This window comes from Candidatus Pantoea deserta (assembly GCF_003813865.1).
Classification (GTDB): Bacteria; Pseudomonadota; Gammaproteobacteria; order Enterobacterales; family Enterobacteriaceae; genus Pantoea; species Pantoea deserta.
In genome coordinates this window covers 55181-111534 of sequence record NZ_RMVG01000016.1, presented here as the reverse complement: position 1 = coordinate 111534, position 56354 = coordinate 55181, and the positions used below count along the sequence as shown (strand labels likewise).

53 protein-coding genes (1 of these 53 cut by a window edge) are annotated in these 56354 nt (G+C 56.0%); 28 read left to right on the top strand and 25 right to left on the bottom strand.

Annotated features, from left to right (window positions below; genetic code table 11):
- The 3 genes in view from BBB56_RS18125 to BBB56_RS18115 are tightly spaced (at most 54 nt apart) and all read right to left on the bottom strand, a layout consistent with a single transcriptional unit that may run on beyond the window.
- Window positions 1–589 carry the 5' portion of a manganese catalase family protein gene (locus BBB56_RS18125; RefSeq protein ID WP_123802331.1) on the bottom strand. 317 nt of this gene lie to the left of the window's left edge, so the window shows 589 of its 906 coding nt (coding positions 1–589); the start codon lies at window positions 587–589; its stop codon lies beyond the left edge, outside the window.
- 53 nt (window positions 590–642) lie between these two features.
- A complete protein-coding gene (locus BBB56_RS18120; protein ID WP_199756258.1) occupies window positions 643–1149 on the bottom strand; it encodes a ferritin-like domain-containing protein in 507 nt (168 codons plus the stop codon).
- 54 nt (window positions 1150–1203) lie between these two features.
- A complete protein-coding gene (locus BBB56_RS18115) occupies window positions 1204–1680 on the bottom strand; it encodes a YciE/YciF ferroxidase family protein (protein ID WP_123802329.1) in 477 nt (158 codons plus the stop codon).
- Between the two features lie 463 nt (window positions 1681–2143).
- Here BBB56_RS18115 and BBB56_RS18110 point away from each other — a divergent pair, with 463 nt between their 5' ends.
- Entirely contained in the window at window positions 2144–3352 is a 1209-nt protein-coding gene (locus BBB56_RS18110) for a CynX/NimT family MFS transporter (RefSeq protein WP_123802328.1), read from the top strand.
- Window positions 3353–3355: 3 nt separating this feature from the next.
- On the opposite strand, the gene BBB56_RS18105 is transcribed toward BBB56_RS18110, so the two are convergent.
- Window positions 3356–3706: a cupin domain-containing protein gene (locus BBB56_RS18105; RefSeq protein ID WP_123802327.1), complete on the bottom strand. Its 351-nt coding sequence runs from the start codon at window positions 3704–3706 to the stop codon at window positions 3356–3358.
- Between the two features lie 148 nt (window positions 3707–3854).
- Here BBB56_RS18105 and glsB point away from each other — a divergent pair, with 148 nt between their 5' ends.
- The 4 genes from glsB (at window position 3855) to BBB56_RS18085 (ending at window position 7942) form a co-directional block, all read left to right on the top strand.
- Entirely contained in the window at window positions 3855–4775 is a 921-nt protein-coding gene (glsB, locus tag BBB56_RS18100) for a glutaminase B (RefSeq protein ID WP_123802326.1), read from the top strand.
- Between the two features lie 112 nt (window positions 4776–4887).
- Entirely contained in the window at window positions 4888–5301 is a 414-nt protein-coding gene (locus tag BBB56_RS18095; protein ID WP_123802325.1) for a DUF2946 domain-containing protein, read from the top strand.
- 75 nt (window positions 5302–5376) lie between these two features.
- Window positions 5377–7104, top strand: a complete 1728-nt coding sequence (locus tag BBB56_RS18090; protein WP_123802324.1) for a DUF2534 family protein — start codon at window positions 5377–5379, stop codon at window positions 7102–7104.
- Between the two features lie 130 nt (window positions 7105–7234).
- Window positions 7235–7942 carry a pirin family protein gene (locus tag BBB56_RS18085; RefSeq protein WP_369409917.1) on the top strand — a complete coding sequence of 236 codons (708 nt, stop codon included), beginning with the start codon at window positions 7235–7237 and terminating at the stop codon, window positions 7940–7942.
- A gap of 130 nt (window positions 7943–8072) precedes the next feature.
- On the opposite strand, the gene BBB56_RS18080 is transcribed toward BBB56_RS18085, so the two are convergent.
- Complete coding sequence (locus tag BBB56_RS18080) at window positions 8073–8291, bottom strand: helix-turn-helix domain-containing protein (RefSeq protein ID WP_369409916.1); 219 nt, start codon at window positions 8289–8291, stop codon at window positions 8073–8075.
- 178 nt (window positions 8292–8469) lie between these two features.
- Between BBB56_RS18080 and BBB56_RS18075 the strand changes: the two genes are divergently transcribed.
- The 8 genes from BBB56_RS18075 to crtB are packed head-to-tail and all read left to right on the top strand — an operon-like array spanning window position 8470 to window position 16090.
- Window positions 8470–9051 carry a YtfJ family protein gene (locus tag BBB56_RS18075; protein ID WP_233593064.1) on the top strand — a complete coding sequence of 194 codons (582 nt, stop codon included), beginning with the start codon at window positions 8470–8472 and terminating at the stop codon, window positions 9049–9051.
- Window positions 9048–9257, top strand: a complete 210-nt coding sequence (locus tag BBB56_RS18070; protein ID WP_123802322.1) for a hypothetical protein — start codon at window positions 9048–9050, stop codon at window positions 9255–9257. Before BBB56_RS18075 ends, BBB56_RS18070 begins: the two co-directional genes overlap by 4 nt.
- 11 nt (window positions 9258–9268) lie before the next feature.
- The gene (locus tag BBB56_RS18065; RefSeq protein WP_123802321.1) at window positions 9269–10177 is read left to right on the top strand and encodes a polyprenyl synthetase family protein; all 909 of its coding nucleotides are present in this window, start codon (window positions 9269–9271) and stop codon (window positions 10175–10177) included.
- A gap of 45 nt (window positions 10178–10222) precedes the next feature.
- Complete coding sequence (gene fni, locus BBB56_RS18060) at window positions 10223–11257, top strand: type 2 isopentenyl-diphosphate Delta-isomerase (RefSeq protein WP_123802320.1); 1035 nt, start codon at window positions 10223–10225, stop codon at window positions 11255–11257.
- Window positions 11254–12543, top strand: coding sequence for a glycosyltransferase (locus tag BBB56_RS18055; RefSeq protein WP_123802319.1), 1290 nt, complete (start codon window positions 11254–11256; stop codon window positions 12541–12543). The genes fni and BBB56_RS18055 overlap by 4 nt, the downstream gene beginning before the upstream one ends.
- The gene (gene crtY, locus BBB56_RS18050; RefSeq protein WP_123802318.1) at window positions 12527–13690 is read left to right on the top strand and encodes a lycopene beta-cyclase CrtY; all 1164 of its coding nucleotides are present in this window, start codon (window positions 12527–12529) and stop codon (window positions 13688–13690) included. The genes BBB56_RS18055 and crtY overlap by 17 nt, the downstream gene beginning before the upstream one ends.
- Window positions 13687–15168: a phytoene desaturase gene (locus BBB56_RS18045; protein ID WP_123802317.1), complete on the top strand. Its 1482-nt coding sequence runs from the start codon at window positions 13687–13689 to the stop codon at window positions 15166–15168. The genes crtY and BBB56_RS18045 overlap by 4 nt, the downstream gene beginning before the upstream one ends.
- Window positions 15161–16090, top strand: a complete 930-nt coding sequence (gene crtB / locus BBB56_RS18040; protein ID WP_123802316.1) for a 15-cis-phytoene synthase CrtB — start codon at window positions 15161–15163, stop codon at window positions 16088–16090. Before BBB56_RS18045 ends, crtB begins: the two co-directional genes overlap by 8 nt.
- Here the strand turns inward: crtB and BBB56_RS18035 are convergent.
- From BBB56_RS18035 to BBB56_RS18010, 6 genes are all read right to left on the bottom strand, one after another.
- Window positions 16029–16562: a sterol desaturase family protein gene (locus BBB56_RS18035; RefSeq protein ID WP_123802315.1), complete on the bottom strand. Its 534-nt coding sequence runs from the start codon at window positions 16560–16562 to the stop codon at window positions 16029–16031. The genes crtB and BBB56_RS18035 overlap by 62 nt on opposite strands.
- Before the next feature lie 531 nt (window positions 16563–17093).
- The gene (gene ahr, locus BBB56_RS18030; RefSeq protein ID WP_123802314.1) at window positions 17094–18110 is read right to left on the bottom strand and encodes an NADPH-dependent aldehyde reductase Ahr; all 1017 of its coding nucleotides are present in this window, start codon (window positions 18108–18110) and stop codon (window positions 17094–17096) included.
- Between the two features lie 20 nt (window positions 18111–18130).
- Window positions 18131–18721, bottom strand: a complete 591-nt coding sequence (locus BBB56_RS18025) for a flavin reductase family protein (RefSeq protein ID WP_123802313.1) — start codon at window positions 18719–18721, stop codon at window positions 18131–18133.
- Between the two features lie 112 nt (window positions 18722–18833).
- Window positions 18834–19103 carry a hypothetical protein gene (locus tag BBB56_RS18020; protein WP_123802312.1) on the bottom strand — a complete coding sequence of 90 codons (270 nt, stop codon included), beginning with the start codon at window positions 19101–19103 and terminating at the stop codon, window positions 18834–18836.
- 820 nt (window positions 19104–19923) lie between these two features.
- Window positions 19924–20958, bottom strand: a complete 1035-nt coding sequence (locus tag BBB56_RS18015) for a YsnF/AvaK domain-containing protein (protein WP_123802311.1) — start codon at window positions 20956–20958, stop codon at window positions 19924–19926.
- A gap of 27 nt (window positions 20959–20985) precedes the next feature.
- On the bottom strand, window positions 20986–21393 hold the full coding sequence (locus tag BBB56_RS18010) for a DUF2382 domain-containing protein (RefSeq protein ID WP_233593063.1): 408 nt from the start codon (window positions 21391–21393) through the stop codon (window positions 20986–20988).
- Window positions 21394–22037: 644 nt separating this feature from the next.
- Here BBB56_RS18010 and BBB56_RS18005 point away from each other — a divergent pair.
- Window positions 22038–23801, top strand: coding sequence for an EAL domain-containing protein (locus BBB56_RS18005; RefSeq protein WP_123802310.1), 1764 nt, complete (start codon window positions 22038–22040; stop codon window positions 23799–23801).
- A gap of 63 nt (window positions 23802–23864) precedes the next feature.
- On the opposite strand, the gene BBB56_RS18000 is transcribed toward BBB56_RS18005, so the two are convergent.
- Window positions 23865–24389: a phenolic acid decarboxylase gene (locus tag BBB56_RS18000; RefSeq protein WP_123802309.1), complete on the bottom strand. Its 525-nt coding sequence runs from the start codon at window positions 24387–24389 to the stop codon at window positions 23865–23867.
- A gap of 199 nt (window positions 24390–24588) precedes the next feature.
- On the opposite strand from BBB56_RS18000, the gene BBB56_RS17995 reads away from it, so the two are divergent.
- The 3 genes from BBB56_RS17995 to BBB56_RS17985 are packed head-to-tail and all read left to right on the top strand — an operon-like array spanning window position 24589 to window position 26716.
- Window positions 24589–25509, top strand: coding sequence for an extracellular solute-binding protein (locus tag BBB56_RS17995; RefSeq protein WP_123802308.1), 921 nt, complete (start codon window positions 24589–24591; stop codon window positions 25507–25509).
- Window positions 25510–25556: 47 nt separating this feature from the next.
- On the top strand, window positions 25557–26303 hold the full coding sequence (locus tag BBB56_RS17990; RefSeq protein WP_370661867.1) for a molybdate ABC transporter permease subunit: 747 nt from the start codon (window positions 25557–25559) through the stop codon (window positions 26301–26303).
- Window positions 26303–26716, top strand: a complete 414-nt coding sequence (locus BBB56_RS17985) for an ASCH domain-containing protein (protein ID WP_123802306.1) — start codon at window positions 26303–26305, stop codon at window positions 26714–26716. Before BBB56_RS17990 ends, BBB56_RS17985 begins: the two co-directional genes overlap by 1 nt.
- A gap of 315 nt (window positions 26717–27031) precedes the next feature.
- Here the strand turns inward: BBB56_RS17985 and BBB56_RS17980 are convergent, their stop codons facing one another.
- The 8 genes from BBB56_RS17980 to BBB56_RS17945 form a co-directional block, all read right to left on the bottom strand.
- Entirely contained in the window at window positions 27032–27811 is a 780-nt protein-coding gene (locus BBB56_RS17980; protein WP_123802305.1) for an ABC transporter ATP-binding protein, read from the bottom strand.
- Complete coding sequence (locus tag BBB56_RS17975) at window positions 27808–28494, bottom strand: ABC transporter permease (RefSeq protein WP_123802304.1); 687 nt, start codon at window positions 28492–28494, stop codon at window positions 27808–27810. Before BBB56_RS17975 ends, BBB56_RS17980 begins: the two co-directional genes overlap by 4 nt.
- A 9-nt stretch (window positions 28495–28503) precedes the next feature.
- Window positions 28504–29229, bottom strand: a complete 726-nt coding sequence (locus BBB56_RS17970; protein ID WP_123802303.1) for an ABC transporter permease — start codon at window positions 29227–29229, stop codon at window positions 28504–28506.
- A gap of 6 nt (window positions 29230–29235) precedes the next feature.
- Window positions 29236–30084, bottom strand: a complete 849-nt coding sequence (locus tag BBB56_RS17965; RefSeq protein WP_199756257.1) for a transporter substrate-binding domain-containing protein — start codon at window positions 30082–30084, stop codon at window positions 29236–29238.
- Between the two features lie 10 nt (window positions 30085–30094).
- A complete protein-coding gene (locus BBB56_RS17960) occupies window positions 30095–31294 on the bottom strand; it encodes a M20 metallopeptidase family protein (RefSeq protein ID WP_123802302.1) in 1200 nt (399 codons plus the stop codon).
- Window positions 31295–31594: 300 nt separating this feature from the next.
- Window positions 31595–32449 (bottom strand): alpha/beta fold hydrolase, encoded by an 855-nt coding sequence (locus BBB56_RS17955; protein WP_123802301.1) that lies wholly within the window; start codon window positions 32447–32449, stop codon window positions 31595–31597.
- 324 nt (window positions 32450–32773) lie between these two features.
- On the bottom strand, window positions 32774–35485 hold the full coding sequence (locus BBB56_RS17950) for a cation-transporting P-type ATPase (protein ID WP_123802300.1): 2712 nt from the start codon (window positions 35483–35485) through the stop codon (window positions 32774–32776).
- Between the two features lie 517 nt (window positions 35486–36002).
- Complete coding sequence (locus BBB56_RS17945; protein WP_233593062.1) at window positions 36003–36905, bottom strand: alpha/beta hydrolase; 903 nt, start codon at window positions 36903–36905, stop codon at window positions 36003–36005.
- A gap of 349 nt (window positions 36906–37254) precedes the next feature.
- On the opposite strand from BBB56_RS17945, the gene BBB56_RS17940 reads away from it, so the two are divergent.
- Entirely contained in the window at window positions 37255–38148 is an 894-nt protein-coding gene (locus BBB56_RS17940) for a glycosyltransferase family 32 protein (protein ID WP_158673947.1), read from the top strand.
- 16 nt (window positions 38149–38164) lie between these two features.
- Window positions 38165–39109: a glycosyltransferase family 32 protein gene (locus tag BBB56_RS17935; RefSeq protein ID WP_123802298.1), complete on the top strand. Its 945-nt coding sequence runs from the start codon at window positions 38165–38167 to the stop codon at window positions 39107–39109.
- A 248-nt stretch (window positions 39110–39357) separates the two neighbouring features.
- Here the strand turns inward: BBB56_RS17935 and BBB56_RS23535 are convergent, their stop codons facing one another.
- Complete coding sequence (locus BBB56_RS23535; protein WP_158673946.1) at window positions 39358–39513, bottom strand: hypothetical protein; 156 nt, start codon at window positions 39511–39513, stop codon at window positions 39358–39360.
- A 462-nt stretch (window positions 39514–39975) separates the two neighbouring features.
- Here BBB56_RS23535 and bglB point away from each other — a divergent pair, with 462 nt between their 5' ends.
- Genes bglB through BBB56_RS17920 form a run of 3 tightly spaced genes read left to right on the top strand, consistent with a single transcriptional unit; the run spans window position 39976 to window position 44955 of the window.
- A complete protein-coding gene (gene bglB, locus BBB56_RS17930; RefSeq protein WP_123802297.1) occupies window positions 39976–41058 on the top strand; it encodes a beta-galactosidase BglB in 1083 nt (360 codons plus the stop codon).
- A 31-nt stretch (window positions 41059–41089) separates the two neighbouring features.
- Complete coding sequence (locus BBB56_RS17925) at window positions 41090–43573, top strand: hypothetical protein (protein ID WP_123802296.1); 2484 nt, start codon at window positions 41090–41092, stop codon at window positions 43571–43573.
- 35 nt (window positions 43574–43608) lie between these two features.
- A complete protein-coding gene (locus BBB56_RS17920) occupies window positions 43609–44955 on the top strand; it encodes an MFS transporter (protein ID WP_123802295.1) in 1347 nt (448 codons plus the stop codon).
- 26 nt (window positions 44956–44981) lie between these two features.
- Here BBB56_RS17920 and BBB56_RS17915 read toward each other — a convergent pair whose 3' ends face one another.
- From BBB56_RS17915 to BBB56_RS17905, 3 genes are all read right to left on the bottom strand, one after another.
- A complete protein-coding gene (locus BBB56_RS17915; protein ID WP_123802294.1) occupies window positions 44982–46022 on the bottom strand; it encodes a LacI family DNA-binding transcriptional regulator in 1041 nt (346 codons plus the stop codon).
- A gap of 217 nt (window positions 46023–46239) precedes the next feature.
- The gene (locus tag BBB56_RS17910; RefSeq protein ID WP_123802293.1) at window positions 46240–46563 is read right to left on the bottom strand and encodes an AzlD domain-containing protein; all 324 of its coding nucleotides are present in this window, start codon (window positions 46561–46563) and stop codon (window positions 46240–46242) included.
- A complete protein-coding gene (locus BBB56_RS17905; protein ID WP_123802292.1) occupies window positions 46560–47225 on the bottom strand; it encodes an AzlC family ABC transporter permease in 666 nt (221 codons plus the stop codon). The genes BBB56_RS17910 and BBB56_RS17905 overlap by 4 nt, the downstream gene beginning before the upstream one ends.
- Window positions 47226–47327: 102 nt before the next feature.
- Between BBB56_RS17905 and BBB56_RS17900 the strand changes: the two genes are divergently transcribed.
- The 3 genes from BBB56_RS17900 (at window position 47328) to BBB56_RS17890 (ending at window position 49720) form a co-directional block, all read left to right on the top strand.
- The gene (locus BBB56_RS17900; protein ID WP_123802291.1) at window positions 47328–47873 is read left to right on the top strand and encodes a helix-turn-helix domain-containing protein; all 546 of its coding nucleotides are present in this window, start codon (window positions 47328–47330) and stop codon (window positions 47871–47873) included.
- A gap of 88 nt (window positions 47874–47961) precedes the next feature.
- On the top strand, window positions 47962–48489 hold the full coding sequence (locus BBB56_RS17895; protein WP_123802290.1) for a GNAT family N-acetyltransferase: 528 nt from the start codon (window positions 47962–47964) through the stop codon (window positions 48487–48489).
- A gap of 49 nt (window positions 48490–48538) precedes the next feature.
- Window positions 48539–49720, top strand: a complete 1182-nt coding sequence (locus BBB56_RS17890) for an NAD(P)/FAD-dependent oxidoreductase (protein WP_123802289.1) — start codon at window positions 48539–48541, stop codon at window positions 49718–49720.
- Between the two features lie 4 nt (window positions 49721–49724).
- Here BBB56_RS17890 and BBB56_RS17885 read toward each other — a convergent pair whose 3' ends face one another.
- Window positions 49725–51095, bottom strand: coding sequence for an aldehyde dehydrogenase family protein (locus tag BBB56_RS17885; RefSeq protein WP_123802288.1), 1371 nt, complete (start codon window positions 51093–51095; stop codon window positions 49725–49727).
- Between the two features lie 404 nt (window positions 51096–51499).
- On the opposite strand from BBB56_RS17885, the gene BBB56_RS17880 reads away from it, so the two are divergent.
- From BBB56_RS17880 to BBB56_RS17870, 3 genes are all read left to right on the top strand, one after another.
- A complete protein-coding gene (locus BBB56_RS17880; RefSeq protein WP_123802287.1) occupies window positions 51500–52429 on the top strand; it encodes a RepB family plasmid replication initiator protein in 930 nt (309 codons plus the stop codon).
- Between the two features lie 1390 nt (window positions 52430–53819).
- Complete coding sequence (locus tag BBB56_RS17875) at window positions 53820–55019, top strand: AAA family ATPase (protein ID WP_123802286.1); 1200 nt, start codon at window positions 53820–53822, stop codon at window positions 55017–55019.
- Between the two features lie 7 nt (window positions 55020–55026).
- Window positions 55027–56001, top strand: a complete 975-nt coding sequence (locus tag BBB56_RS17870; RefSeq protein ID WP_123802285.1) for a ParB family protein — start codon at window positions 55027–55029, stop codon at window positions 55999–56001.
- Window positions 56002–56354: the final 353 nt, after the last annotated feature.

The window sequence follows — 56354 nt, the reverse complement described above, 5'->3', positions numbered from 1 at the left end:
TGCGAATTGAGTAGAGCGCCTTTTCAAAAGAGATCTGGTGCGCCACTTCACGCGTCATCAAAAAGCCCAGCGCGTCTTTGACGCCAACATCGTCTGTCATATTAATGAGGCGCTCATAAAGAATTTTCGCGCGCGCCTCAGCAGCAATGTTCGAACGTAAATCTGCCGTGACTTCTCCGATGGTATCGATATAGGCCGCCGTCCAGGGTACGCCGCCAGAGTTGGTTAACGGCGGCCCACCGCCATACAGCAGTGAGGTTAAGTGGCTGTCATTACCGGCGCCCGTAATGGTGCGGTAGAGTTCGCCCTCTTCTTCGGTGCCCTCGGCAAGTTTCCCTTTTGCGCCTTTATTCAGCATCCCCACCAGGGAGCCGATAATCTCAAGGTGACTCAATTCTTCCGTGGCGATATCCATCAGCATATCTTTACGGCCTGGATCATCGTCGCCCAGACCCTGGGTGAAGTAGCGACACGCTGCCGCAAGCTCACCCTGTGGCCCGCCAAACTGCTCAAGCAGCAGGTTAGCCAGGCCGGGGTTAGGCTTCTCAACCCGGACCGTATACTGCAATTTCTTCACATGTCTGAACATTGCTCTTTCCTTTCCAGTTAGATGTCGCCCTTGTTATGGGGCTGGCTCAGGCGTTATTTTTTCGCTTCTACGCCTTCAGCCGCGTCGCGCGTCATAAATTGCTGAGTGACGTCCGGCAGATGGGTCAGGCACCATTCGGCCATAGCAATTTCCTGCTCGCGGATCTGCTCAAAAATCCGTACGCCTTCTTCATCGCCCACCAGCTGCGCGGCGGCAATCAGCGAGGTGTAGTTAGCAATTTCGAACTGCTCAAAGACATAGCCGCTGATCGCGCCTTTTACGACTTCGTCATCGGCGAACATTCCGCCCATTGCCTGACCTAGCGCAGAGAGCTTGCCTATTGCATCTTTAAAGGCGGAGCGAGAGGTGTCATTACGGTCGATAACGGTCTGTAACAGGCTCTGCTGCTGACGCGTTTCTTCGATATGCTGCTGAATGCGCGCTTTTAAATCCGGATAGTGCTCAAGACGGGCAGCCATTTTTTCCAGCATGCTTTCTGCCTGTTTTTCCATTGCGTGAGCATCTTTCAACCAGGCAAGATAATTTTCTTCGTGTGTCATGATTCACCTCTTGGAAAATAGTGTGCAGCAAAATCATTACATCAAAACGGTGTGTTAGCTGGTTTTCTCAGCAATAACATTCAGCTTTTCATCCGTGGCTTTTTCTTCCTTCAGCGTTTCAGCCAGTAATTTCGCCGCTTCGTCAAAGCCCAGTCTTTTCGCCATCGCCGTCAGCGTGCCGTAGGTCGCAATTTCATAGTGTTCAACTTTTTGCGCCGCGCCAATTAATCCCGCGTCACGCACCGGACCCGCTTCAACAGATTCAATAATCTCCTGCGCTTCTTCCACCAGGCCTTCAAGGGCATGACATTTCATACGACGAATACGCAGTTCTTCAGTTTTTTCAACAATTTGGTCAAGACGTTCGATCTGGCCACGCGTCTCTTCCAGGTGCGTTTCAAAGGCGGCTTTTAACGATTCGTCTGTGGCAGCCCGCGCCATTTTAGGCAGCGCACGAGTAATCTGTTTTTCCGCACTATAAACATCAGAAAGATCGTGAATAAAAAGATCGACCAGTGTTTTAATCGCCATTACAGGTTCCTCTTAACAGATTATGTGAGTGCTTTCCTGGCCAGGACGCTACAGAAATTAATAATAGATGCTAAGTACAATTGCGCAAATTTAATAAAAGCGGAGCGCGTAGAAAAAGCGAATTGATTATTAAGGAATATTCTTATTTATCCCTGTATTGCCGCCTCACTTAAATAACCGCTTTGCCCTGTGGAGAACACACTAACGGCGACTTTCTTTGCGGCTCGCTTATTTGGCGCGGCGGTTTCCCTTAAACAGAAATAATTTCTGCTCATTTATTAACGTTCAGTTATTTAGCGCACCTATAAATAGTCGCGTCGCGAAACTTTTGCCTGACTTTACAGAGACCGCCTGAGTGATTAGAGTAGCGCGCAGACATCAGCGGCTTACCCGCCTGATGCGTAAGCGTTAACGTTATCCAACGCACCACAGCGGCATTGCCGCACTTTGTGATGCGGATCTTATGAGCCTTCAACAGATTTCTGCTACCCGCGCTTCGCGCTTTACACAGTCTGGTTTTTTTCTGCTGGTTTTACTGCTGACCGCCGCGAATCTGCGCGCGCCGATCACCGCGGTCGGGCCGGTGCTGGAAAACATCCGTCACGCCTTTGGTTTAAGCGCTGCGGCGGCTGGTTTTTTTAACTTTATCCCGTTAATCCTGTTCGCCCTGCTGGCGCCCGTTGCCTCGCTGGCAGGCAATCGCTTTGGGCTGGAGCGCAGCCTGTGGAGCGCTCTGCTGCTTATTACGTCTGGCTCCGTCGCGCGCTGGTTCCCCAGTGAAATCATGCTGTGGGCAGGCACGTTGATGCTCAGCGCCGGTATTGCCGCTGCCAATGTGCTGTTGCCCCCGCTGATTAAGCGTGACTTTACGCAGCACACCGCAAAATATATCGGACTCTATGCCGCAACCATGTCGCTTACCGCCAGCTTTGCCTCCGGCATCGCCGTGCCGCTGGCGGCGGTTTCATCCGCAGACTGGCGGCTTTCTCTGGGGGTCTGGGCCATACCGGGCATGATAGCGCTGCTGGCCTGGCTGCCGCTGCTGTCATCGCGCGCGGCCAGCCCGACGCACAGCGTTCAGCCAGCCTCGGCTGTCACCGTCAGCTCTCCCTGGCGTTCGGCAATCGGCTGGCAGGTTTCGCTGTTTATGGGGCTACAGTCGCTGGCTTTTTATACGCTTATCGACTGGTTTACGCCCTATGCCCAGGCGACGGGCTTTAGCCAGGCAGAGGCTGGCTGGCTTCTGTTTCTCTATCAGGCGATCGCGATTGTGGCCAATCTCGGTTGCATGGTGGCGTTGAAGCGACTGCGCGATGCGCGCGTGACGGCCTTTATCGCCTCCGCGGCGATTTTTTGCGGCGTCACGGGACTGTTGCTGTTGCCAGTGCTGGCGGCGCTGTGGCTGACGATTGCCGGATTAGGCGCAGGCGCGTCGCTGGTGCTTTGTCTGTCGCTGTTTAACCTGCGCGCGCGCGATCATCGCCAGGCGTCGCAGCTCTCCGGTATGGCGCAGTGCATAGGCTATGCGCTGGCGGCGACCGGTCCGCTCTGCTTCGGCATGTTGCATGAGCTGAGCGCCAGCTGGACCCTGCCGCTGGCTCTGCTGGCGGTGACCAGCCTGCTGCAAATGGTGCTGGCGCCGCTGGCAAGCAGTGCCCGACAAATGTCCTGACGCTTAGTCGTCGCACGCCTGGGGCAAATCATAGTGAACGGCCAGCCAGATGGTTGGCTCTTTGTCGCTGGTCCAGTTAACGCGGTGGCGCAGCTGCGCGGGGAGATGCACGAAGTCACCGGCGCGCAGCACGCGCTCCTGCTCCTCGTGCTCGATTTGCAGGCCCGCCGCACCCTGCATCACCAGGACCCATTCGCCCTGCGGCTGGCTGTACCAGAAGTCAGGCGGACTCGCCTGTCCGGTAGAGATAATACGCTCAATGCGGACATCGGGTCGGGATAGCAGCTCCTCAAATGTCTCTTGTGTGCCGCGCTCAGCGGCTTCAGGAAAATGGCTAAACAGGTTAGTTAACATAGCGACCTCTCTGTGGCGATAAAGAGTATTGCCTGAACGGTAGAAGTAAACGCGCCCGATTTCACACATTTTGTACAGGTCGCATTGATTCAGCGCCTGAGGACGTTCATTATCCGCCGCCAGTGGCTTAAGAAATGGAGATTCACCTGTGACCGAACTCGACAACGCTCTGCTGGAAACCCTGCTGGATCAGGTTCGTCCGCTCACCGCGCAAGGCAAGGTCGCCGACTATATTCCCGCGCTGGCCGAGGTGCCTGCCCATGCGCTGGGTATCGCTATCGCGACGCCGGATGGACAAATCTGGCAGGCCGGCGATGCACAGACTCGCTTTTCGATTCAGTCGATTTCCAAGGTCCTGTCGCTGAGCGTCGCGCTGACGCGCTACAGCGACGACGAACTCTGGCAGCGCGTCGGCAAAGAGCCTTCCGGTCAGCCGTTTAATTCCCTGGTGCAGCTGGAACTCGAGCACGGCAAACCGCGCAACCCCTTTATCAACGCCGGCGCGCTGGTGGTATGCGATATGCTGGAAACGCGTCTGACCGCGCCGCGCCAGCGCATGCTGGAGATTGTGCGCCAGCTGAGCGGGCAGAGTGACATCCAGTATGATCGCCACGTCGCCCGCTCAGAGTACGAATATTCCGCTCGTAATGCCGCCATCGCCTGGCTAATGAAATCTTTCGGCAATTTCCATAACGATGTCAGTGAAGTGTTACAAACCTATTTTCACTACTGCGCGCTGTCGATGAACTGCATTGAGCTGGCGCGCAGCTTTGTTTACCTGGCGAATCAGGGTAAGACAGCAGATGGCGTGCCGATCATTTCGCCGCGCCAGGCGAGGCAAATTAATGCGCTGATGATCACCAGCGGCATGTACGATGGCGCAGGCGAATTTGCCTGGCGCGTCGGTATGCCAGCGAAATCCGGCGTCGGCGGCGGCATTATCGCCATCATTCCCAATAAAATGAGCATCGCCGTCTGGTCGCCCGGTCTCGATCGCATCGGCAATTCGCTGGCCGGAACCGCCGTGCTGGAGCTGCTCAGCGAACGTCTCGGTAGCTCGGTTTTCTGAGTCCGTTATTGACCTGTAAGCGCAAAGGCTAAGAATTTTTCCAGATTTAGCCCCGTTCTGGACCGCAACGCGGTAAAATGCCGCCTGACGTTTACCGGCCAGTGATGTTTTCATGACCTTTTTTACCCCATTGCAACAACGATTAAGCGCCTGCCTGGCTATCCTGGCGGTGCTGCTGCTGTTTGTCGCGCCCGTGGTATCAAAGGATCTAATGGCCAGCCAGCACGATGCAATGTCAGATCGGATGATGATGTCGCATAGCGCTGAGGCGATGCCGATGATGCACCACAGCGCAGAGGGCATGATGTCCCCGGATCACAGCATGTCGGGCGAAGAGAGTTTCGCCTGCGGCTACTGTGAACTGCTGGTGCATGTGCCGCTGATGCTCTGGACCGCCGTTCCCCTGATCTGGCTAATGCTGCTGATTTCACGCTCGCCGCCGCCGTTGCGAACGCTTCCGCCGCTGCGGCAGCGTGAAATCCGCGTCTATCGGCCTCGCGCCCCGCCTTCCCGCCGCGCTTTTTAATCAGCATGCCTGCATGTCTGCCGCATAACGCGGCGGAGACAGGCTCGTTTTTAACTGAATAAAACTGGATGCGCTATGTCATCAATTCGGGAAACGGCACGGCCGCGCGGTTCGCTATTTAACTTGCTGCGCCGCCTGCACTTCTACATCGGGCTGTTTATCGCGCCCTTTATCTTTATCGCTGCGCTGACGGGCACGCTGTATGTGCTCACGCCGCAGATGGAGCATGCGCTTTACGCTTCCGCGCTGACCACTCAGCCCCAGGGCGAGGCCCGCTCTCTCTCTGCGCAAATCACTGCGGCGCGTCAACATATCGGCGAGTCGGCGCGCATCTATGCGGTGCGTCCCGCTCCAGGCCCAGAGGATACGACGCGCGTACAGTTCAGCCAGCGCGATCTCGGCGCGTCAGAATCGCGCTCGGTGTTTATCGATCCCTATACCTTACAGGTGAAGGGCGATATGACCGTTTACGGCACCAGCGGCGTGCTGCCGCTGCGGATGTGGCTCGATCAGCTGCATCGCGGCCTGCTGCTGGGCGATGTCGGACGTATCTACAGCGAGCTGGCCGCCTCCTGGCTGTGGGTGGCCGCGCTGGGCGGTATCCTGCTGTGGCTCGGCACGCGGCCGCGTCGACAGCGAAAGACGCCGCGCGCCGGCTTCGCGCTTACCCGGCACTGGCACATTACGCTGGGTCTGGTTCTGGCGCTGGGTCTGGTGTTTTTCTCCGTGACGGGTCTCACCTGGTCGCAGTGGGCAGGCGGCAACATTGATAAAATGCGCAGCGATTTAGGCTGGCTGACGCCGCAGGTGCGCACCGCCCTGAATGCGAACGCGCCCGCCGCCAGCGCCGATCCTCATGCTGAGCACCAGACGATGCCGCACATGGACGGCATGGATATGAGCGGCATGACGATGCCCGCCGTGGCGGCAAAAGCGGTCAATGCTGCCGATGCGGACTGGGACAGCGTGCTGAGCGCGGCGCGCCGCAACGGCATTCAGGCCGCTAAGGTCGAACTGCGTCAGCCAGCGGGTGAAGGCCAGGCCTGGACGGTGAGCGAAATAGATCGCAGCTGGCCAAGCCAGGTGGACGCCGTCTCGGTCGATCCCGTGAATTTTGCCATTGTCGATCGCGTTGAGTTCGCCCATTTCCCGCTGGTGGCGAAGCTGACGCGCTGGGGCGTGGATGCCCATATGGGCGTGCTGTTTGGCTTACCTAATCAGCTGCTGCTCGCCCTTTTCGGCTTTGGCCTGTGCGCCATGATTGTGCTGGGCTACCGCATGTGGTGGATGCGTCGTCCGGCGCTGCCTGCGCAAAATCCGGCGCAAACGCTCCTGAGCGCCTGGCTGGCGCTGCCGCGCTATGCGCAGGGAGCCTCACTGATTGTCGCGCTGGCGCTGGGCACGGCGCTGCCGGTTATGGGCATCAGTTTGCTGCTGTTTATCGCGATCGATGTCGTGCGCTGGCGTGATGCGCAGCGTGATGCGCGGCCGCAGCCGGTAACGCCGCTGGAGCAACAGTCGCCGCTGGGCATCGTGCGCGGCCGCTTTGCTGCAAAACAGAAAGAGATGCGCTACTTTCTGCGCAGCGTGGGCATTCTGTGGCTGATTGTGGGCACGGTGATGGGCAAAGCCATTATCAGCGGCGTTATTGAACAGTATCAGATCCCCTTCAGCGACTGGTCGCTGATGATGTATGTCACCCAGGCGCTAATGGTTATTCTCTATACCTCTGTCTTTACCGGCCTGATGTCGATACCGCTGTGGTATTTCTTCCTCGGCGAGAGCGACGAACAGGGTAAATAAAGCCTGGCGGCTGCCCGTCCTTACAGGCGGGCAGCTTGTTCAAAAAAGTTGAACACTCCCAACAACCAGCCCACCTTATCATCTTATTTAATCGGTTTATCATCTCTTTAAACGCCTTTAACAGGAGAAGATGATGAACGTTGTTCGCGCCCATCGTGGCCAGCTTTTCGAGTACGGTCCTTTTACCATTCGCCGCCTGCGGCCCGGTGAGCAATTCGGACCGCTGGCGATTGTCGATATGACGACGCTGAAGCTCGGCGCGCGTATTCCGATGCACGAGCACGTCAACGACGATATTCTCAGCTATGTGTGGCGCGGGTCCGTACAGCACACCGACGCCGACGGCGCACGCACGCCTCTGTCAGCCAAACGCGTCATGGTGGTGAATGCAGGGGAAGGACTTCGGCATGAAGAAGCTGCGCCGCTGATCGAAGCCGAAGTATTACAGGCGTTTATTCGCCCGGCGCAGGCAGGCGGCGAAGCGAAAACCCAGCTGCTGGAGCGCGCTGACGGCATTACGCATAATGCCTGGTCGTGGCTGGCAGGGCCTGAAGGCAGCGCCGCGCCGTTAACGCTGCGCCAGGCGGTGCATATCTATGATGTGCGTCTGGAACGCGGCAAATCCATCGAGGTTCCTGCGGTCCCAGGCTTTGCGCCCTGGCTGGCGGTGCTGGATGGCGTTGTGACGCTGGACGGTCAGCGCCTGCATAAAGGCGACGTTGCCGGAGATAGCGCCGCCTTGCCTTTTATCACCGCCGAACGGGATGCCACGCTCATCTGTTTTCTGGTCGATGCCGAGGCATCAGGCGTGATGAGCGGAACCGTTAGCGGCAGCTAAAGTAAAAGGGGTTAAGCGCGGAGGACAAGGGCCAGGGCGGGAAAGAAAGCGCGATCGCAACGCGTCAGATATTAAACCTGACGCGAGCGACGGTATTCCCGCCTCTGACCTGTCAACTACCGTTGGGGCCTCAGACCGGATGATGAAGAAGCGCCAGCCTGTGTTTAAACTGACGCACCTCTTCACGCGACCAGTAACGCTGTCTGAAAGGCCGGTTTTCCAGCGGCTCCGGCAGCGGCACCCCTTCCAGCGTGCCCTGGTTACAGTAGGCTCGCACCAGTCGTGGCGGCGACACGTTGAGATAGCGTGCGACTTCCGGAAGTGTCATTAACTCACTTTTCACGTTCATCTCCTTTTGCGAATGGATTTATCCATATTTAGACCCTTTTGAGATGAGATTTTTGATCTGACTCAGTGAGCAAGTGATTATTTTATGAGCCAGGCGTAAAAATTACGCTTTCATAAACTGGCGAAGCGGCACCTTGTCGCCCAGGCTTGTTATTCTCTCTTTTGGTGCGCGAGGATGCGTGAAACGACTTCAGCTACTACTGTGCAGCGCGCTGCTTTCCCCTTTTGCCAGCGCGCATACGGTTGAAACAGGCAAACCCCTGCCGCTGGTATTTATCGCTAATCAAGGCGAGCTGGTTATGCAGCAGCAGGCGCTGGTTTATCAGCGCTGGAGCAGTCAGTCACTGACCGGCAAGGTCAGAATGGTGATTCACGTTGCCGGTCGTCTGTCGGCCAAAGAGCAAAATGCGCCGCTTATCGCCGCGATTCAGCAGGCGGACTTTCCCCGCGCCCGCTTTCAAACCACCACCATTGTGAATACGGACGACGCCATTCCCGGCAGCGCCATCTTTGTCAGGCGCAGTATTGAATCCAGCAAGCGTGATGCGCCCTGGCAGCACTTTATTATTGACAGCAGCGGGGTGGCGCAGTCCAGCTGGCAGCTCGCGCCGCATGGCTCTGCCGTGGTGATCCTGGACAGGCAGGGCGTGGTGCGCTTCGCTAAAGAAGGGGCGCTGACGCCGCAGGAGATTAAACAGACCCTGACGCTGGTGAATCAGTTAATCGCGGATACGCCGACAGCGGCCGCACTTAGTTCGTGAATAAAATTATTGTTTTATTGTCACTTATTTCTCTTTTAGCCTTTATTTCGACTACGCTTTATCTCACCGCAGCGTCAAAACAAAACGATAAAGCTAAGCTCATTGCGGCCATTAATAAAACAGGCTCTCTTTTTAAAATGATGGCTCTCTTTGCGCCACTTTGTTCATTGCAATTACGACAGGCCGACGCGCTCAACTGCATGTAAGGACTGCCATCATGACTATTTTTGCTGAAAGAGATCCAACCCTTATTCCCAGCGATCCCCTGATGCTACTGAACGACATCGAACAGCGCCTCGATCGGCTGCTGCCGGTTGAGAGCGAACGCGACTGTGTGGGGCTTGCCATGCGCGAAGGCGCGCTGGCGCCGGGGAAACGCATTCGACCGGTCTTGCTGATGCTTGCCGCGCAGGATCTGGGCTACCGCGATGACCAAAACGGCCTGCTGGATATAGCCTGCGCTATCGAGATGGTTCATGCCGCCTCGCTGATCCTTGACGATATTCCCTGCATGGATGACGCCGAGCTGCGGCGCGGCCGCCCGACAATACATCGTCAGTTCGGCGAACCCGTCGCCATTCTGGCCGCGGTGGCGCTGCTGAGCCGCGCCTTTGGTGTCATTGCCCTGGCCGAGGGCATAAACAGTCAGGCGAAGACGCAGGCCGTCGCGGAGCTCTCCCATGCGGTGGGTATTCAGGGACTGGTGCAGGGGCAATTTCGTGACCTGACCGAGGGCAACCAGCCGCGCAGCGCCGACGCGATTCAACTCACCAATCACTTCAAAACCAGCGCCCTGTTTAGCGCGGCGATGCAGATGGCCTCGATTGCCGCAGGCGCGCCGCTGGACGCGCGAGAAAAGCTGCACCGCTTCGCGCTGGATCTCGGCCAGGCCTTTCAGCTGCTGGACGATTTAACCGACGGTCAGAGCGATACCGGCAAAGACCCCTGTCAGGATGCGGGTAAATCAACGCTGGTTAATATGCTGGGCTGCCAGGTAGTAGAAAAGCGCCTGCGCGATCATCTGAATCGCGCTGACCGTCACCTTGCTTCCGCCTGTACCAGCGGTTATTCCACCCGGCATTTTGTTCAGGCCTGGTTCGACAAAAAACTCGCTTCGGTCCGCTGACCGCGCGTTTGCCGTCTGCATTCCGTTTGAATACAGGGAACAGCTATGAAGGACACGGACCTGACGAAACGCAAAAACGACCACCTGGACATCGTGCTGCGCAATACCGCGCCCGCGCCAGGCGGGTTTGCTCGCTGGCAATTTACCCACTGCGCGCTGCCTGAACTGCATCTCGATGATATCGATCTGCGTACCCGGCTCTTTAACCGCACCATGCAGGCGCCCTTTCTTATCAGCTCCATGACCGGCGGCGCGGCGCGCGCGTTAACCATTAACCACCATCTCGCCGAAGCCGCGCAAACGCTGGGCCTGGCGCTGGGCGTCGGCTCGCAGCGCGTGGCGCTGGAAAGCGACAACAATTTTGGTCTGACGCGCGAGCTGCGTCGTATTGCCCCTGACATTCCGCTGCTGGCGAATCTCGGCGCCGCGCAAATTCTGGGCGAATCAGGCCGTAAGCTGGCGCTCAGTGCCGTTAATATGATCGAAGCCGATGCGCTGATCGTGCATCTCAACCCCCTTCAGGAAGCGCTTCAGCACGGCGGCGATCGCGACTGGCGCGGCGTGCTACAGGCAATTGCGCAGCTGGTGGAACAGCTGGACGTGCCGGTGGTGATTAAAGAGGTCGGGGCTGGTATCTCTGCGCCAGTCGCGCAGCGGCTGGCCGAGGTCGGCGTCAGCATGATTGATGTCGCGGGCGCAGGCGGCACCAGCTGGGCAGCCGTTGAAGGCGAACGCGCCAGCACGGTGCAGCAGCGCGCGGTGGCGATGGCCTTCGCCAGCTGGGGGATCCCTACCGATGAGGCGCTGCGCGCAGTACGCGCCGCGCTTCCCGGTATGCCGCTAATCGCCTCAGGCGGTATCCGCGACGGTATCGATGCGGCAAAAGCGCTACGCCTCGGCGCGGATATTGTTGGTCAGGCGGCGGCGGTGCTCAGCAGCGCGCTGCACTCTGCGGAGGCGGTAACGATCCATTTTCAGACGCTGATCGAGCAGCTGCGCGTCGCCTGCTTCTGTACGGGCAGCGCCAATTTGCGACAGCTACGCCTTGCGCCGCTACAGCGCGCGGGAGAAGCAGCATGAGCCACTTCGCCATTATCGCGCCGCCCTTTTACAGCCATATGCGCGCGCTTCAGACGCTGGCGCAGGCGCTGATAGCGCGGGGCCATCGCATTACCTTTATTCAGCAGGCGGATGCCGCCGCGCTGCTCAGCGACAGCAATATCGGGTTTCACGCTATTGGGCAGGCGACGCACCCGGCAGGCAGCCTTAGTCATACCTTGCAGCTGGCCGCCCACCCTACCGGATTAGGCATCCTGCGGCTCATCCGCGATATGGCCAGCAGCAGCGATATGCTGTGCCGCGAGCTGCCCGCTGCGTTGCGCTCGCTGGGGATAGAGGGGCTGATTGTCGATCAGATGGCCCCGGCCGGCGGCCTGGTGGCTGACGCGTTGCGGCTACCCTTTGTCTCCGTGGCCTGCGCGCTACCGGTTAACCGCGAAGCGCATTTTCCGCTGCCCGTTATGCCTTTTTTGTGGGGCACTAACAGCGCCGCGCATGAACGTTTCGCCTCCAGCGAAAAAATTTACGACTGGATGATGCGCAGCCACGATCGGGTACTGGCGCGCCATGCTCGCGCGTTCGGCCTGTCCGGCCATCATCAGCCGCATCAGTGCCTGTCGCCGCTGGCGCAGATTAGCCAGCTGCCGCACGCGCTCGATTTTCCGCGCCGCGCGCTGCCTGAACACTTTCACGCCACCGGCCCGCTACGCGAAGCCCCTGGTCAGCCGGCCGCGCCGCTGTTCAGCAACGGCCCGCGACCACGCATTTTTGCCTCGCTCGGCACGCTGCAAGGCAGCCGCTACGGCCTGTTTAAAACCCTGGCGAAAGCCTGTCGCGAGCTGGATGCCGAACTGCTGATCGCCCACTGCGGCGGCCTCAGCGATTTTCAGGCCAGGAAACTGCTGCGCGCCGGCGCCGCGCGGGTCACCGACTTTGTCGATCAGCGCGCCGCGTTGGCGCAGGCGGATGTGGCCGTCACCCACGGCGGGCTGAACACGGTGCTTGACGCCGTCACGCACGCCACGCCGCTGCTGGCGATTCCGATCGCTTTCGATCAGCCGGGCATTGCCGCGCGGCTGGTGCATCATGGTCTGGGCATTCGCGCCTCGCGTTTCGCCACCAGCCATCAGCTTGCGCGCCATCTGCGTCATCTGCTGGAGGATGACGCCACCAGACAGCGTATGGCGTCGCTGAAGCCACAGCTAACCCACTGCGGCGGCGTTGAGCGCGCCGCCGAAATTACCGCGCGCGCGCTGCTGACGCGCCAGCCGGTTCGCGCGGAGAAACATTATGACATCGCAGTATGATCTGCTGCTTTTAGGGGCTGGTTTGGCAAACGGCCTGCTGGCGCTGCGGCTGAAACAGCGCCAGCCTCATTTGCGCGTGCTGGTGCTGGAAGCTGGCGCAAGGGCAGGCGGCAATCATACCTGGTGTTTCCATGCGGGCGATCTCAGCGAAGAGCAGCATCGCTGGATCGCGCCGCTGGTTGCGCACCACTGGCCGCACTACGAGGTCCGCTTTCCCCAACTGACCCGCCAGCTTAACAGCGGCTACTTTTGCATCAGTTCCGCGCGCTTCGATGAGGTGCTGCGCGCAGAGCTTGGCGATGCGCTGCGGCTTAATCAGACCGTAGCCTGTTACGGCGCCGATCATGTTCAACTTGCCAGCGGCGAGGTGCTGCGCGCGCGCGCCGTGATTGACGGCCGCGGCTACCAGCCTGACGCGGCGCTGCATATCGGCTTTCAGACCTTTGTCGGCCAGGAGTGGACGCTGAGCCGCCCCCACCGGCTGACAGGACCCGTTCTGATGGACGCAACCGTTGATCAGCAGGGCGGTTATCGTTTCGTTTATACGCTGCCGCTCTCTCCGACCCGCCTGCTGATTGAGGATACGCACTATATCGACAACGCCTCGCTGGCGGCGGCGCAGGCGCGTCAGAACATTTGCGATTACGCGGCGCGTCAGGGCTGGCAGCTGGAAACGCTGACGCGCGAAGAGCGCGGCGCGTTACCTATTACCCTGGCGGGCGATTTTAGCCGCTTCTGGCAGCATCGTCCGCCTGCCGTCGGGCTGCGGGCCGGACTGTTTCACCCCACCACCGGCTACTCTCTGCCGCTGGCGGTGTCGCTGGCAGACAGGCTGGCTGCGGAACAGCAGTTTTCCCCCGAAACGCTCGCGCCGCGTATTCAGCAATTCGCGCAGGCCGCCTGGCAGCGCCAGGGCTTTTTCCGCATGCTTAACCGCATGCTGTTTCTGGCAGGCGACGCGGATCAACGCTGGCGCGTTATGCAGCGCTTTTATGGCCTGCCGCAAGGACTGATTGCGCGCTTTTATGCCGGTCAGCTTACGCTGGCCGACCGCGCGCGCATTCTCAGCGGCAAACCACCCGTACCCGTACTGGCGGCGCTCCAGGCTATTCTCACTCACCCTTCCGGACGAAGAGCATCACGATGAAGCACACCACGGTAATTGGCGCAGGATTTGGCGGACTGGCGCTGGCGATTCGCTTACAGGCGGCGGGGATCCCGACGCGACTGCTGGAGCAGCGCGACAAACCAGGCGGCCGCGCCTATGTTTATCAGGATCAGGGCTTTACCTTTGATGCCGGTCCCACGGTGATCACCGATCCCACGGCGATCGAGGAGTTATTTACGCTGGCGGGCAAATCGATGCGCGACTATGTCGAACTGCTGCCGGTCACGCCTTTTTACCGGCTCTGCTGGGAGTCCGGCGAGGTCTTCGATTACGATAACGATCAGACAAGGCTGGAGGCGGAGATCCGCAAATTCAACCCGCGCGACGTGGCGGGCTATCAGCGCTTTCTCGACTATTCACGCGCCGTTTTCGCCGAGGGCTACCTGAAACTCGGCACCGTTCCCTTTCTGTCGTTTCGCGATATGCTGCGCGCCGCGCCGCAGCTGGCGCGCTTGCAGGCGTGGCGCAGCGTCTACAGCAAAGTGGCAGGCTTTATCGAAGATGACAAGCTGCGGCAGGCCTTCTCTTTCCACTCTCTGCTGGTCGGCGGCAACCCTTTCGCCACCTCGTCAATCTATACGCTGATCCATGCGCTGGAGCGCGAATGGGGCGTCTGGTTTCCGCGCGGCGGCACCGGCGCGCTGGTGCAGGGAATGATCAAACTGTTTCAGGACCTGGGCGGCACGCTGGAGCTTAACGCGCGCGTCAGCCGGATCGAGGCAAAAGGCGACAGCATATCGGCGGTTCATCTGGAGGATGGCCGGGTATTTGAGACGCGCGCCGTCGCCTCTAATGCCGATGTCGTGCATACCTATGGCGATCTGCTCCGCCAGCATCCTGCGGCAGCGGCCCAGGCCAGTAAGCTAAAAACCAGGCGCATGAGCAATTCGCTGTTTGTGCTCTACTTCGGCCTTAACCATCATCACGACCAGCTGGCGCATCATACCGTCTGCTTTGGTCCGCGCTACCGCGAGCTGATTGACGAGATCTTTAACCGCGACGGGCTGGCGGAAGATTTTTCCCTCTACCTGCACGCCCCCTGCGTGACCGATCCGTCGCTGGCCCCGCCGGGCTGCGGCAGCTACTACGTGCTGGCCCCGGTTCCTCATCTGGGTACCGCCGATATTGACTGGCATGTCGAGGGGCCACGGCTGCGCGATCGCATTTTCGCTTATCTGGAACAGCACTATATGCCCGGTTTGCGCAGCCAGCTGGTGACGCACCGCATGTTTACGCCGTTTGATTTTCGCGATGAGCTGAATGCCTGGCACGGATCTGCCTTCTCGGTCGAGCCGATTTTAAGGCAGAGCGCCTGGTTTCGCCCCCATAACCGCGACAGCCATATCCGCAACCTCTATCTGGTCGGCGCAGGCACCCATCCGGGCGCGGGCATTCCCGGCGTGATCGGCTCTGCCAAAGCCACCGCCAGTCTGATGCTGGAGGATCTGCATGAATAATCCCACCCTGCTGCATCACGCGGTCGAAACCATGGAGGTGGGTTCAAAGAGCTTTGCCACCGCCTCGAAGCTGTTTGACGCCAAAACCCGACGCAGCGTGCTGATGCTCTATGCCTGGTGCCGCCATTGCGATGACGTTATCGACGAGCAGGAACTGGGCTTCGCCAGCAATATCCCCTCGGCGCAATCGCCCCAGCAGCGTCTTGAAGATCTGGAGGCTAAAACCCGTCAGGCGTACGCAGGCGCGCAGATGCCTGAACCAGCGTTTGCCGCCTTCCAGGAGGTGGCGATCGCTCACGATATTTCACCCGCTTACGCCTTTGGTCATCTGGAAGGCTTTGCGATGGACGTGCGCGGCGCGCGTTACGAGACCCTTCAGGATACGTTACGCTACTGCTATCACGTTGCCGGCGTGGTCGGGCTAATGATGGCGCAGATTATGGGCGTGCGCGACGAGGCGACACTAGATCGCGCCTGCGATCTGGGCATCGCCTTTCAGTTGACCAATATCGCGCGCGACATTGTGGAGGATGCGCGGGCGGGTCGCTGTTATCTGCCGGAGAGCTGGCTGGAAGAAGCCGGACTGGATCGGCTTCATTTTGCCGACCGCGCGCACCGTACGGCGCTGGCGGGGCTGGCGCGACGGCTGGTCAGCGAGGCCGAACCCTACTATGCTTCGGCCACGGCGGGTCTTGCCGGTCTGCCGCTACGCTCAGCCTGGGCGATTGCCACCGCGAAAGAGGTGTATCGTCGCATCGGCGTGAAAGTTTATCAGGCGGGTGAGACCGCCTGGGATAACCGCCAGTCAACCAGCAAGCAGGAAAAGCTCCTGCTGCTGGCGGCGGGTTCGGTGCAGGCCGTCAGATCTCGGGCGGCCGCTTCGCCGCCGCGTCCTGCCGAGCTGTGGCAGCGTCCGCGTTAGCCTTGCGGCCATGATGCTGACGCAGCGTCGCCTGCAGTTTTGACAGCGGCGGCGCATAGAGAAAGCCAAAAGAGACGCAGTGTTCTTTTCCACGCACCGCATGATGCAGACGATGCGCCATATAGAGTCGTTTAAAGTAGCCGCGTCGCGGGATGTATTTAAAGGGCCAGCGCTGGTGCACCAGACCATCATGGACAATAAAATAGAGCACGCCATAAAGGGTCATACCCGCCCCTATCCACTGGAGCGGCCAGACGCCGCGACTGCCGAGGTAGATTAATATAATCGCCACGATAGCAAACACTACCGCGTAAAGATCGTTAACTTCAAACCAGCCGGAATGCGGTTCGTGGTGGGAGCGGTGCCAGCCCCATCCCCAGCCGTGCATAATATATTTGTGCGACAGCGCAGCGGCGATCTCCATCGCAGCCACGGTGAGTAACACGATTAAAGCATTCCAGAACCACAGCATAAATTCTCCTGTAAGTGCATCCTGCAAATCAGCCCGGTTCAGGCTGGCTATCATCTTCTGCGGCGCGCCGCAGGTGAACCTTAATTCTAGGCGATGAGCGGCAATTCGCCGTGGGGTTTACGCCGCTCAGCCGTCTGGATCGTTAAAATCTTTGTGTCAGCCGTTGCGCTGGTGAGCAGCTCAGGCTGCGCCAGCCATAAAATGATTCATGCACAAATTTTCTACCAGGCGGGCGGTAATCACGCCTGTCGAACTACGCGAAACAGGCCTGCCGTCCTCCTCCGTCGCGATCGCTCGTCAAAACAGGCAGCCGCTGAGAGCGAAGACTTGCAGGCCATTAGCCGTAGTTGCTGGAAACGGTCATGAGCGGCCTGAGGAGGGGGAAGCGCCGGATCTGAAACCGGAAAGCCCGCTGCTGGACGCCAGCGGCGAAGCCTGCCATGCGATACTGGAGAGGAGGGATATGATTTTGACCGAACGGCCAAAAGTCTGTTCTGACGCAAAAGCGCGCCTGACAGGCGCGCTTTGTTATCAAAAATCGGCTTTCAGAACGATACGATAGTGCGCCTTACCGGCACGCAGGTGATCGAGCGCATCGTTGATTTTCGACATAGGGAAATATTCTACCGTCGGAGCGATGTCCGTGCGGGACGCCAGTTTGAGCAGGGAGCGCAGCTGTCCTGGCGATCCGGTTGACGAACCTGTTACTGCCCGATCGCCGACGATCAAATTAAACGCCTGTACTTCAAACGGCTTCATAACGGCGCCGACCGTATGGAATTTCCCTTTCGCCGCCAGCGCCTGGAAATAGGGCTGCCAGTCAAGGTCGACCGCCACGGTGCTGATAATCAGATCAAACTGGCCCGCCAGCTTTTTCAAGGCTTCCGGATCGCGGCTGTTGACGACGTAATCCGCCCCCATCTGCTTGATGGTGTCAGTTTTTGACGGCGACGAGCTAAACGCCGTCACCTCTGCGCCCAACGCACGCAGCAGCTTAATCGCCATATGGCCGAGACCGCCGATACCGATAACGCCCACCCGGCTGGTTGCGGTGATATTATGCATCAGCAGTGGCTTGAATACGGTGATGCCGCCGCACAGCAGCGGGCCTGCCGTCGCCGCGTCCAGATTTTCCGGCAGCGGGATCGCCCATTGCCAGTTAGCGCGCAGACGGCTGGCGAAACCACCGTGGTTATTGATGGTCGATACTTTGTTATTTTCACAGTTGACCTGCTCGCCGTTGATGCAGGCGTCGCAGTGCTGACAGCTTTTCGCCGTCCAGCCAATGCCCACGCGCTGACCGAGGCTAAGCCCCTTATTCTGCGCGCTGTCGCCTAGCGCTACAATGCGGCCAATGACTTCATGGCCCGCGATCAGCGGATAGGTAGAGCCGCCCCACTCATTGTCGATCATCGACAGGTCTGAGTGGCAGACGCCGCAGTAGTCCACTTCAACTTCTACGTCTTCCGCGTCCAGCGGACCTGGATCGTACTCATAAGGTTGCAGTGCCTCTCCAGCCTGCATTGCTGCATAACTCTTAATTTTCATGCTCTTCCTCGCTGAATTGTTCAATGCGCTTCAGGCAGCGTAGCGCTGAAGCCGTTTGCCACCGTAACGAACTCGCCGCCGCCAAGATGATGCAGCGTATGCAGCGCGCGGTTTTCGGCGCTGAAATGCCATCTTCCGTCATAAAAAACCCGACTGTCGGCCGCTGCCGCCACCACTTCGCCAAACAGCGTGTCGTAGTTTTGCTGGGCTTCGGTTGCGGGTAACAGGCGACACTCCAGCCAGGCGACGCAGCTCTCTTCCAGCAGCGGTACGCCAAGCTCAGGGCCGTTAATGGCCTGAATGCGGTACTCGCTAAATTTATCCCGCTCACGTCCGGTGGTATTGCCCACCGCATAGGTCAGATCGGCATAAGCGGCGGCCGGCACGCAGATGCCAAAGGCGCCGCTCGTTTCGATAAGCTCGCGCGACCAGGCGGATTTATCGACCACAATAGCCACGCGGGGCGGCGTGAACTCAACCGGCGTTGACCAGGCGGCAGCCATGACGTTTCGACGTTGGGTTTGCGGATGCTGGCTGGTAATCAAAATGGTAGGACCATGATTGAGCAGACGGCTGGCGTGCTGAAGCGCCACCGGACGAAAATGCGACATGTCGGTTCCTTTCTAAAGTGGACGCACAGATTTGCACATCATAAATCGCTGTAAACGTTTTACTTTACAGCTTTTCAGCCGTTGCGGTTTGCCGCTGCGTGCCGGACCGTTTTTACAGGGGATCGTGATTCAGCGGCGTACGAAAAGCGTGACGCGCCGCGGTCATGAGTTGAGAAGCGGTAACAGTCGGCGGCAGCCGCGTAAGCACTTTGCTGGCCTGCCAGTAACATAACACCATTACCTCATCGGTTTCGTTCTCGGCCAGCTCTCGTAGCCGGGCGCGCAGTGATAACACGTTCAGCGTTTGCTGCTCGTCCAGCATCTCTTCAATGGTTTTATTGATCACGTCGTGGATAATTTTCCAGGAAATATTCGTAAGCAAAATCAACCTCTTTCAGCGCTTTCAGTTTTCGGAGCAGTCAGAACCTGTCATCACACAGAAGGGGGATCTGCGGATAAGAAAATGTGAATACGGCATTAACTATAGCCGTTTCCGGTAGCCTCAGGCGACTTTTACATAACGGGATTATCACAGTGGAAGCGTTTTCAAAATTTGCGTTATCGCATAGCTATAAGCGCGTGAACAAGCTTGCTTTTACAATGAAACTGTTAAAAGAGGGAAAAGTGAATGCGGCGGTTGTCTGAGGCGACAGAGAGGTTACGCTGTATCAAGGCGTAAATAAAAATGATGCGACCGGCCGCCGCAACGGCCAGTTCTGATTTAGCGGTACAATAAAAAGAGGACCTACAAAGACTGTTTCGTGTCGTCATCTTCGTAAGCAGGTATTTCTGCATCATCTGGCAGAGGTTGGGTATCAGGCCGTTCTGACATAAGCATTACCTCATTATTTGCACGATGTAACCGAGGATAAAGCCATATTTATCCAGTTTACCGACGCCTTTTGACTTGAACGCGCAGTCTGAATAATCACGCTTTTTTTCCCGATGTGCCGACAGATTGCCCTGATCAGGCATGAACCCATGAGATCACAGCAATTTCAGACGCGAACGCGCCGACTTTTCAGGTAACATCTGGCAATAGAATAAACTATTCCATGCAGGGCTAATCCCGATAGATTGATGCGTGCAGGCGGGGAGGTTGACGAAAAAGCCAACACCAGGGCGAAAAGTCCGCTTTCCCGCTGCAATATTCACTGGCGTCGATCATGGCAGCCTGACCCCTTGTCAGGCTGCCTGCCGCCTTACGGACGTTTCAGCAGAGGATCGGTTTTATCTTCATCCTGCACTGCGGCTGCGCCGCTTCTTTCAACCACTCGTCCTTCAGCGTCCGTTTCCGTGCCGACACGGGCAGTGGTGGCGTCGCCCGTTAAAGGTGTGCCTGCAACTGCGCCGACACGCGCAGTTGCGGCATCGTCCGTTAAGGACGCGTCTGTCGCGACGCCGGTGTTCGCATGCTCAATATCGACTTCCTGACGGCGCACGGTATCGGTAACGTTTTCAACGCGCTCGCTCTGATCGGTACGCACCACCACTTCTTCTGTGACATGCGCCGTTTTGTTGATTACCGGCTGCTCATGCGTTTCAGCGACTTCAATGGTTTTATCTTCCCAGTCCACGTTGTCTGTTGCGGCCAGGTCGCCCGTTGAGCGGCGGAAAATATCAGCGTGCTGCTCGTGAAGCGAAACGTTTTCAGAGACCTGATCGGTTACCGTATAACGGCGCACGCGTGTGGTGCCTTCGCTGACCAGACGTTTACCGACTTCCAGACGCTCTTCGGCCAGACGCAGCACCTCTTCTTCGCTTTCATCGCCTGTCAGAGAAGTACGCACCGGCTCCGTCAGGCCGCGATCGCCAACCGGATTGAGATCGGGATCGGCGCCGGCATAGGTGTCTGTGTCGGTGACGGTGCGCGCGCTGGATACGCTGTAGCCATCGTCCTGCGCCAGACCGCTACCGCCGGGAAGTTCGCCAGTATCATGCGCATCAAGAATGCTATAGGCGCGCGGCAGCTGTTCTTCATCTGCGCGCAGGGTCAGCACCACGCTACCTGACCTGATGGCATCTTCGTACACGCCGCTCTGCTCTTCGTCGAGCGTGCTGCCAAAAAGACGCTGCCAGAAGCCGGGATGGCGAGCCTCATGTCCTTCTGATTTCAGACGTTCGCCAGAAATCACATCGATGTCATGATCGGCAAAACCCGCTTTGATCAGGCTGCGCTTTGCCCCTTCTGCCTGAGCCAGGGTACTGAACATCGTTACGATCTTTTCGTGTGCCATGGTTTTTCTCCTGCGTGATGGGATGGCTTAGGTGTCCTCTTCTTTCCGGTCAATCTCGACATGCTGTTTACGCAGAGGAACACTCTCTTCCCAAAGAACCTGCTCTTTGGTTCGCCGGATATGAAGTTCCTCTTTTAGAACCAGCCTGCGAATGACTTCGACCTCTTCTTCCACTACCGGAACAATCAAAACGCCCTCTTCTTCTCTGATTTCAGGCATTGAGGCAACGCGCTCATTTTTCGGCACATGAGTTACCTCGACATTTTCCCGGCGTAACATCAGACTCACTGGCTCGTTGTGCGTCGTCGTCTGGCGTCTGATGGTGACAAGAGCGTCCAGAACGTTTTCCCGCGTTACGGTCAGCTTTTCTTCAGCGAGATGCATAACGTCTTCCTTTGCATCCGGATGTTCGTCATTGTGTGAAGAAGAAGCCATATTTCACCCTTTATGTAATGCCCGGTTGAAATAAACACCCTGATATAATCAAATCAAAAGCATTTACAACTAAAGAGATTTAAGTCTGGGCCAAAAACCAGACGATGCAAGCCAGACGGCAAAATAAATTAAATCCGCTGTTTTAATAAGTCTGAAGGGAAAAGTTCCCTTGAAACGCATTTTTATTTTTATTGTTTCTTAACAATGAGTTAATGAAATTACGTTATTTTCAGCGCCATAATTTATTCAGGACAAATCTGAACTATACGATGGAAAATTTACGCTACGGCTTAATAGTGGCTTTGATAAATGATTGATCCATAAGTAAAGGCTTTTAAATTATCTGACTTTATCTGCGAAGATTAAAAAAATATTTCAACCCGTTAATAATGATGTCTACGGAGAAAGTGAAAGCAGGTTCTGGATATTAAACCCTCACCGGATCGGATTTTTTAGATAAAGCGCCTTCTTTTATAGGCGCAGCATGCAGAGATAAATTTAAGTAAAAAAACCTCTGCATGATGAAAATAATTATGACAAGGCGGAGCGGGATGCGTATGCTGGCCAAAACGCAGAATTACTTTATGGCTCAGAATTAGCTCAGCCGGAGGGTGCCTGCTCTCCCTATTCTGACTGGCAAAAAAATGCGTGACTTATGGAGTATCGCTACGGTTAAACCGGGTGAAAACGAGATTCAACAGCTCAAAGCCTTTGACGCCGAGCGAGAAGAAATTTTAAAAAAGTTTGTCCTTCTCGCCAGTCAGGTGCTGGATATTCCTGCGGGCTTTGTTTCAGTGCTGGATGAGGACAGCCAGTATATAAAAGCCTCGCACCGATTTGATCTTACCGTTTCTTCTCGTCAGGACGCCCTCTGCCGCTATGTGGTGGAGAGCCAGGCTGCCGTGGTGATCCCCGACACCAGCCTCGATGCGCGCTTTTTGCGTCACCCTCTGGTCCTTGGCTCGCCTTATATTCGCTTCTATGCCGGTGTTCCCTTAATCACGCCGACCGGTGTTGCCATAGGCACGCTGTGCGTGACGGATACAGAACCCCATCTTTTCCCAGGGGAAAAGGTCGCCACCTTAACTATGCTGGCCCAGCTCGTCACCGCGTTCCTGACGGCCTGGCATGCGGCCGGCTTTACCGATACGCTGACCGGGCTACCCAACCATCGCAGGCTGGTACGGGATTTACTGTTTCTTCAGCAGGCGCAGGATGACAGGCTCAGGCGTCTGATTGTGATTGAATGCCTCGATCTGCCGCGCACCTTTGAGCTGGCCCGCACGCTGGGCATCGAGCCGGTCAGTAATTTATTGCAGGATCTGGCGACGCTGCTGCCGTTGCGTCTGCGCCTCTCGCCAGGCGATCTGTTTTATGTGCTTTCTGCCGGGCGTTTTGCCCTGCTGGCCAGCGACACCAGTCGTATCAGCGCCGCCTGGGTCGCAGGCAGGCTGGAAGGCATTACGGCTGACGTCGGGGAAGGGTTATCGGTTTCGCTTTCCCCTTTTTCAGGCGAAACGCTGTTTCAGGCCCATATTCAGCCGCCCGCAGACATTATCAGCCAGGCGCTGGAAGCCATGCGCGAAGCGGTGAGCCTGAAGATCCCGGCGTTAAGCTTCCGTGATGAGCTGCGGGCGCAGCAAAAAAGAGAGATGAGCCTGATGAGCGATCTTTCCGCAGCGTTACGGGGCGGCGGCGGTCTCTACCTGGTGTACCAGCCGAAAATTTGCCTGCACACCGGCAAAACCGTCGGGCTGGAAGCGTTGATCCGCTGGAAACATGCGGTTCACGGCGAACTGTTGCCAGCGGCCTTTCTTCAGCTTGCCAGTCAGACGAACCTGCTCGCCTTGCTGACCGAATGGGTAATCAATGAATCCATTGCACAGCTGGTGAAGTGGAAGCTTACCCGCTATCAGCTGCCGGTGACGGTTAATATCAGCGGACAGGACTTTTCCCGCAGCGGATTTGTAGAACGGCTGGTCGATAGCATGGCGAAAGCGGGTCTGCCTCACCATCTTCTGGGCGTAGAGTGTCTGGAAACAGAGAAAGTGATTGAATGCCCTCAGGCATTAAAAGGCATTGACGCCCTGAAAAGTAAAGGGTTCTCAGTGGCGCTGGACGATTTTGGCGCGGGCTACAGTAATATCAACTACCTGAGCAGGGTGCCGCTGGACGTTATTAAGCTTGACCGTTCGCTGGTCAGTCAGATAGCGACAGATACAGCCGCGCGCATTATCGCCCGCAGTATTATCACCATGCTGAAAGAGCTTAATTATGTAGTGATTGCAGAAGGCGTTGAGGATGTTCAGACGCTAAATGAGTTAAAACGATTTGGCTGCGATCAGGCTCAGGGCTATTTTTACTCCCGACCTCTGAAACCTGAAGAACTGGAAGTCTGGCTCCAGTAGTTTGTGCGCTGCTCTGTCACCGGTAATGTTGACACCTGAAAACATGACAGAGCAGTCTTTTAGCTATTTTCCCTCGAAGAAGTTTTCTGGCAGCTGGCCTGGCGCCCTGTCAATGACGCTGTCATTATCGCGCCCCTCATTTTTCATATAGGTAACTTCGGCAAATTCCGGGATGATCACGTAGGGGTAGGCAGGGCCTTCGTCTCTGAAGCGATGCATATCCTCAATAAATTCATTCTGATAGCAGATGGTCTTTTCAGGATGCTGACCTTCGCCGGCGATCCACTGAGGAAAGAAAATGGTGCCGTGCAGAAGCTTACGATTGAGATCGAAAAGCAGACTGACGCAGGTTCCTGTTGGCTCATGCCAGTCCACCTTAAAGATACCGGGCGCAAACTGGACCGCATTCATTTTCTGGTTGGTTACCCAGCGGCCGCCTACCAGTCCCTGATGGATGCGATAGTCGCAGGTGGTTTCATTGCGGGCATACCACTCATACTTCCAGCCATTATCATAGGTGTAAACGAAATGGGTTCCTACAAACTGCGAAAGGTCGCTGGATGAGGCGTTAACCGTAGCGATGGTCATAGGCACTCCTTTTTATTTTTAACATCAAAAGTCTGGCGTACCAGACGAGTCGGCTTTGCCGCTTCACTAATTATTGTTGAGATCGGAAGTTTTGGGCGCCCTTTTACGCACTATTTAGCAAGGGTTTCCTTTCTCTCTTGCCTGAGGGGCATGACCTGAGGATAATCGTTATCTACTTTTTTATATAACGAGGAAGGGAATGAGAAAGGTCGCATTTTTAGCCGTTGCGATGGGCGCAGCCTGGAGCGTTTCGGCAATGGCAACGGATATTCGCGTCACCTATGCCGGTTCAATGGGCAAAGTTATGGATGAGAGCTTAGGCCCGGCCTTCGCCAGAGAGCATAAAGGTAACTATCAGGGACAGGGACAAGGCGCATACGGTATGGCGCGCCTGCTGGCCAGCAAAAAAATCGCCGCAGACGTTTTTGTTTCCATTACGCCAGGACCGATGCAAATTCTGAAAGATGCAGGTCTGATCGAGACCGCCGTCCCGGTGGCCAGCACCAGCATGGTGATTGCCTACAGTCCGAAAGGTCAGTATGCGCAACAGTTTGCCGCCGCTGCGAAAGCGGGCGATGCCAGCTGGCTCGACGTGCTGGCGACGCCTGGCGTGAGATTTGGCCGTACCGATCCGGTAAACGATCCCAAAGGTCAGAATATCGTTTTCACCCTGCTGCTGGCAGAAAAGTATTATAACAAGCCGGGCATAGCCGACAAAATCATGGGCGGCGTGCAGAATCCAGCGCAGACGCATCTTGAAGGAGGTCTGCTGGCGCGGCTGGAGAGCGATCAGGTTGACGCCGCAGCCGGTTATGAAAGCGAGGTGATCTCTGCGCATCTGCCCTACGTCGCCTTACCGGATGAAGTTAACCTCAGCAATCCGGCCGACGCAAAAAAATGGTACGACACCGTTAGCTTTACGCTTAAGGACAGTAAGGGCGAAGAGAAAACCCTGCATACCCAGCCGCTGGTTTATTACGCGGCGGTGCTGAAAAATGCTCCCAACGGAGCAAAAGCCGGTCAGGCCTTTGTGGATTTCATGCTGAGCAAAGCAGGTCAGTCGCTGTATAAACAGAACGGCTATGCTGCGCCCAAAGGTGACGCGCTTTATCTGCAATGAAAGACGCTCGCTCTTCAGCACTGTGGTTATCGCTGCCGGCACTGTTTATGCTGGCAGTACCTTTCCTGACGCTTGTCGGCCTCACCCGCTGGCATCACTTTCATCTGGCCTGGGGCGACGGCGACGCTATCGCCACGTCAACCGGGCTGGGGCTGATTTCCCTGCTGTTCATCGTGATAAGCGGTCTACCTGTGGCCTGGTGGCTGTCGCAGGCGCGAGGTAAGGCCCGCCTCATTGTCGAGCTAGTGGTTCTGATCCCGCTGCTGACGCCGCCGCTGGCAATGGGCATTTTACTGGTTAGCGCGTACGGTCCTTACGGACCGGCCGGATCGCTGCTTGCGCGCTTCGGCATTGAACTGGTCAATAATCCTGCTGCCTTTGTACTGGCGCAGTGGTATGGCGCGCTGCCCTATTTCATCACGGCGGCGCGATCGGCTTTTAATAGCGTGCCCGTTGCTATTCTTGAAGCCGGCCGCACGCTGGGCGCCTCGCCCTGGCAGCGGTTTCGTCGCCTGTCGCTGCCCCTCGCCGCGCCAGGGCTGGCCTCGGCTGTAGCGCTGGCCTGGGTGCGCGCCATCGGGGAATTTGGCATCGTCATGATCTTTGCCTATTTCCCGCAGGGCATTCCGGTTAAGCTCTACAACAATTTGCAGAATGACGGCGTGGATGCGGTGTATATCCTGCTGTGGCTGCTGCTGTTGTTTACTTTACCTTTGCCGCTGGCCTGTTTTGCGCTTGTGCGCCGTTACGCGCGCGACAAACAGCCTTCGCGCAGCCGATCGGGAGTGATCTGATGTCCGTTTCGCTTGAGCAGTTATTTGATAAATACCCCGACGCCCGCGCCTGGGCGTTCGGCGACTCCGCTGAACTGGCCGACCGTCTGGCTACGCTGGTTATCGCCGGGAAAAAAGTCGCCAGCTGCGGCTCGCTACAGGGCTGGAACAAGGATAATGAAAAGCCGCAGCCCGGCGGTTACAGCATTGTGCTGGACGGCGCGGGTCAGCCGCGCTGCGTGATCCGCACCACAGGGCTGTTTCTGACCCGCTTCGATCGGGTAACGCCAGAAATGGCGATGCTGGAGGGGGAAGGCGATCTCAGTCTTGAAAGCTGGCGCAGCGAACATCAGCGCTTTTTTCAGAATGAGGGAAGCTTTCATCAGGAGATGGAGCTGGTATTTGAGACCTTCCAGCTGGTTGAGGTGGTGTGACGCAGGGCCAACGCGCGTCGCCATTTTGTTTGCGCGCGGCACGGCGCTTACGTGAAGCATCGTCGTGCGCCGGGCAGACGCGGGTAAAGGGTAAGCTGCCGGTAAACTGGCCATAAAAGACGGGAAAACAGCGCGACGTTTTCAGTCTGGCTGTTCACTATGCTGCCAGGCCTGCATACCGCGCCGTTAGCAATGTCGCTCATTAAGAAGTCACCCAGCAAGTAGCCCGCTCAGGCTCAGAGGTTAAATCAGCAAAGAAATACGGCGTCCTTCGGACGCCGTATTTTATGGACAGCCTGGGTCGCGTTATCCGTTTTAACTGGCATTGCGTTGAAAGTGACTGCTCACAAACGCGCGACAGCGCGGCGACACCGGATCGAGAAAAACCTGTTCCGGCGTTCCCTCTTCTTCCACCATGCCCTGATGTAAAAACACAGCTTTATTCGACACGTCGCGCGCGAAGCCCATTTCGTGCGTCACAATGATCATGGTGCGCCCCTCCTCCGCCAGCCCGCGAATAACCCGCAGAACCTCGCCCACCAGCTCTGGATCGAGGGCAGAAGTCGGCTCATCAAACAGTATGGCCTTCGGCTGCTGCGCCAGCGCGCGCGCAATGGCCACGCGCTGTTGCTGCCCACCCGAAAGCTGCGACGGCCAGGCATCGCGCTTCGCATACAGTCCCACTTTATGCAACAGCGCTTCAGCCTCTTCGGTGGCTTCTTTGACGTTACGCTTCTGCACGTGCACCGGCGCTTCGATAATGTTCTGCATCACCGTTTTATGGGGCCACAGATTGAAGCTCTGAAAAACAAAGCCAAGCTGCATACGCATCAGCTTGATACGCTGACGCTGAGCGCGACTCAGTTTTTCGTCTGCGTTATCCAGCGTCACACTGTTTTCACCTACGGCGATCACGCCTGCCTGCGGCACCTCAAGAAACGGAATGCAGCGCAGCAGCGTACTTTTACCCGATCCGCTGGCTCCAATCAGGGAGATGACGTCGCCATCCTGCGCCGTCAGGCTAATGTCGTGCAGCACTTCATGTCCCGCATAGCTTTTTCTGAGATGGCTCAGCATGATAGTCGGTTGGGTCATGAACGCGCTCCGAAATAGTAGGGTGATAAACGCCGCTCCAGCATGGAAACGCCTTTGCTGACCAGCATGCTCAGCAGCAGATAGATCACTGCCGCGCTCAGGAAAACCTCCAGCGCGCGAAAGGTTGAAGAGACAATAGAGTCAGCAATGCCCGTCATCTCCATCAGGCTGATGGTGCTGACCAGCGAGGTCGATTTGGTCATAGAGATAATTTCATTGCTGTAGGCAGGCAGCGCCTGGCGAATGGCAACAGGCAGCGTGATGCGCGTAAAAATCTTATGCGACGGCATACCGCAGACTTTTGCCGCCTCCAGCGACTGACGGCTGACAGCGTTTAACCCGCCGCGCAAAATTTCTGAGGTATAGGCCGCATCGTTGAGGATCAGCGCCAGCAATCCGCACCAGTAAGGCTCGCGCAGCAGCGGCCACAGCACGCTTTCGCGCACGACAGGCAGACTACCCAGCCCGTAATAAACCATAAAGATCTGAATCAGCAGCGGCGTGCCGCGAAACAACCAGACATAGAAGCGTGCAACATAGCTGCCGATGCGCGTCTGGCGTAGCAGATTCAGCAGCAGCGCCAACACGCCGCCGCCCAGCAGCGACAGTACCGCCAGATTCACCGTCAGCGGCAGGCCCTTAAGCAACGCCAGAAAGGTGTCCTGTAAAAAAGAGATGTCCATCGGGCTTCCTTAAACGCGGGTGCGCTGCTGGCCGCGCATGGAGAATTTTTCCACGGCGCGGAATACCCAGTCGGAGCAGGTGGTAATGATCAAATAGATAACCGCGCCGACGCTATAGAAGAAGAATGACATCTGCGTCGAGTTGGCGGCGGTGGTGATCTGATTCATGGTTTCGACCAGGCCGGTTACCGAGACCAGTGCCGACTCTTTAATTACCGACTGCCACTGGTTACCCATTCCCGGCAGCGCCGTTTGCAATGCCTGAGGCACAATCATGCGACGGAACAGCATGAGCCGTCCCATGCCCGTTACCGTCGCCGCCTCCAGCGTCCCGCGCGGGATCGCATAAAAGGCGCCGCGAAACACGCTGCTCTGATAGGCACCGGAAATCAGGCCGATGGCGACGGCCCCGGCGATAAAGCCATTAACGTCGAAGGGTCCCTGCAACCCCAGCGCGGTGCCTGCCGCAGCGACGACCTGACGTCCGCCGAAATAAAACAGATAGATCACCAGCAGCTCAGGCACGCCGCGAAATACCGTGATATAGCCTGCCGCAAGCCGCTGCTGCCAGCGAGAACCCGCAATCTGCATCCAGCACAGCAGACTGCCCAGTACCGCGCCCAGCAGCCAGGCGCACAGCGAAACGGTGACCGTCACCGTGGCGGCGTTCAGCAGCACGCCGCCCCAGCCTTCATCGCCAAAGCCGATCAGCTGCCAGTCAATTTGCGTCAACATGGGCTATCAGACTTTCGGCGCGACGTCTTCGCCGAACCATTTCACAGACAGTTTGCTCAGCGTGCCGTCTTTGATCATCGCAGAAAGCGCCTCGTCCAGCGCCGCCTTCAGCTCGGCGCTGCCTTTGCGCAGACCAATCGCCGATCCCGCGCCCAGCACGCCGCCGCTAAAGCCGTAGCCGGTGCTGCTGATGGCGCTGGCGTGTTTTTTCACAAACGCATTCAGATTGGTACGCGACGCCATTACCGCGTCAACGCGGCCATTCATCAGATCGGCAAAGGTTTCCGGACCGGCCTGGTAGGTGCGAATAGTGGCGACGTCACCCAGATACTTTTGCAAGAAATCCGCCTGAATCGTGGCGACCTGCACCGCGATAGTTTTACCTTTGAAAGTGGTTTTCAGCTCATCAATCGCTTTTTGCATCCCCGCCGCGTCATCGGCAGTTACCACAGTGCCGGTGCCTGGCAGGGTGGCCAGCGGCGAGTTTTTACTGGTGACGAAGCTGGAGATGCTGACGGTATACTGCTGAGTAAAATCAATCGCCTCGGCGCGTTTTGGCGTGACCGTTACCGCATCGATAACGGCATCATATTTACCGTCGATCAGACCAGGGATCATGCCTGACCACTTCTGGGCGCTGATTTCATACTTAAAGCCGACGCGCTTAGCCAGTTCAGCCACAATATCAGGCTCGTAACCGACGATTTTGCCGCCTGGCGTGGTCTGGTTAAACGGAGGATAGCTACCCTCGGTAGCGAACTTTAAGGTGCCGAAATCTTTTGCCTGGCTAAGCGTCGGCAGGGCCAGCAGACCCAGTGCCAGTGTGGCCGCGAACAGGCCTTTGCGCATCATCATAGTGTTATCCTCAGTCGTTATTGTTAGTAAGCAGATCGACGGCCAGACGCACCAGCGCCTCGGTTCCAGCCGCAATACTGCGTTCATCTGGCTGATAGTCGGAGTTGTGCAGATGGTCGTCACGCCCTGGCGTGGCGGAACCTATATGGATCTGGCAGCCTGGCGCGCGCTCGGTAAACAGCGAAAAATCTTCTGCCCCGAAGCTGTCGCTCGGCTTTGCCACAATCGGTTTGCCAAACTGATGCGAGAGAATACCTTCCAGCGCGTCGATCAGGCGATCATCATTCATTAACGGCGGCACGCCGCGCAGATAATCCACCTCAACGCGCACATTCATGGCCAGCGCGACGCCCGCGCACACGCGTCGGAATGAGGCTTCCATATCCGCCCGCACCTGGGGTGATTTAGTGCGAATGGTGCCCTGCAACAGGCAGCTGTCGGGAATGATATTGTGCGTCGCGCCGCCCTGAATATGGCCGATGGTCAGTACGGCGGAGTGCGCCGGATCGCGCTCGCGGGAGATAAGGGTCTGAAGCTGACCAATCAGATGCGCCGTCGCTACGATGGGATCCACGCCCATATGAGGCCGTGCCGCGTGGGTAGAGACACCGCAGACTCTGACGTCGAACTCGTCGCTGGACGCGGTGCTGCCGCCGCGCGTCAGCGCCACCTCACCCGCCTCCAGCTCTGGTTTGTTGTGCAGCGTAACCGCCCAGTCAACGCCATCAGCCGCGCCGTCGGCGATCATGGCCTCGGCTCCGCTTTCAGGCGTCTCTTCCGCAGGCTGGAAGATCAGCCGCACGGTGCCCTGAAGCTGCTGCTGATAGTGCGGCAGGATAGCGGCAACGCCAAGCAGCGTTGCGGTGTGGATATCATGGCCGCAGGCGTGCATTTTTCCTGGAAACACGCTGCTGAAAGGCAGGCCGGTTTGTTCCTGGATCGGCAGCGCGTCCATATCCGCGCGCAGCAGCAGGGTTTTACCCGGCTGTGCGCCAGCGATGTCGACGATGACGCCGGTTCGACCAACGCCGGTTCTGGGCGTTAATCCCCGATCGCGGAGCCAGCCTGCGACCAGGTCAGCGGTGCGCACCGTATCAAAACCCAGTTCCGGATGCGCATGAATATCGCGGCGCAGAGCAATGAGCTGAGATTCAATGTCCGCCACTCTGGCGCGAATATCCCAGGCCAGCGTTGATTTTTTATCCGTCATGATTTCCCTGTAGATTGCCCTGTTGTCGGGCTGCGCGCGCAGCAGATCGGGCCGCTGGCTTTTATTGTTGTGTTTGCACTCTTTATTAATTCACAGCATCGGACAGAAAGCAACGCGAGCCGCTACAGCCTAACTCATTAAAAAACAGAGAGTTAAATCACAAAAGTGTCAATTAGCATGAGAATGCAGCGGATCAGCAAGATTATTAATAATCCTAAAGCGCTTATAACTTCACCTAATTACAGGCAGCCATAAAAACGGGTTAACAGGCACAAGACGTCTCTTCTGCCTGTGCAGAACTTAAAAAAAGGCGCTGAAATGTTTTGCCAGCACCGCGGGTTGTTCCTCAGGAATAAAATGACCGCAGCGCTCAACCTTCACGCCATAAACATGGCGAGCAAACTGACGCAGCGGCTCCGCCATATCCGCTATCGATCCCTGGTCAGCGCTGACGGCCAGCAGCGGTAGATCCAGCGGACCTGTTTGCAGCAGCGCGCGGTTTTGCGCGGCTGACTGCGTGACCGCGCGATAGCAGGCCAGTCCGGCGCGCAGCGCGCCTGGTCGGGTGAAAATACGCAGGTACTCCTGCATCTTTGTCGCGTCAAAGGTCAGCGGATTAGCCGTTTTGCGCCGGAAAAACCAGTCGAGATAGATCGCCTCTCGCCCTGAAATCAGCGTTTCCGGCAGATCTTCAACAAGGTGAAAGGCAAAATGCCAGGTTTTCCAGGCGCTTTGCGAGGTGACGGGAAGCGCGTCAGGCAGGGTCACGCCAGGAATACCGGCGTCCAGTAAAGCGATCTTTTTTACGCGCTCAGGAAACTGAGCGGCCAGCGCAAAAGCCACCCATGCGCCGACATCATGACCCGCCAGAAACACCGCCGGCAGATTAAGCTGCTGAAGCAGCGCGTCGATATGTCCCGCCAGCGTGCCGGTATCGTAGCCCTGTTGCGGCAGATCGGAGTCACCCTGTCCCGGCATGTCGGGCGCGATGACATAAAACCGGTCGGTCAGCAGCGGCATAATGTCACGCCAGGCATAGCTGCTTTGCGGGAAGCCGGCCAGCAAAACCAGCGTATCCTGCTGCGGATCGCCCGCGCTCAGGTAGTGGATACGCAATCCGTTAACCTGCGCAAAATGGTGCTCAATTTCGTTCATCTTCTCTCCTTAAATGGAAATGATCACTTCCAAAATAGTCATATAAGTGCTGAGCTTTTTGTACAACTTGATGATCGCCCCTTAATTAGGAAACGATTATTTCCTTATACTGACGCGATTAACTGTATTTGAAAAGCCTGCTCATGCGTTTCGGCGAAACTTTGCCTGCGACTATTCTCCCGCTGAAGGTGAAACCGGCGAATATATCGGGCCAGGAGACAAAGATACGCCCTGCTGAGAAGGCGCCGGTGACCTTTAAAAAGGGAAAGAAGTTAAGACGAGAGACAAAAAAAACGCCCTGCTGAGAGGGCGTTTATCGAACTATCAGGCGCGCCGCCAGCGGCGCACCAGCAGTTTTTCCACTTCTACGATCATAAACAATGCGCCGCCGACAATTAACGCCACCAGCCAGTATTTCAACGGCAGCGGCTGCGTGCCGAACAGCGTGTTCATCAGCGGTACGTAGATGATCAGCGCCTGTAACAGCACCAGCACGCCGCTGACCAGCCAGATGCCGCGATTTTTTAACAGACCGCTGTCGAGTGAGAAGCTGTCAGTGCTGCGGCAGTTCAGCATATAAACCCACTGCGCGGTCACCAGCATCTGCAACAGCACGGTACGGATAAATTCTGGCGCATAGCCACGCGTCTGTAGCCAGGCTTCAAGCACAAAGGCGCTCACGGAGATCAGCAGCCCGACAAACACCACCCGCCAGAGCGCGTAACCATCCATGACCGGCGCGCTGACATTACGCGGCGGTCGACGCATCACGTTCGCTTCGGCAGCTTCAAACGCCAGGCCAAAGGAGAGCGTGGCCGAGGTCGCCATATTCATCCACAGGATCTGTACCGGCGTCAGCGGCAGCAGATTTCCCATCAGAATAGCGATGATAATCAGCAGTCCCTGGGCAAAGCAGGTCGGCATGACAAAAAGAATGGTTTTAATCAGATTGTCGTAAACCCGACGCCCCTCTTTGACTGCCGCGGCGATGGTCGCGAAGTTATCATCGGCGAGGATCATATCGGCGGCCTCTTTAGTCACCTCGGTGCCTTTGATCCCCATGGCAATACCCACGTTGGCCTGTTTCAGCGCAGGGGCATCGTTGACGCCGTCGCCGGTCATCCCCACAATTTCCCCGCTGGCCGCCAGCGCTTTTACCAGGCGCAGCTTATGTTCGGGACTGGTGCGCGCGAAGATGTCGTAGTCGCGCGCCGCCTCAGCCAGCTGGCTGTCATTCATATGCTCCAGGTCATGGCCGGTCAGCGCTTTGCCGCTGTTGCTGATCCCCAGCATATTTCCGATCGCCATCGCCGTTTCCTGATGATCGCCGGTGATCATCTTCACGCGAATCCCTGCCTGCTGGCAGTCGTTGATGGCGGCTACGGCTTCAGGGCGCGGCGGGTCCATCATACAGGCGAGGCCCAGCAGCACCATCCCCTGACGTAAGTCATCATGATCCAGCGAGGCGCTGGCCTGAGGCACCCGTTTCCAGGCGGCGGCGACGGTACGCAATCCCTCTCCCGCATAGCGGGTAATGGCCGCATCCCAGTAGCCGCGATCCAGCGGCTCGGTTCCGTTATCGGTTTGCTGATGCGCGCAGAGCGACAGCAGCACATCGGGCGCGCCCGTCATCAATACCCAGGCTTCGCCGTCCGCTTCGCCGCTGACCGCCATATATTTATAAAGAGAATCAAAAGGCAGCTTGCTGGTCAGGGTGTGCTGACCTGAAGTCACGCCGCCTTTAGCCGCCAGAACCTTTAGCGCCCCTTCAGTTGGCCCGCCGACAATGCGCCAGTGACCGGCGGCGTCCTGCTGAAGCTGGCTCTCATTGCACATATCCAGCGTAGAAAGAAAGCGCCTCATCACCGGGTCCTGCTGCGCGGAAAGCCCGCTGCGCGAGGTTTCCGCAACAATCTCCCCTACCGGCTCATAGCTGTCGCCGCTGACGCGCCACTGGCTCTCCGCCAGCACCACCGCTTTAACCGTCATCTCATTCATGGTGAGCGTGCCGGTTTTATCAGAACAGATAACGGACATCGCTCCCAGCGTTTCAACCGTCGGCAGTTTACGAATGATGGCGCGATTACGCGCCATTGACTGCACGCCCATGGACAGGATGATGGAAATAATCGCGGGCAGCCCTTCCGGCACCGCCGCCACGGCCAGGCTAATCACCGACAGCGCCAGCGAGGCCAGCGGAATATCGCGCAGCAGATAGCCAAAGACGAAAAGCCCCGCCATCATCAGCAGGATGAGCACGAAAATCGCTTTACCCAGCTTATCGATCTGAATCAGCAGCGGCGTTTTAGCCGTTTCAATCTGCCCCATCATATCGTTGATGTGGCCCAGCTCGGTATCGCGGCCCGTTGCAATCACCACGCCGGCGGCGGTACCCGAAGAGACGGTGGTGCCGGAATAGGCCAGATTAAGGCGATCGCCCAGTGATTTTTCCCCTGTAAGCGCCGCGCTGTTTTTCGACACCACGGTGGATTCGCCGGTCAGAATAGCTTCTTCCACGCGCAGGTTGTGAACGTCGAACAGACGCAGATCGGCGGGAATACGGTCGCCGGGACGCAGCATCACCACATCGCCGACGACAATAGAGTCGGCCGCTACCGTCATGATGTCGCCATCGCGCATGACCACTGCTTCGTTCGAGAGCATGTTTTGTATGCCCTTCAATGACTTCTCGGCGTTGCTTTCCTGAATAAAACCAATGAAGGCATTGATGACAGCAACGCCGAGAATAACGAAGGTATCGACCCAGTGACCCATAATGGCGGTGATCACGGCTGCCGCCAGCAGGATATAGATCAGCATGTCATTAAAGTGAGCCAGAAATTTCAGCCAGGCTGGCTGGGGCTTTTTTTGCGGCAGCGTGTTTGGCCCGTTCAGCGCCAGACGCGCCTGCGCCTCTTCAGCGGACAGGCCCTGAGGCGCGCTCTTTACCGCCGTGAAGGTTTTCTCACTGCTCTGCTGATACCACGGCTGCTTATTAAGCGCAGCATTTTGCACAATTCGGCTCTCACTATTCATTTCATCCTCAGCGCAGGTTAAAAAAGTTTTTTGACGTCGATAAATATATTTGGCCAGCATAGTGCGGTAAGTTAATTAAACCGATACTGATTCAGGTCATATTTTTGTTGGTTTAATTCAGTGAGACTGTTGCTGAAATTAGAGCGTTATTTCATTGATTCAGAGCGGTTCTGTCAGGATAAAAAATATGAAAAACAGCTTATCAATCAAAGTGATAATTTTCGTTGCTTTCGCCGTGACTGCCACCAGCGCGATAGGCTGGCTAACCTTTTATGTGGTTGGTAATTTATTGTAAAGGCGTCACTTTCTTATTTGATTGCCGTGGTAACTTTTCTTACAAAAAATAACCACAGAAATTTTACGGCATTTAACGCGACAACCGTGCTGCTTGCACAGTCTATTTAAACCGCAGCTAAACAGGCGCCGGAAATTATTGTACTACGCGTTATGCTGCCAGGCTGCGCCAGCAGCAGCCTGTTGCAGGCAGGCGGTTTACTGCTGGCGCATAACGAAGCGCTTAGTCGCCAGCAGAGCCGGAAACGATACTCAGCGTGGCGTCCAGCGACAGGGGCAAAAGCTGGCCGTGCGTTTGTCCCGGATAGCGCATCTCGTTGAGGTTTACCCCTTTGTTGCGCAATGTCGCGATCAGCGTGCCATCGGCCTTGTTAACTTCGGTAAGATCCATACCGCGACGCTGATCGCTTTCGCCATCGCCCGCCATCAGATAGAGCGTTTTACCGGTTACGCTTTTTGCCGACGCGCGCTTCGCCAGCTCGACGATGCGCTGATGTCGCCAGCCAAGCGACGGCGCCGCGCTGAAATAGTGGCTAAACCAGGAAGACTCATAAAGCGTATCGAGCACAAAAAGTCCGCCAAACGAGTGCCCCCACAGCGCGCGTTGCTGCGGGTTGCTTGTTGCCTGTGTTTCCGCCCAGGGAACGATTTGCGTCAACAGCAGCTCGCGAAATTCGTGACTGCCGCCTCCCGGATAGCGCTCCTGACCGGCGTTGCCCGGCTTGCCGCCTGGCGGCGTGTAGTCCAGCGCCCTGGCCTGAACGTCGAACGGCAGCCTGGTGTTATATCCCACTGCAACCAGAACCGGCGGTTTCTGATCTGCCATTTTTTTCAGGCGATCCTCACTCAGGCGCGCCATCGCAGCGTTCCCGTCCAGCAGGTAGAGCACCGGATATCCTTCAGCAGGTCGGGCCTGTTTTGGCACACCAAGCCACACTTTGTAGTGGCGCAGACCATCGGCAGACGTAAACGACCGGGTGCTGAACTGATAAAATGCCGAACCGCGATCGGCAATATTTTCGCCCAGCGGTTCCATACGAGGCCTGGCCTCTGCCTGCATCACAGGGATTAACATCGTGCCGATCGCCAGCAGCGCGGCGAAGATAACCTTTTGAGCGTGGTCCATTTATGCCTTCTTCCTTGCCCGTTAACAATGGTTCAACATACTAACAAATCACAACAGATAATGAGAATCTTTCTCAATAAAAAAGGCGTATTGCGTCGCGCCGCTTATCAAAAGCGATGGCTAAACTCTGATTTACCTGTGGGGGGATTGCGAATCGACTTCACAGAACGTTAAATTTCAGCATTCAGCCAGACTTTTATTTATTTTGATGCCGGGCGTTATTCAGGTAACTGCTGACCACGCCTTTTAAACTACACCAGCAAGGCCATTAATCAGAGGTTTTGAAATGGACCGCCTTAAATACCATATAAGGGTTGTGCGCTTTTTATGTCTCTACGCGCTGTTTCGTATGAAAATATTTAAATTCAGCGATGTCGCCTACTCTGACATTCATGAAAACGATGCGTTAGACATCGTTAACAGATACAACGGCAAGAAAAGTATTATTCCGAAAGTTATCTGGATGTTCTGGGACAGCCCCAACCCGCCCGACCATATCATGGCGTTTCATAAAAAAATGAAAGCGGTCAATCAGGCGCATGACGTTATTTTGCTGGACCGCCACAGCCTGCGAAAATATCTGCCGGAACTTCACTTTGACTATCAGGGGATCGGTCTGGCGCATAAAAGCGACGTTATCCGACTGGCACTCCTCCAGCGCTACGGCGGTATCTGGGTGGACTGCTCAACGCTGGTTTATCAGGACTTCAGCTGGGTACATGAACGCGCGGGCTATGACATGATCAGTTACTACAGCGAAGCGAACACTCAGGATGCGCGCTACCCGGTGATAGAAACCTGGTTTATGTGCGCTCCCCCTGACAACGCCTTCGTCAGCCGCTGGCTGGAGCTTATCATGCCCCTGACGAAAATCAGCGTCGATCACTACTACAGTCAGATTAAGGATCGGCCTGATTTTGAGCGTATTAAACAGGGGATCCCGCGCGGCAGCTACCTGACCACAAACTACCTCTGTCAGATTGCGATGCGGGAAGCGGATGGAGTGAATCTTTATCTGAAAAAATGCGAGTGTTCGGCGTTTTATTACCAGAATGTCTTTAAGTGGAATTGTCTTAAAATGTCGCTGTTTTTACTCTGTACGCGTCAGCCTGTAACCCATCCAAAATTAATTAAGCTGACCAACAGCGATCGTCAGTTTTTACCGCTGGCCCGTAAGCTGGGTATCCTGGATGCCGACAGCATTCTGGGAAAATTAATGCTGGAACAACAGCAGCACTCATAAATAAGCAGGCGTAAAGATGGCAACGTTAAAACAGTATCTCAGAGCGGCAAAATTTTTGCTGCTCTATATCTTGTATAAGCTGAATCTTTTCCGCTTTCCCGATCTGGCCTATTCAGACGCGCACGACAACGACGTCAGAGATATTCGCAGGCGAACCCGCGATGATGCGCAGTCCATCCCCAAAGTAATCTGGATGTACTGGGACGATGTGACGCCGCCTGATTTTATTCTGGCCTTTTATAGCAAAATGAAGCAGATGAATCCTGACCATCAGATCCATCTCCTTAATCGTGAGACAGTCACAACCTTTCTGCCGTGGCTGCGCTTTGAGTATGCGCAGATAGGGATGTCGCACAAAGGCGACGTGATCCGCCTTGCACTGCTCAAAGAGTATGGCGGCATCTGGGTCGACAGCTCAACGCTGGTTTATCAAAATTTTTCGTGGGTGCATCAGCGCAGCGGTTACGATGTTGTCGGCTATTACAGCGACGGCACCACGGTGGATAAAGCCTTTCCCGTGGTGGAAGCCTGGTTTCTTGCTTCACCGCCCCAAAACGCGTTTATTGCCCGCTGGCTGGAGCTGATTATGCCGCTCACGCACATCAGCATTGATGATTACTATGCGCAGATCGTCCGCCGCCCTGACTTTGCACATATTCGTCAGGGCATCAATCGCGGTAGCTATATCATTATTAATTTTCTCTGTCAGATTGTGATGCGCGAACAACCGGGCTTTAGCTGCTATCTGAAGAAATGTGAAAGTTCGGCTTTCTTCTATCAGGATGCTTTTCGCTGGGACAGCCTGAAAATGTCCCTGTTTCTGCTCTGTACGCGCGAGCCCGACACCCATCCGAAACTGATTAAGCTGACTAATGACGATCGCCGCTTTCTACCGCTGGCGCGCAGACTCAATATTCTTGAGCGTGACAGCGTGATGGGCAAACTGCTGCTGGAAAAGTAACCCCGCCATAGTCTGTGCGGAACATATCCTGCAAATACGCGCCCATCCTGTCAGGCCGCTTACCGGCCTGACAGAAACAGCGCAGCCGGATAGCGCACGGGCGGCCGATTTTGGCTCTCTGGCATTGCGCCTGCACCGTGACTTCCTCCCTTCCTGACATCCCTGCTTGCAAACTTTTATCCTCACCGTGGCGGCTGTGCCTGAGCATGCATCAGGTGCTGCATTCCCGCTTTCTTTACCCTGACCCGCTATCGAGATTGAGTGGCGGTTTGCCGCGCGGCTTCCGTCAGGGCGGCGATCCCGCGCCATGGTCCGGCGATGTTTTTCGCCAGCACGCCTTGCCCGCGATAGAAAATCAGCCAGTTGCCGAATAAGTCCGTCACAACGCGCTTGCGCCAGGTCATGCGCTGCCTGATAAGCGATGTCTGGCGCGGACAGAGCGCCGATTGCTGCCCGCCATGGCATCGCAACAGGCGTGGTTGTCCCGGCGGTCGTCAGTGAAGGGTAATTGTTCCGGCGCGCTGGGTGTTCGGCCTCTCTTACCGCCACGCACCCTGTCACTTCGGCGCTCACCGCCACGCGCCTCCCAATATAACGTTCCTTAATGGCCAGTAAGACGTTTTTGGCCGCTGCGAAAAAAATTTGCGCAGTCTTCCCGCCAGTAATGAAACACTGTTCCAATAACTTGTTGTTTTGTCGAATATTGCCGTTTTTTTGCGGCAAAAAAAACGCCTGTGCTGATTCAATAAAATATCGGCAAGGGTCACAGAATATAAACGCAAAATTTTTTCGTATTGCGCACATGAAATGGGCGGTGATTTAATTCCTGTTACTGAACCCCCTCTCTGTGCAGACCGGAAATAAAAATGGAAAAGCGTTCACTGAATAAAAATATTGATTTACTGCTGCGCGGCTTTACTGAATTAAAAGATAACGGCCGCTTTAATGAACCCAATCTCGACGGTAGCGCCGGAGATTATATTTCATTTTCTGGCTGGGAATGGCCGCAGGGCGTTGGGCTGTTTGGACTGGTGCGATTATGGGAAAATACCCGATCGGAAGAGCTGTATGAAATTATCGACACGTGGTTCCAGGGAAATATCGAAAGAGGTCTGCCAGGCCTGAATGTGAATACCACCGCGCCGATGCTTCCCCTGTCGCTTTTCTGGTCCCATCACCGACAACCGCTCTATCAGCAGGTGCTGGATAACTGGGCAAACCGCGTGATGACTGAACTCCCGCGTACGCCAGAACAAGGTTTCCAGCATGTGGTTTCCGACGGCATTAATGAAATGGAGATCTGGGACGACACGCTGTTCATGGTGGTGCTGTTCCTGGCGCACTACGGTACGGTATCCGGACGTCAGGAGCTGGTAGATGAGGCTGTTCGTCAGTTTCTGCTGCATGCGCGCTATCTCAACGATCCGCAAACTGGCTTGTGGTATCACGGCTGGAGCTTCGTTGAAAACAACAACTTTGCCAAAGCCCGCTGGGCGCGCGGCAATGCGTGGATCACCGTCGGCATACTCGAATTGCTGGAGCTTGCCGACGTGAGCGCAGGCGTGCGGGAATACCTGATCGAATGTCTGAAAAAGCAGGTTAATACCCTGATCGACCTACAGGCCGAAAACGGCGCCTGGCACACCCTGCTCGATCACCCGGACTCCTATATTGAAATTTCCGCGACCGCAGGTTTCGGCTATGGATTATTAAAAGGCGCGCGCCTTGGAATTGGCGATAAACGATGGCGGCAGGCGGGAATAAAAGCGCTGTCGATTGTGCAGGATAATATTGATGCCGAAGGAACGGTGCACAATGTTTCTTACGGCACGCGAATGGGGCGCACCCTGCAATTTTATAAAGACATTCCACTGCAACCGACCGGTTATGGGCAGGCACTGGCGATATTATGCCTGAGTGAAGGCTTGCGCCTTTCTGATAATAAATAAAACAGGATTTTTCTCTTAGGGAGAATAAATAATGGTTAGCGAATACACGCATTTTGATTTAACGGCAGGCAGCGCCGTGCGCTACTGGCAGCTATCCGAAATTACCCGTTTACGTTACGACACGGCGGATTTGCCGATGGCGGGCGAAATGGATCCGTTTTTCTTTCTGAGCAAACATAAAAACTTTATTCCTCACACCTATCCGTGCCGTGACGATTTCCGCCAGCGCTTCGCCGGGCAAAAGCCGCAGCCGTTCGCGAGCGCGAGCTACTCACGCTGGTGGTTCCCTTTTGCCTCCGACCGCGTGGATCTCTCCGGCTTTTGGTTTCGGCCCACCCGCGTCGGTGCCTGGGCCAGAACGCGGCTCGATTGCCCCCTGGCGGGTGAATATCGTTTTCGCCTGGCGACCTGCGGCGGCGCGCTGCTGAAGCTGAACGGCGAAGAGGTGCTCTGGATGGCTGATTATCAGCGCAACCTGGAAAACCTGCGTGAATTCAGTCTGTCGCTGCATCGGGGACAAAACGAACTGGAGTTGTGGTTTGATGACCTGGCGGAACGCGATATTCGTTTCTTTTTTCAGCTTGACTATCTCGATGGCGAACCGCTGCGTATTGCGCTGGAAACACCGCTTCCCGATGCGCAGGTTAAAGAGATGGAGCAGCTTCTCGACGGCGTCTCCTTTGAACAGCCGGTGTATAACCGCGGCACCATCCGTCTGGCTTTTGCTCAGCCCGCGTCGACGGACTACGATCTGCACGTCAGCGTGCTGGGCGACTTTATCTCGCTCGATGAACCGGTTGAGCTAAATAGCCGACTGGCCGCCGGCGAGTCGCTGGTCGCCATTGCGGAAAGCGAAACCCTCCCGGCGGACTTCCGTAATTTCCACATCAGGCTGCAACGTGAAGGGTTTCAGATAAGCCGCACGCTTGGCGTTGAAATCTGCCACGCCGACCGTCAGACGGCTATCCCGCACACGCAGGAGGCGCGAATTGAGGAAGCGTTGAACGTCGTCGCCCATGAAGCGGAATACAGCAGCGTCAAAGCGCTGGCCCGCCTGGCCTGCGGCCTTGACGATCAGCAAACCCAGCAGATGCTGGACGGCGTGCTGCCCTCGATACTCGACTGCCATGACTGCGCGGACTTTACCCTTGTTCCGCTGCTCTGGTGTCGTACGGTGTGGGGCGACAGAATCGATCCGGCGGTTCGCGGCCGTATTGATGACGCTATTCTGCGCTTCCGTTACTGGATGGACGAGCCAGGCAACGATGTGCAGTGGTACTTCTCCGAGAACCACGCTTTGCTGTTCCACACTGCGGCATTGCTGGCGGGCAACCTCTTTCCGGAGGCCATTTTTACCCGCTCCGGGCGCAGCGGACGCGAGCAGGCAGCGGCGGGTAAAGCGCGCGTCATTAGCTGGCTGGATCACTTTGAACAGTGCGAAATGGCTGAGTGGAATTCCGCACCCTACTTTCCTGTCGATTTGAAAGGACTGACTGCGCTGGCAGCGCTGTCCGGCGATGCGCAGATAAGTCAACGGGCCATCGCGGCAATAAAACGTTTACTTGCGCAGATTGCCCGCTCAGCCCACCAGGGTTTTCTTACCGCCTCGCAGGGCCGTTCCTACGAACATACCCTGCGCGCCGGGCGTTCTCTGGAACTGGCGGCGATTTCGCGTCTGCTCTGGGGTAAAGGCAACTACGGCTGTCGCTTCCATGCGCTGCCGCAATTAGCTTTGCTGCTGCGTGAGGGTCTGCTCACCCTTCCGGCAGAACTGGAAGAGGTCGCCGCCTGGCAAAAAGAGAGCGCCATCGAGTGGTGTTTCGCCCAGGGCGCTAACCGGATCGCCCGGCTCTATCACTACAAAAATCGTCATGCGGCGATGGGATCGATCGCCGGCTACCGCTGGGGGGAATGGGGCTATCAGGAAACGCCTTTCCATTTGCGCCTCGGCACCCAACCCGAAGCGCAGATCTGGATCAACCATCCAGGCGAAACCCTGCACGGTGGTTTCGGTCGCCCCTCCTACTGGGGTGGATGCGGCACGCTGCCTCGCGTTCAGCAATATCGCGGGCTGGCAGTGCTGACGTTCCATCTCCATGCCGATCAACCTCCCTTTACTCACGCATGGCTGCCGCAAAGCCAGTTCGATGAGGTCGCGATTAGCGGCCGGCGCGCGGCCGTACGCAGCGGTGAGGGTATGGCGCTGCTGGTGGGCAATCAGACGTTTGAAACGGTGAGTACCGGCCCTACCCGCCACTGCGAAATTCGCCTTAACGGGCAGCATACCTGCTGGCTGGTGCGCATCAACGATCGGATCGACAGCTCTCTGGACGCCTTCAGCGCACGCTTCCACGCCCTGACCATGACGCAGCATGACGACGGCACTATCGAAGTGAAGGATCCGGTGTATGGCACGGTACGCTTTCTGGCCGATGGGCGAGTGAGTGCGGAAAACCGCACGCTTGATCCTCAGCAGTGGAGCGTCCTGGGCAGTAGCCGTGAACTTCCTCTGTAATCACCGACCGGCAGAGACCGGGCAAGGATAAGAATATGGATACGCAAATCGACAAACAGTCTCTGCCCTCCGGGCAGACCTCTGGTGATGTTAATCCGAATGCTCTGCACAACCCCGCGCGCGAAGTGGCTAAGCCGAAAAGCAACTATCGCTGGATCGTCTGTTCCATGCTGGTGTTTGCGACAACGGTTAACTACATGGATCGCCAGATTCTTGGCCTGCTGGCGCCGATGCTGCAAAAAGATATCGGCTGGACGCAGATGGAGTACAGCTGGCTGGTGAATGCGTTTACCGTTGCCTACGGTGTCGGCACGCTGGTATGCGGGCGTATTATTGACAAGCTGGGAACCAAAATTAGCTATGCAGTGGCGATGGTGGTCTGGAGCGCCGCGGCGATGGCGCATGCGGTAGTAGGTTCGGTGGCAGGTTTTGCGCTGGTGCGCGTCCTGCTTGGGCTGGGTGAATCCGCGAACTTTCCGGCTGCGATGAAGGTGATTGCCGAGTGGCATCCCAAAAAGGAACGCACGCTGGCAACCGGCATTCTTGGGGTCGCGGTCAATATCGGCGTGGTTATCTCGCCCGCGCTGATCCCCCTTATTGCGGTACATTACGGCTGGCACGGCGCATTCTTAATTCTCGGCGCCGTCGGTTTCCTCTGGCTGATCCCCTGGTTCATCGCCTTTGGCCCGATGAGAGCGAAGGCCAGCGCGGAAGAGCAGGCCTGGATTGCTCAGGACAGAGAGGAAACCGTCAGTGTGTCTGCCATTAAATGGACCCGTCTGCTGGGCTATCGCCAGCTGTGGGCGGTGGCGTTAGGCAAAATGTTGACTGACCCGATCTGGTGGTTCTTTCTTTTCTGGCTGCCGAAATGGCTCAACGAGTCACGTGGTATCAACATGGAAGGCCTGGGTCTGCCGCTGATCGTCATCTATCTTTTCGCTATCGTCGGCAGCCTGGGCGCAGGCTGGCTGCCCGGCAAGCTGATGAGCAAAGGCTTCAGCACCGCCAGCGCGCGTAAACTGACGATGCTGATCTGCGCCTGCCTGGTGCTGCCGATTTTCGCCGCCACACAGGTCGAAAATCTGTGGGCGGCCGTCGCGCTGGTGGGTCTGGCTGCGGCGGCGCATCAGGGCTGGTCCGCCAACATTTTGACCTCGGTATCCGACCTGTTCCCGAGCGCGGCGGTCGGTTCGGTCGTAGGGATCGGCAGCACCTTCGGGATGATCGGCAGCGTGATCTTCTCAACGGTCATTGGCGCCGTGCTGGATGCTTCCGGTAACTATTGGGCGCTGTTCGCCATCAGCTCTGTTGCTTACCTGCTGGCGTGGGCGGTGATCTATCTTCTGTTAGTGCCGAAAATGGAACGGGCAAAGTTTGAGTAACCCGTTCACTCGCCCGGTGGCGCGTATCACGCGATACGGGCCACCGATTGACGCTCAACGATGGCGCACGCCAGCTCAACTCGCCTTGGGATATTCACACTTCCCGCTATCATATCCTGCAACAGCTCCAGTGCCAGCGTGCCAATTTCCTGCACAGGAAGGTGAACGGTGGTCAGTGGCGGTGTGGAAAACTCCGCCTGCGGCAGGTTATTCATACCGATCACCGAAATATCTTCCGGCACGCGCAGTCCTGAAGCGCGCACGCCATTAATTGCTCCGAGCGCCAGCGAATCATTGGCGCAGAGTATCGCCGTGCATTCGTGAGGGTTGTCGCGTAAACGCGCGATTACCGCCTGCTCCGCCAGCTCCGGCAGCCAGTCTGTTACCGTCAGGATCCGTGAATCGTCGCACGCCAGCTGGCGACAGCGCATCGCTTCACGCCAGCCGTCCTCTCGCTGTTCAATCGTTCGCCTGCCTGGGTGGATTAAAAAAAGAATGTCGCGATGCCCGCGATCCAGTAAATATTCACAGGCCATGCGCGTGGCCGAACGGTTGCAGGGCAGTACGCTCGACAATCGCATCAGCGGATCCTCGGTGTTGACTAACACCGCCGGTTTTTTCAGGTTCACCACCGTATTGAGAGTACCGCTGTCATCTACCGTCAGCGCCAGCACGCCTCCTACATCCGCCTCTTCCAGCAACGCCTGAAGCGCGCCGTTGTCGCTGTCGTTAAGGGGATGGATCGTGAGATCAATACCCAGCACCTTTGCCCGCTCCTTGAGTCCTTGCAGGACGTACCAGCTAAACTGATAACGGTTATAATCCAGCATCGCCACTTGCGAAATGACCAGCACGATGCGCGCGCCGCCAAGCTCCTGAGCCGGCGTGTAACGCATTGCCCGCGCTACCTCCTGAATACGCGCGCGCAGTTCGCTACTGACCCCTTTTTCACCTGACAGCGCCCGCGACACCGTGCTCAGCGAAGTGCGACAACGGGTGGCGATATCCTCCAGCCGTACGCGGCGATAGCCCGTATCACGCTCTGCCTGATTATCTGGTTTACGCATCTCTCATCCTTTCTGCCGACGCTCTTCACTCGGCGTCATTCCAAAAGACCTTTTTATACAGCGTGATAAAAAGGTTGCTGTGAGTAACACTGCATATCAGGCAATTCAGGTCGCCAGCCTGTGCGTTTGCGCTCATGTAGTCGGCGCAGCCGCTGGTTCAGGCTGTGGCCGGGACGCCCGCCGGTCGGAAAGATGTCTCTGCGCAGCCGCGCTCCGCTCAGGACACGCCACAGTAGCGCAGCGCTGCCGTCATAACAGCGGCGCCGATGATAACGGCGATCAGCGGCGCCCTGCGCCAGGCGAGGAAGACGGCAAAAGCCACGCCCAGCACGCGCGCCATACCTGCAAAATGTTCACCCTCAAACAGCGTGCTGGTCAGCGCGACCGCCAGCAGCAGTACCGTCGCGGCATCCGACAGCAACGTCTGTGTTCGTTCGGTGATGGGAAGTCGGTTGCCCAGTTTTACCCCGGCGAAACGGATGAAGTACGTCCCTGACGCCAGCAGCGCGATACCAGCGATAACCAGTGCCTGATGACTCATTTACGCATTCTCCACGTCAGTAATCCCAGCAGCGAAAAGAGGACCGGCATGCCTGCCGGCACAAAAGGGGTCGCCAGAACCGACAGCAGCGCCCCGCCAGAGGCCGGGATTAACGTGCGACGCTTGCGCAGCGCCGGAAAAATCAGCGCGATTAAAATCGCCGGGAAAACGGCGTCGAGACCGATAGCGGCAACGTCAGGAATAAACTGCCCCACGGCCGCGCCGGTAATGACCGTCAGCGGCCAGATCAGCGCAATGCCGATGCCGCACAGCCAGAACGCCGCGCGACGCTGCCTCAGCGTCGTCTGAGAAATACCGAAGACCACGCTTTCGTCGTTCATAATATGGCAGCCAAACAGGCCCCGCGCTCCGGTGCCGACCAGATCCTTAACGGCGATACCAAACGGCAAATGGCGCGCATTAACCAGTAATCCCGCCAGCGCGGCGGTTAATGGGCTGCCGCCCCCCGCGACAATGCCGATAAAAAGAAACTCAGAAGCCCCCGCCAGCACTAGCGTCGATAACGCCAAAGGCACCCAGAGCGGGAAACCGTCGGCGCTGGCCAGCGAACCATAGGATAAACCGACAATACCATCAGCCAGACAGACCAGAATGATGGCTTTAATCACTTCCCGGCTGAGCGGGACATAACGCTTCCGCATAACAATCTCTTCTTATAACGAACGAAATTTCCGTTATAATGAACGCAGCAGAATCGTTTTACAATACGAACGATTCGTTCGATTTAAGAAACAGGAGTTAACGTGACACCGATCACAATTATTGCTAATGGCCTGGTGCGCGAACGCCAGCGCGCCGGGTTGTCGCTGGCTGAGGTCGCCCGCCGCGCGGGTATTGCAAAATCGACGCTGTCACAGCTGGAGGCGGGTAACGGAAACCCCAGTATTGAAACGCTCTGGGCGCTGTGCGTTGCGCTCAATATTCCCTTTGCACGCTTAATGGAGCCGGAAGAGAAGCGCTTACAGGTCATTCGCCGCGGCGAAGGTCCAACAGTAACGGCGGAGCTGGCGGATTACCAGGCCGTATTGCTGGCCACCTGTCCGCCCGGCGCGCGACGCGATATTTACCTGCTTAACACGCAGCCCGGCAGCGAACGCTGCTCGCAGCCGCATCCGCCTGGCACCATTGAACACATCATCATTACGCAAGGACGCGCGCTGGTGGGTCCGGAAGTGTCTCCGGTTGAACTTCATCCCGGCGATTACATCTGTTACGCCGGAGATGAGCCGCATATTTTCCGCGCGCTGGAACCCGATACGCTGGCCGTGATGGTCATAGAGCACAGCTGAAGTATCATTTTTTCCTCTGACACATCCTGCTGCCGCTGCGTCGGGACAGGTGTAGCATGGTGTGATAAAGGACAAGTCAGAGGACGCCATGCAGATCATCCCCGCTACAGCGCATCACATTCCCGCCATACAGCAAATCTACGCCTGGCACGTGCTCTACGGCAGCGCCACCTTTGAAACCGAACCGCCCGATGCCGAGGAGATGCAGCAACGTTTGAACGCGCTGCTGGATAAAGGAGGCATCTGGCTGGTGGCGCTGGAGGAAAATGCCGTCATAGGTTATTGCTATCTTGCGCCCTATCGCCCGCGTTACGCCTATCGCTTTACGCTGGAAGATTCGATCTATCTTCATCCTGAACGCACCGGCCGCGGCGCTGGCCGCGCGCTGCTGACGGAAGCCATTCGTCTCGCCGAAGCGCGCGGTTTTCGTCAGATTGTCGCGGTGATTGCCGGCAATGATAATCTGGCGTCAATGGGCTTGCATCGCGCCCTGGAATTCCGCGAGGCGGGACGGTTACAGGCCGTCGGATTTAAGCATGGCCGCTGGCTTGATACGCATTTTATGCAGCTGGCGCTGGGCGCAGGCGATAAGGCTCCGCCTGCTGATCTGGCCTGATGTTTCAACATTGCCGGATGATCGGTTCATTAAACGGGAGTTAACTGCTATGACACAGCGTATTGCCGTCGTTGGCGCAGGCGTACTGGGATTGTCTGTTGCGCGGATGCTGGCGCTGCGGGGCGAAGAGGTTACGCTGTTTGACAAAGGCGCGCCGGGCGCAGGCACCAGTCAGATTAGTTTTGCGTGGGTCAATGCCAATGGCAAAAGCCCGGACAGCTACCATCACCTTAACGCTGCGGGTATTGATGCCCATAAGCGTCTGCAACGGCAGTCAGGCGCGTCCGCGCCCTGGCTGCTGGAGACGGGCACCTGGGAATGGGTGGCAGACTCTGCGATCAGGACGCAGCTGGAAGCCCGGCTCGCGAAGCTGACTGCGCTTGGCTATCCCTGGCAGGCGGTAACGCGGGAGACGCTGCTCACACACTTCCCTGAGCTGCGGCTCGACTCCCGTATTCAGCAGGGCTGGTTTTTTCCTTCGGAATGCCTGCTCTATCCCAGCCTGCTAATCGGCTGGTTACAGACGCAGATACGCCGGTTCGGCGGTAAGATCATCGCGCAAACCGAGATCGTCACGCTTTCGGAACGGCCCGACGGCGTCGAGCTGGAGCTGGCGAACGGCGAGCGCTGGCAGGGCGATAAAGTGATTTTAGCCACGGGTCGCTGGTCAGCAGAGCTGCTGACGCAGCTGGGACTGACGCTGTCAATGACGGACGCGAACCGACCCAACAAGGTTGCCTGTAGCTTTCTGGCCTATACCGATCCTCTGCCGATCCAGATTAACAGCAATATCATTTCGCCTGAGCTTAACGTCAGGCCAGAGGGCGGCGGTCGGTTAATGTTGCAGGCGCTGGATCTGGATGAATATGCGGATCCAGCGCGGCCTGTCAGCACTGAGGGCTTTATCGGGCAGACGTTTTTGCGCCGTTTACGACGCCTGTTCAGCCATGCGGAAAGCGCGCGTATAGCCAGAATCGAGGTCGGGCAGCGCTCTCGTCCGTCGGACGGTTTACCTGCGCTGGGTTATGTGAGTGAGCGCCAGCGTGTTTATCTGATGGCGTCTCACAGCGGCATGACGCTGGCCCCTTTGCTCGGCGAGCTGGTGGCGGAAGAGGTGATCACGGGTGAACGATCTGCAATGCTGGCCGATTTCGCGCCTCAGCGGCTTCTGACGCCCTTTACAGGCAAAAGCGGGGGATTTACCCCCGCTTATCTTCCGGCTGCGCAATAGTGCCTTAGCGGCGGTTTTTCCAGACGGTCTGAATATTACAAAATTCGTGTACGCCGTAGTGCGACAGTTCACGACCGTAGCCGCTCTTTTTAACGCCGCCAATTGTCACGCGCGGATCGGAAGCGCCGTTGCCATTGATAAACACCGCGCCGGTCTCGATTTGATCCGCCAGACGTTCGGCGATCTCACTGTCTTCTGTCCAGATCGTTGCGCTAAGGCCAAATTCGCTGTCGTTTGCGATAGCCAGCGCATGATCGGCATCGCGAGCAACGGCGATGGCGGCGACCGGCCCAAACAATTCTTCACGGAAGGCCGTCATTTCAGTCGTGACATCTGACAGGATAGTCGGCGCATAGTAATTGCCCTCCCCTGCTATCTTCTCCCCACCCAGAACCAGACGCGCGCCCTCTTTTAGCGTCTGCTGAACCTGATTATCAAGCTCATCGCGCAGATCAAAGCGCGCCATAGGACCGAGATAGTTATTTTCATCCAGCGGATCGCCCATGGTGAGCGCCTGTACGGCGGCTTTAAAGCGGGCTTCAAATTCTTCCGCGATGGCGGCCTCGACAATAAAACGTTTGGCGGCCATACAAACCTGTCCGGTATTTTGATAGCGGCCTGTTACTGCGGATTTCACGGCGTCATCAAGGCTGGCGTCGGCAAGCACGATAAAGGGATCCGATCCTCCCAGCTCAAGAACGGTTTTTTTCAGGGCGGCGCCAGCCTGAGCAGCAATCGCCGCGCCTGCGCGCACGCTGCCGGTAACGGCGACGGCGGCAATCCGCGGATCGTTAATGGCTACGGAGACGCCGTCATTGTCTACGTTGATAGAAGCGAACGCGCCTTTGGGGAGATCTGTGGCGTTAAACAGCTCAGTCATCAGCCCTGCGCAGCCCATAACGTTAGGCGCATGCTTCAGCACATAGGTGTTGCCGGCAAGTAACATGCCGACAGCGCCGCGCAGTACCTGCCAGAACGGGAAATTCCAGGGCATTACGGCAAGGATCGTGCCGATCGGTTTAAAGCGTTGCCAGGCGTCCGCTACCTGCGTCGGCTGATCTTCCAGCATGGCTGGGCCATGTTCCGCATACCAGTCGCTAAGACTGGCGCATTTAAGGATCTCAGCTCGGGCCTGGGCAACAGGTTTACCCATTTCAAGGGTGATCATGCGTGACAGTTCAGGCTCACGCTGGCGAAGCTGTTCAGCCAGCTGGCGCAGGACGTTTACGCGCGTGGTCATGTCGGTTTGACGCCACTGCTGGAAAGCCGATGCGCTGGCGGCAAGTGTGGTTTCAAGTTCATCGCGGGACTGCATGGGATAACGGGCCAGGATTTCACCATTAGCCGGATTTTTTGACACTGCGTAATCGGTCATAGCGCCTCTTGAATGGGTCAGGAAAGATGGGATCTACCCTACGCCTCGATAGTCGTTATGAAAAATGAATAATAATGACTAAGTTGCTTTTCTGGAGAGAATAACTGCGTTTTGGCTGGCAGTATTACTGCGACCATGTTTTAAAGTTATCCACATATACAGAAAGCAGATCCTAATAAACGATCATAAACAGATCATAAAGAGATCCAAAGAGATCCCCGATCGCCGCAGGCCGCACCGGGCAAGGGCTGAAAGGGTGATCCCGTTCACTATAATCAGCAAAGAGTTCACTGTAATCAGCACTTTATTCACTACACACAGTAGAATGTTCACTGTAAACAGTGATAGTGTTCACTGTAGTCAGGAAACGATCCTTTTCATCCCCAGAATGAAGATCTCAAGCTATGGCAGATAATGAGAGTGAAAACAAAGGGTTACTTGAACCCTTTCTGTCGGTGACCAAAAACAGTGGTGAAGTTATTCAGCTTCATCCCAATAAGAATAATACCGTTCAGCCTGTTGCTCTGATGCGTCTGGGACTCTTTGTCCCGACGCTAAAATCAACGGCGCGGGGTAAATCGGGCGCGATGGCCTCAACCGATGCGACCAAAGAGCTGAAAAACCTGTCGCTGGTGAAAGCTGAGGGTTATGAAAAGATTACCATTACCGGCGCGCGGCTGGATATGGATAACGATTTTAAAACCTGGGCTGGGATCATTCAGTCATTTTCCCGCTATCCTACGAAGGGCGATACCGTCACGCTGCCCTTTATCGATTTTGTGAAGATGTGCGGCATCCCTTCAGCAAACTCATCGGCAGCGCTACGCAAACGGCTGGATGCTTCTCTGCGTCGTATTGCGACTAACACCCTCTCCTTTGAGGGCAACGGCAAGGCGTATCATACGCACCTGGTGCAGTCCGCCTATTACGATCGGGAAAAGGACGTCGTGAGGATCCAGGCCGATCCCAAGCTGTTTGAGCTCTATAACTTTGACCACAAGGTATTGCTACAGCTCAGGGCCATCTCCAGGCTGAAACGCAAAGAGTCTGCACAGGCGCTTTATACCTTTCTGGAAAGCCTGCCGACCAATCCTGCGCCCATCTCCCTGGCGCGCTTACGTATGCGCCTGAATCTCGGCTCTAAAACCACTACGCAGAATCATGTTGTGCGGCGCGCAATGGAGCAGTTGAAAGAGATTGGTTATCTTGACTATTCCGAGGTCAAGCGCGGCCGCTCGGTGTTTTTTATCATCCATAGTCGTACACCAAAGCTGGACGGGATAGGCAATCTGGAAAGTATTGATGCTCTGGATGAGATCGATTTTGACGACTAGACAGAACATTCACTGTAAACAGCAGATGCAGCGTGGCAGCGTCACTTTTAATCCAGACGTGACAGCTGCTTTGCATCGCACTCTTCATCTACCAGCTTGCCAGCAGAACGTTCACTGTCATCAGCAGCGTTCACTGTAATCAGTCAGATTCCGGCTTTTCAGTGCTTACCCTCTTCTGAACATCCTGATTCAGCGCTGGATGCATAAGCGTTTACAGGTTTGTTAGCGCTTACTATTGTTTCTGGCCGCTTTCTTGCATTCTCTTTAACCCCATCTACACTGATTACAGTGAATATTTACAGGCACGGTTTAACGTTGTGCTTTTACTGATTACAGTGGGCAAGCTGCAGCGTTCACTAGCCGATTACAGTGAATGTTATTATCCAGGCGATTGAATTTATATATAAATACTGTGTTAGCTCAATGAGCAGTTTCTACTGATTACAGTGAACATTGGTTTGCGAGCAAGTCAGCAAAAGGTGACAGTGTTGCGATTAATACTGATTACAGTGAACGTTGCAGACCCCTAACCATCTGAATTGCATATATTTTGAACTAAACTACTGACTACAGTGAATCCTTTTGGATTTTCTGTTGCGCTTGCCTGGAAAATTACTGATTACAGTGAATGATTGAGATTAAAGCTTAGCATTCTTGCCGACTCATACTGACTATAGTGAATGCTTATGATGCTTTCGCCTTTCTGCATCATTTGTCTGCTGCACGCTATGAGACGCAAACCTTCCTATTTTATAACCCTCTACTGATTACAGTGAATCTTTCACACTCGATCCTGGTCGGGCCCCTCTTCTCCTGACTCCCTGCTGCTGATTACAGTGAATCTTTGAATAAAGAGTCTCCTCCCGTGATTTTCTCATGCTGATTACAGTGAACATTTGTTTGACGGGCCATAGCCCTGCTGCTGTTTTTACTGATTACAGTGAATGTTTGCCTGACGTATAGCCTGGGTGACTGATTACAGTGAACAGTAACGGAAAGAGTTACTGATTACAGTGAACGTAGCAACTTGATGTCTTCGGTTGATATGTAGCGCAACGCACGTTTGCTGATTACAGTGAATCTTAGAGCAACTGTTCTTTCTGTCCCGCCTGTCTTTGTTCTGTAAAACCCTCCCTGCCCTGCGGGCGTTCGACGCCTGCTCAACAAACGCGTATTTACTGATTACAGTGAATGAATCCGTTACTGATTACAGTGAACGTTATTGAGAAGGACGTGGAGAAACCTCACTGACTACAGTGAATCTTTTTTGTAACCCATAGCAATTACGCACTTTCTTTGATCACCATCAATTGTGGAGTAAAAGATATTTTGTTGCCTGTTATGCAGGATTTCTGTATAAAGTCACAAATCCTACATGTGTGGAGCAAGTATGGCTAACGACGAAAAGCAGGTATTGAAGGTTGCGCAGCGTTCGGAAAGAATGCTGCTTAGCCTGACTGAACAAATCCAGGCCCAGAAAGAAGAGCTGCACGAAAATACCTTTTACCAGGTTTACGCCAAAGCTGCTCTGGCCAAATTGCCGAAACTGACGCGCGCCAGCGTTGACTATGCTGTCAATGAGATGGAAGAGAGCGGCTACCAGTTCGATAAACGTGCAGCCGGTAGTTCGACCAAATACGCGATGTCCATCCAGAACATTATCGATATTTACCATCATCGCGGCGTGCCAAAGTATCGCGATCGCCATCCAGAGGCCTATACCCTGTTTGTTGGCAATCTGAAGGGCGGCGTCTCTAAGACCGTCTCAACGGTTTCGCTGGCTCATGCCTTACGTGCTCATCCTCATCTGCTTTTCGAAGATCTCCGTATTCTGGTCATTGATCTGGATCCGCAATCCTCTGCAACTATGTTTCTTAATCATGAACGTTCAGTGGGACTGGTCGAGGCGACGGCGGCTCAGGCAATGCTTCAGAACGTCAGCCGTGAAGAGCTGCTGGAAGAGTTTATTGTGCCCTCAATCATACCGGGCGTGGATGTCTTACCCGCTTCGATTGATGACGCCTTTATCGCATCACGCTGGGATGAGCTGTGCGCTGAGCATCTGAGTGGACAGAACGTTCATGCGGTGCTGTACAACAATGTGATTGCTAAGCTGAAGAAAGATTATGATTTTATCTTTATCGACAGCGGCCCTCATCTGGATGCGTTCCTGAAAAATGCCATTGCGGCATCGGACCTGCTGATGACGCCGGTTCCACCCGCGCAGGTCGATTTTCACTCGACGCTCAAATATCTGACGCGCCTTCCTGAACTGATCGATATTATCGAGGAATCCGGCGCTACCTGCCGCCTTCAGGGCAATATCGGTTTTATGTCCAAACTTTCTAATAAAGCCGATCACAAGCTGTGTCATAGCCTGGCGAAAGAGATTTTTGGCGGCGATATGCTGGATGCCGCCCTGCCGCGTCTGGATGGTTTTGAGCGCTGCGGGGAGTCGTTTGATACTGTTATTTCGGCAAACCCTTCTACCTATGTTGGCAGCAGCGAGGCATTGAAGAATGCGCGTTCGGCTGCTGAAGACTTTGCGAAAGCGGTTTTTGACCGTATTGAATTTATTCGCCTGAACTGAGGTCGCTATGAGTGCAAAAAGAATAACGATTGGCAGAACCTTCAGCCAGACGCCAGTACAGACTGACGCGTCATCGGAAGCGCCAACGCAAACGTTCGTCCTGTCTACGGGTAAACGTGCCGTGTTTCGCCTGGAGCGTATTGAAGCCAGAGATATAGAAGAGAAAACCTTTGTGGTGCTGGAGACCAATGGCCGCGATCAGGCCGGACTGACGCCTGATTCCCTGCGCGATATTATCCGTACTATCAAGCTCCAGCAGTTTTTTCCCGCCATCGGCGTAAAGCGCGAGGACCGCATTGAAATCCTTGACGGCTCCCGTCGAAGGGCAGCCGCGCTTTATTGCAAAACCGGGCTGGATATTCTGGTCTCTGAAACGCCAATAACAACGGAAGAAGCGAGAAGGCTGGCTCAGGACATCCAGACTGCGCGCGAGCACAATCTGCGTGAAGTTGGTCTGCGTTTGCTGTCACTGAAAAATGGCGGCCTGTCGCAAAAAGAAATTGCTGAGAATCAGGGCCTGTCTCAGGCGAAAGTGACACGCGCTTTGCAAGCTGCCAGCGTTCCGGCAGAGCTGATTTCACTCTTTCCTGACCATTCAGAGCTGACCTATCCCGATTACAAAGCGCTGCTGATGGCCGCAGACAAGCTTACGGAAATGGGCCAGCCAGTCGACAGACTGATCGAAACGATTTCTATGGATGTCGATTCCGTATGCGCGCGCGAAGGTCTGGCCGAGGACGAAATTAAAAATCATATTCTTCGCCTGGTACGCAACGGCAGTCAGACGCTGATAGACACCCCGGCTAAGGACAAACCTGTTTCCGAAAATCTGTGGACCTTTGCCGATAAGGATCGCTTTGCGCGTAAGAAAATCCGCGGGCGTATGTTCAGCTATGAATTTAATCGTCAGTCCAGAGAGCTACAGGAAGAGCTGGACAGAGTCATTCAACAGACGCTGCATAAATATCTGGGCGATCAGTAATACAGCAAATCCGGGCACCTCAGTCCCGGATTTTTTTTGCCTTCCGTCTCTGCTTTGCCCTCACCTCTTTGTGATATCGCCAGCCTGTTTCATCACTAATCCTCTGTTTTTAGGCTTATTGCCCTGGAATTTCAGGCTGAAATCGCCAAAAAAATTTCCGCCTTCGTAGGGGTTGCCTCTTTGAATCACCCGCTGTTATTCAGCCTTATCTCACAATCTCAGCTCAGAATTGAAAAACGCTTCTCCAGCGGGATTTCATATCTAACTGCATGAATATAAATAGTTTCAATCAAGGATTTCAGGGTGAAATCGCCATAAATGCCTTTAATTTCTGTGGAGCATTCTTCTTTGTA

Bases quoted from the DNA above. Each gene is read 5' to 3' on its own strand.
- BBB56_RS17975 (WP_123802304.1), bottom strand. From the start codon at position 28,494: ATGGACATCTCTTTTTTACAGGACACCTTTCTGGCGTTGCTTAAGGGC.
- BBB56_RS18090 (WP_123802324.1), top strand. From the start codon at position 5,377: ATGTCATCAATTCGGGAAACGGCACGGCCGCGCGGTTCGCTATTTAAC.
- BBB56_RS17945 (WP_233593062.1), bottom strand. From the start codon at position 36,905: ATGGACCACGCTCAAAAGGTTATCTTCGCCGCGCTGCTGGCGATCGGC.
- BBB56_RS18025 (WP_123802313.1), bottom strand. From the start codon at position 18,721: ATGTCGCATTTTCGTCCGGTGGCGCTTCAGCACGCCAGCCGTCTGCTC.
- BBB56_RS18035 (WP_123802315.1), bottom strand. From the start codon at position 16,562: ATGCTGTGGTTCTGGAATGCTTTAATCGTGTTACTCACCGTGGCTGCG.
- ahr (WP_123802314.1), bottom strand. From the start codon at position 18,110: ATGAAAATTAAGAGTTATGCAGCAATGCAGGCTGGAGAGGCACTGCAA.
- BBB56_RS18080 (WP_369409916.1), bottom strand. From the start codon at position 8,291: ATGAACGTGAAAAGTGAGTTAATGACACTTCCGGAAGTCGCACGCTAT.
- BBB56_RS23535 (WP_158673946.1), bottom strand. From the start codon at position 39,513: ATGACCTGGCGCAAGCGCGTTGTGACGGACTTATTCGGCAACTGGCTG.
- BBB56_RS18055 (WP_123802319.1), top strand. From the start codon at position 11,254: ATGAGCCACTTCGCCATTATCGCGCCGCCCTTTTACAGCCATATGCGC.
- BBB56_RS17895 (WP_123802290.1), top strand. From the start codon at position 47,962: ATGCAGATCATCCCCGCTACAGCGCATCACATTCCCGCCATACAGCAA.
- BBB56_RS18015 (WP_123802311.1), bottom strand. From the start codon at position 20,958: ATGGCACACGAAAAGATCGTAACGATGTTCAGTACCCTGGCTCAGGCA.
- BBB56_RS18065 (WP_123802321.1), top strand. From the start codon at position 9,269: ATGACTATTTTTGCTGAAAGAGATCCAACCCTTATTCCCAGCGATCCC.
- BBB56_RS17965 (WP_199756257.1), bottom strand. From the start codon at position 30,084: ATGATGATGCGCAAAGGCCTGTTCGCGGCCACACTGGCACTGGGTCTG.
- BBB56_RS17920 (WP_123802295.1), top strand. From the start codon at position 43,609: ATGGATACGCAAATCGACAAACAGTCTCTGCCCTCCGGGCAGACCTCT.
- BBB56_RS18095 (WP_123802325.1), top strand. From the start codon at position 4,888: ATGACCTTTTTTACCCCATTGCAACAACGATTAAGCGCCTGCCTGGCT.
- BBB56_RS17885 (WP_123802288.1), bottom strand. From the start codon at position 51,095: ATGACCGATTACGCAGTGTCAAAAAATCCGGCTAATGGTGAAATCCTG.
- BBB56_RS17905 (WP_123802292.1), bottom strand. From the start codon at position 47,225: ATGCGGAAGCGTTATGTCCCGCTCAGCCGGGAAGTGATTAAAGCCATC.
- BBB56_RS18105 (WP_123802327.1), bottom strand. From the start codon at position 3,706: ATGTTAACTAACCTGTTTAGCCATTTTCCTGAAGCCGCTGAGCGCGGC.
- BBB56_RS17960 (WP_123802302.1), bottom strand. From the start codon at position 31,294: ATGACGGATAAAAAATCAACGCTGGCCTGGGATATTCGCGCCAGAGTG.
- BBB56_RS18110 (WP_123802328.1), top strand. From the start codon at position 2,144: ATGAGCCTTCAACAGATTTCTGCTACCCGCGCTTCGCGCTTTACACAG.
- BBB56_RS17990 (WP_370661867.1), top strand. From the start codon at position 25,557: ATGCTGGCAGTACCTTTCCTGACGCTTGTCGGCCTCACCCGCTGGCAT.
- BBB56_RS18045 (WP_123802317.1), top strand. From the start codon at position 13,687: ATGAAGCACACCACGGTAATTGGCGCAGGATTTGGCGGACTGGCGCTG.
- BBB56_RS17955 (WP_123802301.1), bottom strand. From the start codon at position 32,449: ATGAACGAAATTGAGCACCATTTTGCGCAGGTTAACGGATTGCGTATC.
- BBB56_RS17940 (WP_158673947.1), top strand. From the start codon at position 37,255: ATGAAAATATTTAAATTCAGCGATGTCGCCTACTCTGACATTCATGAA.
- BBB56_RS17890 (WP_123802289.1), top strand. From the start codon at position 48,539: ATGACACAGCGTATTGCCGTCGTTGGCGCAGGCGTACTGGGATTGTCT.
- BBB56_RS17995 (WP_123802308.1), top strand. From the start codon at position 24,589: ATGAGAAAGGTCGCATTTTTAGCCGTTGCGATGGGCGCAGCCTGGAGC.
- BBB56_RS17870 (WP_123802285.1), top strand. From the start codon at position 55,027: ATGAGTGCAAAAAGAATAACGATTGGCAGAACCTTCAGCCAGACGCCA.
- crtB (WP_123802316.1), top strand. From the start codon at position 15,161: ATGAATAATCCCACCCTGCTGCATCACGCGGTCGAAACCATGGAGGTG.
- BBB56_RS18000 (WP_123802309.1), bottom strand. From the start codon at position 24,389: ATGACCATCGCTACGGTTAACGCCTCATCCAGCGACCTTTCGCAGTTT.
- BBB56_RS17925 (WP_123802296.1), top strand. From the start codon at position 41,090: ATGGTTAGCGAATACACGCATTTTGATTTAACGGCAGGCAGCGCCGTG.
- BBB56_RS17980 (WP_123802305.1), bottom strand. From the start codon at position 27,811: ATGACCCAACCGACTATCATGCTGAGCCATCTCAGAAAAAGCTATGCG.
- BBB56_RS18120 (WP_199756258.1), bottom strand. From the start codon at position 1,149: ATGACACACGAAGAAAATTATCTTGCCTGGTTGAAAGATGCTCACGCA.
- BBB56_RS17910 (WP_123802293.1), bottom strand. From the start codon at position 46,563: ATGAGTCATCAGGCACTGGTTATCGCTGGTATCGCGCTGCTGGCGTCA.
- BBB56_RS17915 (WP_123802294.1), bottom strand. From the start codon at position 46,022: ATGCGTAAACCAGATAATCAGGCAGAGCGTGATACGGGCTATCGCCGC.
- BBB56_RS17935 (WP_123802298.1), top strand. From the start codon at position 38,165: ATGGCAACGTTAAAACAGTATCTCAGAGCGGCAAAATTTTTGCTGCTC.
- BBB56_RS17880 (WP_123802287.1), top strand. From the start codon at position 51,500: ATGGCAGATAATGAGAGTGAAAACAAAGGGTTACTTGAACCCTTTCTG.
- BBB56_RS17985 (WP_123802306.1), top strand. From the start codon at position 26,303: ATGTCCGTTTCGCTTGAGCAGTTATTTGATAAATACCCCGACGCCCGC.
- crtY (WP_123802318.1), top strand. From the start codon at position 12,527: ATGACATCGCAGTATGATCTGCTGCTTTTAGGGGCTGGTTTGGCAAAC.
- BBB56_RS18085 (WP_369409917.1), top strand. From the start codon at position 7,235: ATGATGAACGTTGTTCGCGCCCATCGTGGCCAGCTTTTCGAGTACGGT.
- fni (WP_123802320.1), top strand. From the start codon at position 10,223: ATGAAGGACACGGACCTGACGAAACGCAAAAACGACCACCTGGACATC.
- BBB56_RS17950 (WP_123802300.1), bottom strand. From the start codon at position 35,485: ATGAATAGTGAGAGCCGAATTGTGCAAAATGCTGCGCTTAATAAGCAG.
- BBB56_RS17970 (WP_123802303.1), bottom strand. From the start codon at position 29,229: ATGTTGACGCAAATTGACTGGCAGCTGATCGGCTTTGGCGATGAAGGC.
- BBB56_RS18005 (WP_123802310.1), top strand. From the start codon at position 22,038: ATGCGTGACTTATGGAGTATCGCTACGGTTAAACCGGGTGAAAACGAG.
- BBB56_RS17875 (WP_123802286.1), top strand. From the start codon at position 53,820: ATGGCTAACGACGAAAAGCAGGTATTGAAGGTTGCGCAGCGTTCGGAA.
- BBB56_RS18115 (WP_123802329.1), bottom strand. From the start codon at position 1,680: ATGGCGATTAAAACACTGGTCGATCTTTTTATTCACGATCTTTCTGAT.
- bglB (WP_123802297.1), top strand. From the start codon at position 39,976: ATGGAAAAGCGTTCACTGAATAAAAATATTGATTTACTGCTGCGCGGC.
- BBB56_RS18010 (WP_233593063.1), bottom strand. From the start codon at position 21,393: ATGGCTTCTTCTTCACACAATGACGAACATCCGGATGCAAAGGAAGAC.